Raw genomic sequence first — 56,677 nt, 5'->3', positions numbered from 1 at the left:
GGAGAGGCCCCGGCACTGGAGGCCGGGCACGGCGGCGAGCCCCACGGCTACCGCAACATGATGATCGTCCGGATCTCCGACGGCACCGGCTTCGTGGTCCTGACCAACGCCGTGTCGGGCCGCGCCGCCATCAAGGCCGTCTCGGCGGGCCTGCGCGAGCAGTCCGGCATCGGCGGCGGCGAACGCGCCGGGCAGTGGGCCCGGTGACCCCCGCACGTCCGGCTCCCGAAGCCGTCCCCACCCCTCTTCCGAAAGGACGCCCGCCGTGCGGCATCTGATATCCATCGACGACCTCACCGACGAGGACCTGCGCGCCATCGTCGACCGCGGTGCCCGGTTCAGCGCCGAGGGTCCCGCCGGGGCCCGCCCGCTGGAGGGCGACATCGCCGGCATCTACTTCCGCCGGACCTCCACCCGGACCCGCACCGCCTTCTCGGCCGGCGCCCTGCGGCTCGGCGCGCAGATCGTCTCGTACGGCGACGGCGACCTCCAGCTCAACACCGGTGAGACCAGCGAGGACACCGGCCGGGTCATGTCCCGGATGCTCGACGTGCTCGTCGCCCGCACCGCGGACGACCCCGCCGAGATGCGCGCCTGGGCCACCCAGAACCGGATGTCCGTCATCAACGCGATGAGCGCCGACGAGCACCCCACCCAGGCGCTCACCGACCTGACCACGCTCCTCGGCCGGTTCGGCCGGCTGGAGGGGCTGCGCGTCCTGTACGTGGGGGAGGGCAACAACACCGCCTCCGCCCTCGCGCTGGCCCTCACCCGCTTTCCCGGGGTCGAGCTGGAGCTGCGCACCCCGCCCGGCTACGGGCTCGCCGACCGGTTCCTGGCCCGGGCGGCGGAGCAGGCCGAGCGCCATGGCGGCCGGTTCGCCGAGCGCCACGACATGGACGCGCTGCCCGCCGACCAGGACGCCGTCTACACGACGCGCTGGCAGACCACCGGCACCAGCAAGCCGGACCCGAACTGGCGGGAGCTGTTCGCGCCGTTCCAGGTCCGGGAGGCGCTGTGGGAGGACAGCCCCAAGGCCGTCTTCCTGCACGACCTGCCCGCGCACCGGGGCGAGGAGGTCACCGCCGACGTCCTCGACGGCCCGGCGAGCATCGCCTTCCAGCAGGCCGAGAACAAGATGCACAGCGCCATGGCCGTCCTGGAATGGTGCCGCCGCGGGCCCACCGGCTCCGCGGACGGCGCGGGGCGGTCCCGGTGACCGTCGCCCCCCAGGCACCGGCCGAGGCCCGCCCCGAGCTGCCGCCGCTGCGCAGGAACCGGGACTTCGTCCTGCTCTGGTCCGGAGCGGGCATGTCGTTCCTCGGCACCCGGGTCACCGCGGTCGCCTATCCACTGCTCGTGCTCTGGCACACCCGCTCGCCGATCGCCATGTCCCTGGTGACCTTCGCGGCCCTGCTGCCCGCCCTGCTGGTGCAACTGCCGGCCGGGGCGCTCGTGGACCGGTGGGACCGGCGGCGCGTGATGGTGGTGTGCGAGGCGGGCCGGGCGCTGGCGCTCGGCACGGTCGCGGTCGCGGTGCTCACCGGCCGGGTCCAGGTGGCGCACATCGCCGCCGTGGCGTTCGTCGAGTCCTGCCTCACCGTCTTCTACCGGCTGGCCGAACGCGGCGCCGTACGCAATGTGGTGCACGAGGAGCAACTGCCGCAGGCGCTCGCGCAGAACGAGGCGCGCGGCCGGGCGGCGGGCCTGCTCGGCCAGCCCGCCGGCATCCTCTTCTACACGGCGGTGCGCTGGGTGCCGTTCCTGTTCGGCGCGGTCGCCTACCTCGTCTCGCTGGTGACCCTGCTGTTCATCAGGAAGGAGTTCCAGGGCGAGCGGGTCGCCCCGCGCAAGGCGCTGCACCGCGAAGTTGCCGAGGGCATGGCGTGGCTGTGGCGCCGGCGTTTCCTGCGCACGGCGCTCGGCTTCGTCGCCGGCACCAACGCGCTGTTCCAGGTCCTCAGCCTCGCCGTGATCCTGATGATCAAGGAGGAGGGCCGCTCGGAGGCCGTCCTCGCCGTCGTCGTGACGGGCGGCGGCATCGGCGGCATGCTCGGCGCGCTCACCGGCGGCTGGTGGATGCGCCGGTGCAGCCAGCGCGCCATCCTCGTCGGCGGGCTCGCCGCCTGGGCCTGTCTGATGACGGCCATCTCCTTCACCCGGGCCGAACCGCTGCTGCTCGGGCTGCTGTTCGCCGGTACGAGCCTGGTCGGCGCCGTCTTCAACGTCGCCGCCGCCGTCTACCAGGTGCGCACCACCCCGGACGAGTTCCAGGGCCGCGTCGCCGGCACCGCGAACCTCATCTCCTCCGGCACCAACTCGCTCGGCGCGCTCCTCGCCGGCCTCGCCCTCGAACTGTGGGGCGCCGCCGACTCGATCCTGCTGACCGGCGCCGCGATGGCGCTGCTGGCCCTGGGCGCCGTACTCAGCCCCGCCCTGCGCACCGAGGACGCGCCGGCCGACACCGAAGCCCAAGGGCGAAAGGGAGACGAACATGAGCGAACCTGACAGCCCGGCCGCCTGGTTCCGGGTGCACCGGCGGACCGTGGACCCGCGGCTGCGACTGGTGTGCTTCCCGCACGCCGGCGGCACCGCCCAGCTCTACCACGGCTGGCCGTCGAGGCTGCCCGAGGACATCGAGGTGCTCGCCGTCCGCTACCCCGGCCGGCAGGACCGGCTGGCCGAGCCGTGCGTCGAGGACATGGCGGCCCTCGCCGGCCGGATCACCCGGGCGCTCGTCCCGTACCTCGACCGGCCGGTGGCGCTGTTCGGCCACAGCATGGGCTCCGCCGTCGCCTACGAGGTGGCGCTGCGCCTGGAGGCCCGGCACGGCACCACGGCCGCCCGCCTGCTGGTCTCCGGCCGGGCCGCCCCGCACCGGGCCCGGCACAGCGGGCTGCACGGGGAGGACGACGACACGCTGATCGCGGGCGTCCGCAGCCTCGGCAGCCTGGGCTCCGAGGTCTTCGACATCCCCGAGCTGCGGGAGCTGCTGCTGCCCGCGCTGCGCGCCGACTACCGGCTCATCGAGACGTACCGGCCCGGGACCCCGGCCCCCGTACGCGCCCCCGTCCGCGCGTACATCGGCGACCGCGACCCCGGCTCCGGCCACGACCGGGAGTCGGTGGCGGCCTGGGCGGAACTGACCACCGCGGGCGACTTCACGCTGCGGTCCTTTCCCGGCGACCACTTCTATCTCGACCCGTGCGAGGCGGAGCTGACGGCCGACATCGCGCGACAACTGGAGGGAGTAGGACGAAATAGAGAATTTATAGCTTTCCCCTAGATAGTTGGAGAATACTGAAGGGATCGTCCCATGACTGAACAGCAGACCTGGTCGCCGCTCGAGATCGAGACCGAACTCGTCGGTGGCGCGGAGGAACTGGTCGACCGCCTCAAGGCGATGGGTGACGAACTGGGAGAACTCCTCGTGCAGGAGAAGGCCCTGGTCTTCCGTGGCTTCGGGGTGACCCCGGCCGGCCTGGACGACGTCCTCGACCTGCTGCTGCCGAACCGCCTCGCCTACGTGCACGGCAACTCGCCGCGCACCAAGGTCGGCAGCAACGTCTACACCTCGACCGAGTACCCGCAGGAATTCACCATCTCGATGCACAACGAGATGAGCTACGCCCACGCCTGGCCGGCCCGGCTCGCCTTCTACTGCCAGATCCAGCCCGGCAGCGGCGGCGCGACCCCGGTACTGGACTCCGCGGTCTGGCTCAACTCCCTCGACGACGAGGTCAGGCAGGCCTTCGCCGGCGGCGTCCGCTACACCCAGAACCTGCACGACGGCTACGGCCTCGGCAAGAGCTGGCAGGACACCTTCGAGACCGACAGCCGTGAGGAGGTCGAGGCGTTCCTCGACGGCACCGGAGCCGGCTGGGAGTGGAAGGCCGACGGCGGCATCCACGTCGAATCGGTACGCCCGGCCACCGTCCGGCACCCGGTCACCGGCGTCGAGGGCTGGTTCAACCAGGCCGACCAGTGGCACCCGGCCGGCCTCGGCGACGACACCGCCGCGGCCCTCGCCCAGATCCTCCCCGAGGACGAACTCCCGCAGAACGTCACCTTCGCCGACGGCAGCCCGATCCCCGCCGAGTACGTGACCCAGATCCGTGACCGGGGCCTGGCCAACGCCGTCGACGTCGACTGGCGCACCGGTGACCTGCTCCTCATCGACAACGTGTCGCTCGCCCACGGCCGCCGGCCCTTCGCCGGCGCCCGTCGCGTGCTGGTGGCGATGTCGGACTGATGGCGTCATGACTGCCGAGACCGCCGAGTTCGAGCGGCTGCGGACGCAGGACGCCGTCCACGTCTGGCGGGGCCGCGCACCGGACGCGCTGCTCCCCGAGGACACCGCCCTGCTCTCCGCCGCCGAACTCGGGATCGTACGCCGCAGGTCGCCGCAGGCCGCCGTCCGGTACGCGGGTGCGCACGCGGCCCTGCGCCGGGTCCTGGCCCGCTACCTGGGCGAGCCGCCCGAGCGGATCAGGCTCGGGCGGCAGCCCTGCCCCCGCTGCCGGCATCCCGAACACGGGCGTCCGCGCATCGACTGGCCGCCCAGCGGCCTCGACTTCAACCTGTCCCGCTCCGGTGGGCACTGGCTGCTCGCCGTCGTCGCCGGCCACCAGGTCGGCGCCGACGTCGAGGACGGCAGGACCGTCGACGTCCAGGGCTCGTCCGCGATCGTGCTCACGGACGACGAGCTGGCCCACATGCGGGCCCAGCCCACCGAGGAACTGCGCCTGGCGGCCTTCTTCCGCTGCTGGACGCGCAAGGAGGCCGTGGTGAAGGCCTCCGGTGTGGGCATCGTCGCCGATCTGCGCACCATCGAGGTACGCCCCGCCCACGACGGCCCGGTCCGTGTCACCCACGTCGAGCCGAACGGCCCGGACACCTGGACGGTGCAGAACCTGCCGGTGGGCCCCGGACTGTTCGCCGCGCTCGCCCGGGAGGCCGGCAGCACCGGCCCCGTACTGCTGCGGGACTACCGGCGAGAGATCCAGAACCTGCCGTACGACAGCGACCCGCACGACGACGACGCGTACGGCCCCGCGCCCCACGACACCGAGAAGGAAGGAGCCCACGCCGCATGACCGCCGCCGAGTTCTTCGCGCCGCCGGGCACCCCCGGCACCTCTGTCCACACGTTCATCAACGAGAACCACGACAAGCTGCGCCGCGTCCTCGCCGAGCGCGGAGCGATCCTGCTGCGCGGCTTCGAGGTGGGCGGGGTGGACGGATTCGACGGCGTGGTCCGCGAGTTCTCCCGCTCCGCGCCGCTCACCTACGCGGAGCGCTCCTCGCCCCGCTCCACCATCAAGGGGCAGGTCTACACCTCGACCGACTATCCCCAGGGCGAGGAGATCTTCCTGCACAACGAGAACTCCTACCAGGCGGCCTGGCCGCGCACCCTGTACTTCTTCTGCATCGAGCCGGCCCTCACCCAGGGCGCCACCCCGCTCGCCGACATCCGCGAGGTCTACCGGCACATCGACCCCGGCGTCCGCGACGAGTTCGCGCGGCGCGGCTGGCGGGTCGTGCGCAACTTCCACGCCGAGTTCGGCGTGCAGTGGCAGGAGGCCTTCGGCACCACGGACCGGGACGCGGTCGAGGAGTACTGCCGCGGCAAGGGCCTGGACCCGCACTGGCGGCCGGACGGCGGGCTGCGCACCACCGCGGTGCGCCGCGCCGTGCACACCCACCCGGAGAGCGGCGCCCCCGTCTGGTTCAACCACGCGACGTTCTTCCACGTCACCTCGCTGGCCCCGGAGGTCCAGGAAGGACTGCGGGAGATCTTCGCCGAGGAGGACCTGCCCACCAACACGTACTACGGTGACGGCGGCCGCATCCCCGACGAGGTGATGGACCACCTGCGCGCGGCCTACCGCGCGGCGTCCACCCGCTTCGACTGGGAGCGCGACGACGTCCTCATCGTCGACAACATGCTCGCCGCCCACGGCCGCGAGCCCTTCACGGGCCCGCGCAAGATAGCCGTCGCCATGGCAGAACCGTGGGAGGGCTGATCGGAACGGCTCGGCACGAGCCGGCCGGTGCGCCGACCGCGACGGGCCGGGCACTCCCTCTCGGGGAGCGCCCGGCCCGTCGCCGTCGCCGTGCCGCGGGGGCTCAGCCCGCGGCGCTCAGCTTCACGTCGCCGCCGTCCGTGTGCAGCGTGATCTTGCGGGTGGCCCCGGGGTCGGTCTTGATGTCGACCTTCGACGAGCCGCCGTTGCTGGTGGCCTTCACCGCGTACGCATCGGCGGCCGGCACCCGCACCGACACGTCGCCGGCCCGGGTGTCGACGTCCACGGTGTCCGGCGCGGTGGTGAACCGGGCGTCGACCGCGCCGCCGTTGCCGTCCACGGTGAACCGCTTGGAGGTGATCCGGTCCGCGGTGACCTTGCCCCCGCCGGACTTCACCTCGAGAGGGCCGGCCAGCCCGGACACCGTGACGTTCCCGCCCTTGCTGTCCAGGACGGCCGCGAGGGCCTTCGGCACCTCCAGGGTGTAGTCCACGGTGCACTTGGAGGCACCGCCGTCCTCGGCGCAGCCGTCCCCGGGTGTCAGCACCAGCGTGCCGCCCCGCGTGGTGTGCTCCGTGTCCGGCTTGTCACCGCTGTACGTCACCTTCTCGGTGACCCTGACCGTGCTGCCGTCACCGGCGACGACCTTGATGTCGCCGCCCGGCGTCCGCACCTCGAGTGCCGACACCTTCTCGGTCACGTCGTACGAGGTGCTCTTGCTCTTGGATCCCTCCTGACCGACCTCGCAGCCGGTGGCGAGCACGCCGGCGGCGAGCGCGAGGACGGTGACGGACAGGTGACGGGCGCGGAGCTTCATGATGGCCTCTTCTTCTTTCGGTGCTCGGGACGACTTCGGGTCTGCGCAGTTGCGGGGCGGGGACAGGACCTAGGAGACGGGGCGGCGGTTCACGGACCGCCCGCCCTCGCGGTAGGACGCGTGGGAGAAGGAGCCCGGGGTCTGGGCGACCCACACGCCGCCGACGACCTGGGCCCGGACCACGGAACGCGTGGTCCCGGTGCCGGGGAGCGGGCCGCTGAACACCACGGTCGGCGCGGCACCGCCGGCCGGCAGACGACCGGCCACCAGCGAACGCTGCGGGCACGTCTCGACATAGCTCTGGGTGTTCGCGACCGTCGACATGTGGACTCCCAAGTGACTTGGCCCCGCTGCTGCGGCGCTCCGACTGCTGACTCAACGAAACCGTGAGTCGGGGGTCCGGCACATTGCGGCGGAACAGAGTCTTCGGGGTAGGGCCAGGCATACCCCGGAAGTAGAACTGGGCTGCTGGGCGCGGGAGGCACCCGGTTTCTACGGTTGGGACATGGCAATCCTGGAAGCGACATCGGTGTGGGTGGCGGTCCGCCGCCCCGGTTTCCTGTTCTCCTCGTGGCCGTGGCGGGCGACCGCCTACCTGCTGAGCAGTACTCCGGTGGGCCTGATCGGGCTGATCGCGATACTCACCGCGTTCGCGGTGGGCGGCGCGCTCACCGTCGTGCTCGTGGGGGTGCCCGTCCTGCTCGCGGCCCTCTTGTCCGGCGTCCCGATGGGTGTGGTCGAGCGGCGCCGGCTGCGGATGGTCGGCCACCGCGCCCTGCGCGACCCGCACGAGGAGCCGGAGGAGCCTGGGCTCGGCCCCTGGTGCCGGAAGCGGTTCTGCGAGGCGTCCAGCTGGCGCGAGCTGGCCTACACGCTGCTGTTCGTGACGGTGCTGTGGCCGCTGGACCTGCTGGCCGTGGTCTTCGCGCTCGCCGTCCCCGTGGGCCTGATGGCCACCCCGTACATGCTGGCCGCGTACGGCGGTGGCGAGTCCACCATGGCGCTGAAGCAGTGGGCGGTCACCTCCTACCCGCAGGCCTGGGCGCTCGCCGTACTCGGGGTGCTGCTGCTGCCGGTGGCGGCCTACGCGCTGACCGTGGTGGCCGGCGCCCGGGCCGGCTGGGCGCGGATGCTGCTCACCTGACCGGGCACGGGGCCTCATCCGCCAACCTCCCTCCACGCCGCTCACGTTGATCCATTCAACGGGGCGGCGCGGTGGTGTGCCCGGCGTGTCAGCTGGCAGCACCCTGCCCCGGCAGGACGTTGCGAAAGGCCCGGCCGGGCTTCAGCAGCGCGCCCCGGCCAGTGAGCGGGCGAACACCAGGACCACCTCGTGGAAGAGGTACTGCGGCAGCCCCGTCGCGTCCACGCCCACCGTCTCCAGCAGGGACACGTCGGTCAGCCGCTCCAGGAAGTCCTCCGCCTCCTGCTCCGGGATCCCGAGGAGCAGCCCCGCCGTGACCGCGGGGAACGGGCCGCGCCCGAGCGCCGTCAGCTCGGCGAGGAGCTCGTGCTCCCGCGCGCCGAAGCCGCGCATCGAGGACAGCACGGACTGCCGTACGTCGAGGTCCCCGAAGCGCAGCTCCTGCAGGCGCGTGTCCTCTTTCGCGAGCCGGTCCGCGAGCCGCGTCGCCGACCAGTGCGGCCGGGACGCGAGGCGGGCGCCGGCGACCCGCAGGGCGAGCGGCAGCCCGCCGCAGGAGTCCGCGATGGCGGCGGCCGCGTCGGGTTCGACCGCGATCCGCCGGAGGCCGGCGACCGCGGCGAGCAGGGCGAGGGATTCGGCCCGGTCCATCGGCGCGCACGCCGTCGTGTGCGAACCGGACACGGCGCACAGCCGGGCGCGCGCCGTGACCAGCACCGTGGCCGAGGCGCTGCCCGGCAGCAGGGGATCGAGCTGGAGGTCGCCGGCCGCGTTGTCGAGGAGGATCAGCAGCCGCTTGCCCGTCGTGCGGGTGCGGTAGAGCCGCACCAGCTCGTCCAGGTCGGCGGGCGGCCCGTCGGGGGCCGCGGCGGGCTCACCGAGGGCGCGCAGCAGCCGTACCAGAACCTCGGCCGGGTCCTTGGGCGTGCCGTCCGCGTGGCACAGGTTCGCGTACAGCTGCCCGTCGGGGAAGTGCTGGACGCTGGCGTGCGCGGCGTGCACGGCGAGCGCCGTCTTGCCCACCCCGGCCATGCCGGTGATCAGCATGCGCTGCGGCCGGAAGACGGGCTGACGCCCCGCGCGCGGCGGCGCCAACTGCTTCAGCAGGTAAGCGAGTTCCGCCTTGCGGCCGGTGAAGTCGGCGATGTCGGCGGGCAGCATCGCGGGTGGCGCGGCCTGGGGCGCGGGCGGCGGCGCGAACGTCAGCGGCCGCCCGCCCGGATTCTGCGGGGTGTTCGCGTGCGGCGCGGTCGCCGCCGTCGCGGCCGGTGGCCGGGGCAGGTCGAGGGTGCTGTTGAGCACCGCCTGGTGGGCGGCGTTCAGGTCGGCGCCCGGGTCGACGCCCAGTTCTTCGGCGAGCGTCCGGCGGCCCTGCTGGTAGACGTGCAGCGCGTCGGCCTGCCGGCCGCACCGGTACAGCGCGGTCATCAGCTGGGCGCGCAGCCGTTCCCGCAGCGGGAACTCCGCGACCAGGCCGACCAGTTCGGGGATCAGCTGCTGGTGCCGGGAGAGCGCGAGGTCCGCCTCGATGCGGTGTTCCAGCATCGTGGTGCGCGCTTCCTCCAGTTGCGGCAGTTCGGCGTCCGCGAGGAAGGTCGTGACGTTGGCGAGCGCGGGGCCGCGCCACAGGTTCAGTGCCCCGCTCAGCAGTTCGTGCGCGTCCTCGTAGCGCCGCTCGGCGAGTGCGGCCCGGCCGAGCCTGCCCAGCCGCTCGAACTCCGAGGTGTCGAGGCGGGCGTCGTTGATGTGGATGAGGTAGCCGGGCTGGCGGCGGACCAACTCCACCTCCGGGCCGAGGAGTTTGCGCAGCCGGGAGATGTACGTATAGATCTGTGCGCTCATGGTGGCGGGCGGGTCCCAGCCCCACAGCAGCGCGCTCAGCCGGTCGTCGGTGACGATCTTGCCGCGGGCCAGCAGCAGCGCGGCGAGCACGGTGTGCACCTTCGCCCCCGACATGGAGACACGCCGTTCGCCCTGTCTGGCTTCCACCGGACCGAGAAGCTGGAAATCCATGAGTCCCCCACTCACTTGCGTTCACTGCTGTCGAGACGGCCGGCTGGATTGCCGAAGTCTTCTGTTGAACCATTCTTCGAGGGCATGACCTGGTAAGTCGCCGGCGGCGGAGGGCAGGAGGCTGCGGTGGCAAGACGTTGCACGCTCATCGGGGCGTTCACAGTCCCGGACTGAAACCCATGCCGTAGCCGACGAGGACGAAGGCCGGCGCCCACACCGCGCTGCTCACGAAGGACCAGGTCAGATAGGACCGCACGGGCATTCCCGAGACCCCGCACAAGGTCGGTACGAGGGTGCGCAGCCCCGCGGTGAACCGCCCCACGAACACCGCCCGGCCGCCGTGCCGCTGGATGGCGGACAGGGCGCGTGCGGTGATGTGGGGCCGCAGCAGCCGGCGCGGTACGCGGTCCAGGAGCCGGGTGTTCCAGCGCCGTCCGGCCGCGTAGCCGAGGCCGTTGCCGAGCACCGCGCCGAGCAGCGCGGTGACGACGATCCAGCCGAGCGGGACCCGGCCGTGGTGCGCCAGCATGCCGCCCATCACCACGGCGGTCTGCCCCGGCAGCAGCACGCCGATCAGCGGCAGCGCGGCCTCCAGGGCGGGCAGCAGCAGCACCGCCGCCAGGATCCCCCAGATCCCGAACATCAGGGTGTGGTCGGTCAGCCAGGCCAGCATCTCCGGCCTCCTTTCGCTGCCTCCAAGACAACCGCGCGGGCCCGCGCGGAACACGACCACTGGGCTGAGTCCTGGGGTAGGGCAGGCACTACCCCAGGACCTCGGTCTGGAGGGATGGCTCCGGCAGAGAACCGCCTTCTACCGTGAGGCCATGCGCTCACTCAACGTGTGGCAGGCCCTGTCCCGCTCCGGCTACCTGCTCTCCGCCTGGCCCTGGCGGGCCGCCGGTTACCTCCTCAGCAGCACCCCCGTCGGCATCGTGGTGCTGCTGGCGATCGTGCTCGCGGCGGCGATCGGCAGTGCGCTGGCCGTCGTGCTGATCGGCCTGCCGCTGCTCGCGCTGCTCGCCCTGTCCGGGCTGCCGGTGGCGGCCGTGGAGCGGCGGCGGCTGCGGCTCGTCGACCGGCGGCCGGCCCCCACGCCGCACCGGGTGCCGGACGAACCGGGGCTGCTGGCCTGGGGGCGCACCCGGTTCCGGGAACAGGCGACCTGGCGGGAGCTCGGCTACACGCTGGCGTTCGCGACGGTGCTGTGGCCGCTCGACCTGCTGGTGTTCGTCATGGCGCTCGTCGTGCCGGTGGGGCTGGTGGCGACGCCGGTCCTGATGGCGACGGTCGGGGATGGCGAGGAGGCGCCCGTGCTGAAGATGTGGACGGCGACCAGCTGGCCCGAGGCGTTCGCCGTCGCCGTCGCCGGCCTGCTGCTCTTCGCCCTCAGCGGTTATGTGATCGGCGCCGTGGCGGTGGCCCGCGCCGAACTCACCCGTCTCCTCATCGCGCCCGTGGAGACCGACCTGGGGGAGAAGGTCACCGAACTCGTGCGCTCCCGCGTCCGGTTGGTCGACGCGTTCGAGGCGGAGCGCCGGCGGATCGAACGCGACCTGCACGACGGCGCCCAGCAGCGCATCGTCGCCCTGACCATGGCGCTCGGCCTGGCCCGGCTCGACGCCCCGCCCGGCCCGCTGGCCGACCAGCTCGCCAAGGCCCACGACGAGGCCGGCAAGGCGCTGGCCGAGCTGCGGGAGCTGATCCAGGGCATCCATCCGAAGGTTCTCGCCGACTTCGGGGTGGGCGCGGCGGTCGCCGACGCCGCCGACCGGTCGGTGGTACCGGTGGACGTCTCGGTGGAGTTGCCGCGGCGGCTGCCCGAGGCGGTCGAGGCCGCCGCCTACTTCGTGGTCTGCGAGGCGCTGGCGAACGTCGCCAAGCACAGCGGGGCGCGGCGCGCCGAGGTGGTCGGCCGGTACGCGGACGGGTGGCTGGTCTTCGAGGTGGGGGACGACGGGTGCGGTGGCGCGGACGCCCAACGGGGCAGCGGCCTCACCGGACTTGCCGACCGGGTGTCCGTGCTGGATGGCAGACTGACCCTGTCCAGCCCCGCCGGCGGCCCGACCCTACTGCGTGTGGAGATCCCTTGCGAGCCGACAGAGCACTCCGTGTAGTCCTGGCCGAGGACAGTGTGCTGCTCCGGGAGGGACTGATCGGCCTGCTCGGTCGCTTCGGCCACGAGGTGGTCGCGGCGGTCGGTGACGCGGAGGCGCTGATGACGGCCGTCACCGAGCACACCCCCGACATCGTGGTCACCGACGTGCGGATGCCGCCGGGGTTCACGGACGAGGGGCTGCACGCGGCGGTGCGGCTGCGGGAGGCCCGGCCCTCGCTGCCGGTCCTGGTGCTGAGCCAGTACGTCCAGCGCAGTTACGCCTCCGAGCTCCTCGACTCCGGGGACGGCTCCGGCGTCGGCTATCTGCTCAAGGACCGGGTCGGCCAGGTCGAGGAGTTCCAGTCGGCCCTCCTGGAGGTCGCCGGGGGCGGCACGGTCGTCGACCCGGAGGTCGTCCGTCAGCTGCTGCGCCGCCGGCGTGACCCGCTGGAGCGCCTCACGGCCCGCGAGCGCGAGGTCCTGGCCCTGGTGGCGGAGGGCAAGTCCAACACGGCGGTCGCCCGCGAACTCGTCGTCTCCGAGGCGGCGGTGGGCAAGCACATCGGCAACATCCTCGCGAAGCTGGACCTCCCCCAGGCGGACGAGACCCACCGCCGGGTCCTCGCGGTCCTCGCCTTCCTGCGCGGCTGATGGGCTGACCCATATATGGCTGCGCCATAGCCCCCGCGGCCAGGCTGTGCCCGCCCCGCGCATCAGCGCCGGGCCCACCCACAGCCCGCCGGAGGATCCCCGATGCGCAGCCGTTTCGCCACGCCCCTCGCCGCCGCCGCTCTCGCCGTGCCGCTCGCCCTCGGCGCTGCGGCTGCCCCCGCCCAGGCCGCCCCCGCCGACAAACCGAAGGTGCTGAGCGGCTGGACCCAGACCGGCGCGAGCAGCTACAACTCCTGGGTGGCGGCCCGCAACAACCAGGCTTCCTACAGCGCGTACGGCTTCGACTGGTCGACCGACTACTGCACCACGTCGCCCGACAACCCCTTCGGCTTCCCCTTCCAGATGTCATGCGCACGCCACGACTTCGGCTACCGCAACTACAAGGCCGCGGGCTCCTTCGACGCCAACAAGGCCCGCCTCGACGACGCCTTCTACGCGGACCTGAAGCGGGTGTGCACCGCCTACTCGGGCATCAAGCGCGCTTCCTGCGACGCCTCCGCCTGGACCTACTACCAGGCCGTCGACAAGCTCGGCTAGGACTGCCCGCGCGGTACCCCCGCACATGTGAAGGTCCGGAATTCAAGGACGCCGGAGATTTGCCGACCGGAAACCGGTCGGCAATTCCCGTGCGGAGGGAAGTAGCTTGCCAGGCAAGGCGAAAGACCCGCCCCCGAAGATTTCAGGAACGGGCCTTTCTGTGGCCGGGTCAGTCCCAGCTGGGGTCCTGCGGCAGCGCCGACGGGACACTGTCCCAGCTCGGGTCCTTCTGCACACTGTCCCAGCTCGGGTCTTCCTGCACGCTGTCCCAGCTCGGGTCTTCCTGCACGCTGTCCCAGCTGGGGTCCTTCTGCGCACCGTCCCAGCTCGGGTCCTCCTGCGTCACCGCCACGCGTACGGCCGAGTCCCCCGCCACCTGCGCGACCGCCCCCGCGGCCGGCGCGCCGAGCGCCACGACGGCGACGGCGGCTATGGCGACAAGACCTGTGCGCAGAACGCTGACCTTCATGTGATCCCCCTGGACGTTTCCGGATACCGGAAAAGATGCTGAGCGAGCGGGTCGCGCATTCCATCGGAATTCTGAGGCCCGCCCTCCGATGAATGAGATTCTTGTCCCTCGGTCACCCCTGTCACCAGGGCAATCCCATGTCAGGGTGCTGCGCTGGCAGTAGCTTGACAGCGGATCACCGTATTCCGATTCGGCGGCCGGAAGTATTCCGTTTACCGCTGTGTAGAAGAAGTAAAGGTGAAGGGCCTAAAGCTGGTTCTGAAGTGCACCCTTGAACTCTTTCCGAGGAGTACTCAGATGACCCTCGCCGCCGAGCCAGCCACCGGCCCACCGCTGCCCCAGCTCGCCGAAAGGCCGGATCTTGCCACGCGCACCGCCGAGCTGCGCGGCTACCACGAGGAGGCACGGCGCGGCCCGGACAAGCAGGCCACGGCCCGTCAGCACGCACGCGGCAAGCTCACGGCCCACGAACGCATCGCGCTGCTCTTCGACGCGGAGTCGTTCACCGAGGTCGAGCCCCTGCGCAGGCACCGGGCCGTCGGCTTCGGCATGGAGTACAAGCGCCCGTACGCCGACGGGGTCGTCACCGGCTGGGGCACGGTCCACGGCCGCACCGTCTTCGTGTACGCCCATGACTTCCGCGTCTTCGGCGGCGCGCTCGGCGAGGCCCACGCCGAGAAGATCCACAAGGTGATGGACCTCGCGGAGGCGGCCGGCGCCCCGCTGGTGGCCCTGTGCGACGGAGCGGGCGCCCGCATCCAGGAAGGGGTCACCGCACTCGCCGGCTATGGCGGCATCTTCCGCCGCAACGCCCGCTGTTCCGGGGTGATCCCGCAGATCAGCGTGATGCTGGGCCCGTGCGCGGGCGGCGCCGCCTACTCTCCCGCGTTGACGGACTTCGTCTTCATGGTGCGCGGCACCTCGCAGATGTTCATCACCGGCCCCGACGTGGTGCAGGCCGTGACCGGCGAGCGGATCGACCACAACGGCCTCGGCGGCTCGGACGTCCACGCCACCACGACGGGCGTGGCAGCTTTCGTCCACGACGACGAGGAGTCCTGCCTGGAGGAGGTACGGCACCTCCTGTCGCTGCTGCCCTCCAACAACCGCGAACTCCCCCCTCACCAACCGTCCGACGACCCGGCCGGCCGCCGCAACGACGCACTCCTCGACCTCGTCCCGACCGACCCGTCGCGCGCGTACGACATCAGGGACGTCATCGCGGAGATAGTCGACGACGGAGACTACACGGAGGTGCACGCCCGCTGGGCGGGCAACGTGGTGTGCGCCCTGACCCGGCTCGACGGCCACGTCGTGGGCATCGTCGCCAACCAGCCGTCGTCGTTCGCCGGGGTGCTCGACATCGCGGCCAGCGAGAAGGCCGCCCGCTTCGTGCAGACCTGCGACGCCTTCTCCATCCCCCTGATCACCATGCTCGACGTTCCCGGCTTCCTGCCGGGCCGCGAGCAGGAGCACGGCGGCATCATCCGGCACGGCGCGAAGCTCCTGTACGCCTACTGCAACGCGACCGTGCCCCGCATCCAGCTGATCCTGCGCAAGGCGTACGGCGGCGCCTACATCGTCATGGACTCCCGCTCGATCGGCTCCGACCTCTCCTTCGCATGGCCGTCGAACGAGATCGCCGTGATGGGCGCGGAAGGCGCGGCAGGCGTCGTCTTCCGCCGCGAGATCGCCGCGTCACCCAACCCCGAGGCCACTCGCGCCCGGCTGATCGAGGAGTACCGCTCCGAGCTGATGCACCCCTACTACGCGGCGGAACGCGGCCTCGTCGACGACGTCATCGACCCCACGCAGACTCGCGCACTCCTCATCCGCTCATTCGCGATGCTGCGCACGAAACACGCCCCGCTCCCAGAACGAAAGCACGGCAACCCACCCGTATAGGAGCCCCCTTGCCCCCGACCTCGAACCCGACCCCGACCCCGAATCCGAGCCCTGTGTTCACCGTAGAACGCGGCACCCCCGACGCCACCGAACTGGCCGCCCTCACCGCGGTCCTCCTCACCCGCGCCAGACTCCCCCACCCCCCGCCCCTCACACCGGCCCCGCCCCGCCCGACCTGGCCCCACCCGTCCTACCGACTCCCCGGCGCCTGGCGCCGCTGACAACCACGCAGGGGCCCGACCCGCTCTGGTGGATTGCGGATCAGGCCCCTGACCTGCTACCGCCCGTCGCTGATCAGGGCGGCAGCCGGCGCGATCCCGAAGTCGATCAGATCGGGCTTCAGCTCCGGCGGGACCTCAACAGCGACGACAGCCACCCCTGGGAGCACCTCCACCAGGACCGTCGACGCCGTCGTCGAGTCGACGTCCGCGTCGGACGTCGGATCGTCCGCAGCCGGTGAGCCGGCGGGTATTGCCCCGGCCGTTCTCATCAGGCTCGGCGATCTCCATCGAGTCCGAAGGGTCCTGCATGCGATCTCCTCCTCTGCAGGCGCGCGCAACGGCCGGACCTCGTCGGCGTTGACTGCCGAAGTTTACGGCTCAACGCCCTGCGGTTCAGGCCGAATCCGACGGGCTGATTCCGCACTTGCCGGTGCCGGCTGAGCTCTCCAGGACTCCGCCCCGGATGAGTGGATCAGCGCAGTCCGGCGAAGAGATCGTTCTCGGGCAGGGCCGCGCCGGTGGTGTCCTGGACACGTACGAAGGTCTCCATGCCCATCAACTCGCCGAACCTCTCCTTGCCCATCCTGAGGAAGAAGATGTTCTCGCCCTGACTGGCATGCGCGGCCAACGCGTCGAACTTCTGACTGCTGAACGCGGTGGTGTCCACCCACGTGGTGATTTCATCGTCGGGGAGGCCGATCTCGGCCATCGCGGCGGCCTCGGCGGGATCCGGCTCCGGCATGTCCGGATGGAACTCGCGCATGATCTCGCCGAACCGCTGCATCATCGAGCGGGGCATCGTGGTCCAGTACACCTTCGGTGTCAGCGCGGTCATCTCCAGCGCCGCCATCGTGATGCGGTGGGCCTGGATGTGGTCGGGGTGTCCGTAGAAGCCGTTCTCGTCGTAGGTGACGACCACATCAGGTCGGTAGTGCTGCATGAGTTCCGCGAGTCGGGCCGCGCCTTCCTCCACGGGGGTCTGCCAGAAGGATCCAGGGGCGTCGTTGCTCGGCCAGCCCACCATCCCGGAGTCTGCATAGTCCAGCATCTCCAGATCGCTGATCTTCAGGACGTCACAGCTCGCTTCGAGTTCTTGACGACGCATCAAGGCGACCGCCGCCGGGTCGTGCCCCGGCTCGCCCGGCTTGACACCCCCCGGTCCGTCACCGCAACCGCCGTCGGTACACGTCACGAGAACCGTGCGGATGCCTTCCGCCGCGTACCGCGCGAGGACACCTCCGGTTCCGGTGGCCTCGTCGTCGGGGTGGGCGTGTACTGCCATGAGCGTCAAAGGCCGGTCAGTCATCAAGTGATCCTCCTGCAGAATTACGGCTTGGTCCGAGTGAGCGGTGGGCGTACCGCGATCCCGCGGCCCGGATCCTGTCGGGGCAGATGACCTTGCGGTCTCCGAGTTCCCCGCCCATGCAGCGCTGGCCCCTCGGTCGATGCAACAGTGCCGGCTGGACCCACTGTTCCCGGCGCGGCTGCACGTATCAGCGCCGGGCCGGATCCGACTTCCATCCGGCACCAGGCGCTTCCTTCTCTACGGCTGCCGGACGGGTGCGTGGGGCCGAGTGGATCCTCGCGGTCTATCCGTTCGAGCTGGGCGGTCCGTCCGTTGCCTGGCAGCTCAGCGCCTGCGGCCGTGCCGTCTCCGCGATACCCGAGTGGAACGCGTACTTCACCACGGGCGTCTCCTACGAGGCGCTTGCCGATCTCCTCGTGGCGATCGACGCCCGTGAGGCACCCGATGTCGGCTTCGAGGGGCCCGAGACGGTCCTTGACGCGCTGAGTGCCCGGGGTTGAATCCGCGACGTGGGTCATCCCCGCACCACTGCCGCAGACCCCGGGTTCTCCGCCTGCGTCTCTCTGGAAATGCTGCCGCCGCTCATCGAGGACGCCGACCCGCGTCCTGACCTGGTGGGCTGGCAGGCGTGGGCGGACCCCGTCCCGGCGGCCCCGTACCTGTGGTGTGCCAGCTCCAGCGCCAGCGTCCCCCATGACCCTGGTCGCCGCGTTCGCGTCTTCACTCGCGTCCCCGGCCCCGGTGCCTCGCCACACTGTGCCCGAGAACGCTGCGGGCGGCTCACTGTCGTCCGCAGCGACTGACAGCCCCTGCCCCAGAGCATCCGCTGTTGAGCGGCTTGTCGCCGATCTCCCAGAGCGGTAGCAGATGCTCTCCTCGGCGCAAGCCGTGGGGTGACCCTTTTAGGGCGCATGCAGCGCACTCGAAGGCGGAACGCCTCGCTGGGACCCACCCGGGAGCCGGATCCCGAAGTCCACACTCAGTTGGCTCCCAAATGACTCCCTGGGCGGGACCGCAGAACAAATCAGGCCCGGTGCTGATCTCTCAGTACCGGACCTGACCTGGTGTTGCTCTGTCGGGGTGGCGGGATTTGAACCCACGACCTCTTCGTCCCGAACGAAGCGCGCTACCAAGCTGCGCCACACCCCGATTGTCGCTGCTCGTCGCGGCGACGTCGTTTACTTTAGCCCACCGGCGGCCGGAGGCGAAATCCGGTTTACCAGCGGCGGCGGAGCGGGTTCGGGCGGATGTGGTCCAGGGCTACGAGGAGGACGCCCAGGGCGTAGAGGGCGAGGCCGAGGAGGAGGGCGTTGCCCAGGACGCCCTTGTATCCGTGCTGGTCGACGTCGAGGAAGGGGTAGAGGTAGCGGTCCTGGGTGTCGGGGATGAGCAGCTCGCCGCGGGCCAGGGAGAAGGCCAGGTAGGCCAGGGGGTAAAGGATCCACGCGGCGGCCTGGCGCAGGTGCAGGCGGCCGGGGGCGGTGAGCAGGAGCCAGTCCAGGACCGCGGCGACGGGGACGGCCGTGTTCAGGAGGTGGGTCGCGACCGCGTGCCAGCCGGAGCCGGTGCCGTCCGTCACGGCGAACGGACTCGCCGCGTTGGCCAGGAGCAGGTGGTGGACGAGCCCGGCGGCGACGACGTAGAGCAGGGCCGCGCCCGTGAGGGCCCCTGAGAGGGGGCGGCGGGCGGACCAGGCGCGGCGGGCGGAGGCGATCAGGACCAGGGCCAGCAGGATGCTGCTCTGCGTGGTGAAGTGGCTCAGGGGCCTGGTGACCGGCCCAGCCGTGAGCAGCTCGATGGTCACGCCCGTCACCGCCAGCAGCGCGGTGACGAGGCGGAAGACGGCGACCAGCGGGCGGCGCACGGGGGTCACGACGGCCGTGGCCGGGACGGGGGAGGGCAGCAGTCTGGGCGGGCCCGGGACCGCGGGGAGGTCCGGGATGTCCCTGGGTATCGGGGCTGTCATGGCCTCACGCTAGGCAGGCCGGACATACCGGGCTATACGGGTGGGCCATGTGGGCTACCTGCGGGGCCTGCGGACCTCCAGACCTCCGGGCCTGCGGGGTCCGGGAACCTCCGGGCCTCCGGGGCCTCCGGGGCCTCCGGACCTCCCGGGCCTGCGGGGCCTCCGGACCCCGTATCCCCCGGCCCACCCGAATGTGAGCCCCGCAGCCCCGCTACTCCCGCCCCACCAACGTCAGCAGCGTCGCCTCCGGTGGGCAGGCGAAACGTACCGGGGTGTAGCGGTTGGTGCCGCAGCCCGCCGACACGTGGAGGTAGGCCGTACGGCCCTCGGCCGTGTGTGTCGACAGGCCCTTGACGCGCTCCGTGTCCAGGTCGCAGTTGGTGACCAGGGCGCCGTAGAAGGGGATGCACAGCTGGCCGCCGTGCGTGTGGCCGGCGAGGAGGAGGGGGTAGCCGTCCGCCGTGTAGGAGTCGAGGACGCGCAGGTACGGCGCGTGGACCACGCCCATCGAGAAGTCGGCCGTGCCGGAGGGGCCGCCGGCCACCTGCGCGTACCGGTCCCGCTTGATGTGCGGGTCGTCCAGTCCCGTCAGCTCGACGGACACGCCCTCGACCTTGAGCGTGCCGCGCGTGTTCGTGAGGTTCTGCCAGCCGGCGGCGTCGAAGCCGTCGCGGAGGTCCTCCCACGGGTTGTGGACGACGCCCTCGGCGGGCGCGTTGCCGTTCAGGCCGTGGCGGCCCTGGGCCTTCTCGATCAGGTACCGGGCGGGATTGCGCAGTTTGGGGCCGTAGTAGTCGTTGGAGCCGAAGACGTAGGCGCCCGGGAACTCCATCAGGGGGCCCAGGGCGTCCAGGACCTCCGGGACGCCCTCCGGGTCGGACAGGTTGTCGCCGGTATTGATCACGAAGTCGGGGCGCAGGCCGGCCAGCGAGCGCAGCCAGCGCTGCTTCTTGCGCTGGCCGCCGACCATGTGGATGTCGGAGACCTGCAGCACGCGCAGGGGGCGCATCCCGGCGGGCAGGACGGGGACCGTCACCCGTCGCAGGCGGAACGAGCGGGCCTCGAAGCCCGCCGCATAGACCAGTCCGGCGGCGCCAACCGCCGTGATTCCCAGGGGTACTCCGTATCGCGCGCGCATACGTCCATCGTGTCAGAAGCGGTGGCGGGGGCCGACCGCCTGTGGACAAGCCGGCAGGCCACTTAAATCGGCAGGCGCCCTTCCTCCCGCACCTGCGACAATCACTGCCATGACCACGCTCAAGTCGAAGCTGCAGGACGACCTCAACGCCGCGATCAAGGAGCGCGACGAGCTCCGCTCCTCCACGCTCCGGCTGACGCTCGCCGCGATCACCAAGGAGGAGGTCGCGGGGAAGGAGAAGCGGGAGCTCTCCGACGACGAGGTGCAGAAGGTGATCACCCGTGAGGCGAAGAAGCGCCGCGAGGCCGCGGACGCCTTCGCCCAGGGCGGCCGCCCCGAGAGCGCCGAGCGGGAGAAGGCGGAGGGCGAGGTACTCGCCGCCTACCTGCCGAAGCAGATGTCCGACGACGAGCTGAACGCGATCGTCGCGCAGGCCGTCGAGGAGGCGAAGGCGGCCGGTGCCGAGGGGCCGCGGGCCATGGGCGCCGTCATGAAGATCGTGAACCCGAAGGTGGCCGGGCAGGCCGAGGGCGGCCGGGTCGCCGCCGCGGTCAAGAAGCTGCTGGCGGGCTGAGCCTGCCCCACCGCGGGCGACCGTATCGAGACGAAGACCGACGACGAAGACCGACGACGAAGACCGGCGGCCCCCTCCGGTGAGGAGGGGGCCGCCGGTCTTCGTCGCCGCTACGGGACCTCAGTCGCGTCGGCCGCCGACGCCGTTGCCGCCGTTGCCCTGTCCCTGGAAGAGGTTCCCCGGGAAGCCGCCGTCGGTGCCGCCGTTGTCCGTGCCGCCGTCGATCAGGCCGCCGATGACACCGCCGTCGCCGTTGCCGCCGTCGCCGTTGTCCTCGTCACCGTTGCCGCCGTCGTCCCGGTCGCCGTCGTCGCCCCGGCCCTTGTCCTTCTCCTTGCCGTCCGGGATGTCGACGAGGTTGAACTCGGAGACCGGCTCGCCCTCCAGCGCGCCCGACATCATGTCGCCCCAGATCGGGCCGGGGACCGCGCCGCCGAAGACCTTGCCGTGCGGGACACCGCCGATGGTGATGTCGACCATCTTCCGCTCGTGCTTGGGGTCGCCGACCCACACGGCGCCGGCGAGGTCCGGCGTGTAGCCCACGAACCAGGCCGCGTACCGCTCGTCCGTCGTACCGGTCTTACCGGCGCTCGGGCGGCTGTCGAGGCCGGCCTCCCGGCCCGTACCGTCCTCGACGACGCCCTTGAGGAGCGTGTTGACGGTGTCGGCCGTGGTCTCGGACATGGCCCGCGAGCAGGTGGACTTCGGAACCTCGAGCGACTTGCTCTTGTTGCCGACCCGCTGGCTGATCGACTCGATGGCGATCGGCGTGCAGTACATGCCGCGCGAGGCGAAGGTCGCGTACGCGTTCGCCATGGTCAGCGGGGACACCTCGGTGACGCCGAGGGCGATGGACGGCGTCTGCTCCAGCTTGTTGCCGTTGGCGCGCTGGACGCCCATCTTGTCCGCCATCTGCGTCACCGGGCAGATGCCGATGTCGCTGATCAGCTGCACGTAGTAGGTGTTGACCGACTTGGCGGTCGCCTCCTTCATGTCGTACGGGCCGACCTCGGTCTCGTTCTCGTTGGCGAGCTCCGCGGGATTGTCCCGGTCGTTGATCCACCGCTTGCCGTCGCAGGCCGCGACCGGGCTCGGGTACTCCATCTCGTACGGCGAGGAGTACGACTTCGTCGCCGGCATGCCACCCTCGATGGCGGCGGCGGCCACGATCGGCTTGAACGTCGAACCGGGCTGGTAGCCCGCCCCGCCGCCCATGGCGTTGTTGACCGAGAGGTTGAGCGTCGTCTCGCCCTGCTTGACGTCGATGCCGTACGGACGCGACTGGCCCATACCCACGATCTTGCCGGTGCCGGGCTCCACGATGGTGGCCGCGGTCGCCACCTCGTCGCTCGTGTAGACGTGGTCCTTGATCGACTGCTGTACCGACTTCTGGGCCTGCGGGTCGAGCGTCGTGCGGATCGTCAGGCCGCCCTGGTTCCAGATCTTGGCCCGGTCCTCCTTGGTCTTGCCGAAGACCGGGTCGCTCAGGAACACCGCGCGGACGTAGTCGCAGAAGAAGCCCGCGCCCTTGACCGCGGTGATGCAGCCGTTCTTGGGCCGGCTGACCTTCAGCCCGAGCGGGGCCTCCTTCGCCTTGTCGGCCTCCGCCTGGGAGATGTCGCCGACCTGCGCCATGCGCGTCAGGACCACGTTGCGCCGCTTGGTGGCCTCCGCCTCGTCGTTGACCGGGTCGTACCGGCTGGGCGACTGGACGATGCCGGCCAGGAGGGCGGACTCCTGGATGTTGAGGTCCTTGGCGGACTTGGAGAAGTAGCGCTGGGCGGCCGCCTCGACGCCGTAGGCCTGCTGGCCGAAGAACGTGATGTTCAGGTAGTTCTCGAGGATCTTCTTCTTGCCCAGCTCCTCCTCGACCTGGATCGCGAGCTTCAGCTCGCGGATCTTGCGGCCGATGGTCTGCTGGGTGGCCTGGGCGACCTTCGTCGGGTCGTCACCGGCCTCCTCCACGAAGACGTTCTTGACGTACTGCTGCGTGAGCGTGGACGCGCCCTCGGAGACCTCGCCGCTGCGCGCGTTCTTGTTGAGCGCGCGCAGGACGCCCTTCAGATCGACCGCGCCGTGCTCGTAGAAGCGCGAGTCCTCGATCGCGACGATCGCCTTCTGCATGTACGGCGAGATGTCCTTGAGGGCCACCACCGTGCGGTCGCGTGAGTAGACCGTGGCGATGGTCCCGCCCTCGGCGTCGAGGATGGCGGTGCGCTGGCTCAGCGGGGGAGTCTTCAGGTTGGCCGGGAGAGCGTCGAAACTCTCCACCGACCCCTTGGCGGCCAGCCCCAGCGCGCCCACGGCGGGCAACGCGATGCCGGCCAGCACTGCTCCCGCGAGCACACTGACACCGAGGAACTTGGCGGCCTGCTGCGTTGGCGACAGACCACCGCCCGAGCGCTTCTTTGGCATGGAGGCAGCCTAATCCGTAGTTATGAGCGATCCGTCGGAGCGGGTGTTCCTCGGAGCGTTCGAGTACCAGACTGTGACATCCAGAGGCAGCCGGGCCGACAAGGCCTCAACGTAGACCGGGTGCGCGGTCTGGTGCGAGTGGTGGTGGCAGTCACGCAGGCGCCGGACGGATGCCTCACGACCGCCGAGCCTTGACGCCTAGCTGTAGACCGTGCGTCGTCCGGCGCCCGCGCGACCGCCACCACCTTCGTCGGCGCCGGACGGATTCCTAAAGCCAGCCTGGTCCATGAGGCCTCGGCTGAGACCTGGTGCCGTCCGGCGTCGTCAATCCCAATCGCCTTGATCACTCGTTGGCTTTGGTGGTGCGAGCCCATCGCACGGTGACCTCTTGATATGCCCGAGCCGTCTGAGCTCCCGCATAGACCGAGGCCCGTGGGGTGCGCTGGTGCCACGAACGGCTAGTGAGGTGGCGGCCCGACCGCGATGCGGTCGAGGCCTGGGATTAGGTCGCTGCGTGGCCCGCATGCGCTCGTGACCAGCGCAAACACCGAACTCTGGGGAGGGAATCTTGATCTACTGCGGAATCGACTGGGCGGAACGAACCCACGATGTCGCCTTGGTCGACGACACCGGCCAGCTGCTGGCGAAGCGGCACATCACCGACGACGCAGCCGGCTACAGGGTCCTGCTGGAACTGCTCGTCGAGTATGGCGACATCGAGGAGTGTCCGATCCCGGTCGCGATCGAGACCTCCCGCGGCCTGCTCGTCGCGATCCTGCGGACCGGCACGCGCAAGGTGTTCGCGATCAATCCGATGGCCGCCGCCCGCTACCGCGACCGGCACAGCGTTTCCCGCAAGAAGTCCGACCCCGGCGACGCCCTGGTCCTGGCCAACATCCTCCGCACCGACATGCACGCCCACCGGCCCCTGCCCGACGACTCGGACCTCGGCCGCGCGATCACCGTCCTCGCCCGCGCCCAGCAGGACTCGCTGTGGAACCGCCAGCAGCTCGCCAACCAGCTCCGCTCCCTGCTGCGCGAGTACTACCCCGCTGCTCTGGCCGCCTTCGCCAACTGGACCAACGGCCTGTGTCGACCTGGAGGCCCGCGAGCTCCTCAAGACCGCCCCGACCCCGGCCCGGGCCGCGCGGCTGAACCGCACCCAGATCCAGGCCGCGCTCAAGCGCGCGGGTCGCCAGCGCGGCATCGAGGCCGAGGCCGAGCGCCTCCGCGAGGTCTTCCGCGCGGAGTGGGCCCACCAGCCGCCGCTGGTCGAGGACGCGCTCGGCAAGCAGATGCTCGCCCTCCTCATCCAGCTGGACGCCGCCTGCACCGCCGCCGACCAGCTCGCCGAAGCGGTTGAAGAGGCCTTCCCGCAACACCCGGATGCTGAGATCCTGCTGAGCTTCCCCGGACTCGGCATCCAGCTCGCCGCCCGAGTGCTGGCCGAGATCGGCGACGACCGCGCCCGGTTCGCCGACGCCCGCGGACTCAAGGCATACGCCGGCTCCTCACCCATCACCCGCGCCTCCGGCAAGAAGTCCGCCATCACCAGACGCTGGGTGAAGAACGACCGGCTCAACCACGCCGGCTACCTCTGGGCCTTCGCCTCACTCCGGGCATCCACCGGAGCCAACGCCCACTACAGGCGCCGCCGCGAACAAGGCGACTGGCACGCGGCCGCCCAGCGCAACCTCTTCAACCGCATGATCGGACAGCTCTACCACTGCCTGCAGCACCGGCGATGCTTCGATGAGAGCCTGGCCTTTCCGGCGTCACCTGAAGCGACAGAAGCCGCTGCTGCATAGATCAACCGACTGGGTCGCAGCTCACTTAGGGATGACCAGCCCGCGGTCACGCAGCTGAGGCAGACAGATCTTCAGGCAGGCCTCCACCGAGGCCGCATCAGTGCGCACGAGCAGGTCCTCATAAAAGGGGCCGCCGTTCGCGACGAAGGTCCACGGCCGGACGCCATCACGCATGCGCTCCGCATCCGCCTTCAAGAGCACCGTGACACCCTGCTCGGCCAGCGCCTCCATCACGCGCACAACGTCGACCATCGTTCCAACCCACCCGTTCGAATAGGGAGGTCACGCTACACGGGCCAGGGGGGTGCGACTTGACGGCATAGCAACGTGAGGTGTCTACGTTCTCATTCGCCGGACACGCGTATATGCCTTGGCCTAAGCTGCACTCAACTGTCACAGCAGTGAGGCCACGTATCAATACGTCCGGCGACCCCGAATCGTTCCGGATCTGCTCGACTTTTTTCTGAAGGGCCCCGCTGGGGGGCGCGTTGGTGTGTACGGGCGCGTGCCACGGTGTGTGGGATGCGTGTCCGAATCCGCCTCGTGTGTCAATTGGTGTCCGTTGTGGCGCAACAGAGATGACCTGAATGCCGGGATCATCGCGAATGTCGCCAGCTCACTCCCCCGGGTGATCTGCCGCTTACCCATAGTCCGTTCGGGCCATTCAAGATTGGGCCCGAAGGGGGTGTTGCGCTGTGCCCACCTTCCGTAACGTCCTCAACTGGCGGCGGTGAATATGCCGCTGCCGCCGTGGGGGAGCCTCGATTCGGGAGAGGACGGCGCCGGTATGGGCTGGGTAACCGACTGGAGTGCGCAGGCCGCCTGCCGCACTACCGATCCGGACGAACTGTTCGTTCAGGGAGCAGCGCAGAACAGGGCCAAGGCGGTGTGCACCGGATGTCCGGTACGCACCGAGTGCCTGGCCGACGCGCTGGACAACCGCGTCGAGTTCGGCGTGTGGGGAGGCATGACGGAGCGGGAACGCCGCGCACTGCTGCGCCGGCGGCCCACCGTGACCTCCTGGCGCCGACTGCTGGAGACGGCGCGGACGGAGTACGAACGAGGGGTCGGCATCGTGTCCCTCGACGACGAGGAGATCTACGAGAACTACGCGGCCGTGGGCTGAGCCGGCCCGGGGATCGTTCCCCGGACACGGATGTGCCGGGGCGCGGATGTCCCGGTCGGATCAGACACCCGTCTCGGGCAGCTCGGGCCGGTCCGTCGCGAGACGGACGCCGATGTCCCGCAGCCCCGCGAGGTCGTGCACATCGCCGGGCAGCGCGGCCACTTCGGTGACCGCCACCTCGGGGTGACGCGCGGTGAAGCGGTCACGCGTGCGCTGCTCGCGGGCGAGCAGATGCATCCGGTCCGCGTGCAGCCTCAGCAGGCCCGCGGTGAGCTGGTCGACGGAACGCTCCGGTGTGCCGTCCGGCGCGCCGCTCAGTGTGTCGTCCAGCGTGCCGTCCGTTGTGTCGGGAGCCTCGGGAGAGGGCTCGGGAGAAGACTCGGAAGAGGGCTCGGAAGAGTCTGAACTGCCGTGCGTGTCGGGAGAGTTACGAACTCCTACTTTCCCGCCGTCCTGATCCACAATGCGGGCATCCTCAAGATTTTCCCCGGCGAGACTTTCCGCGGCGGCGAGCGCCCGCTCGGCCGACAGCCGGTCGGCGCCGCTGCCGTGGACCCGGTTGAGCACCAGACCGGCGAGCGGCATGTCCTCGGCCGCCAGCCGCTCCACGAAGTACGCGGCCTCGCGCAGTGCGTCCCGCTCCGGGGCCGCGACCACCAGGAACGCCGTCCCGGGCGCCTGGAGCAGCTTGTACGTCGCGTCCGCGCGCGTGCGGAAGCCGCCGAACATCGAGTCCATCGCGGCCACGAAGGTCTGCACGTCCTTCAGGAACTGCCCGCCCAGCACCTTCCCCAGGACGCCCGTCATCATCGACATGCCGACGTTCAGGAACTTCATGCCGGCCCGGCCGCCGACCTTCGCCGGGGCCAGCAGGACGCGGATCAGCTTGCCGTCCAGGAAGGACCCGAGACGCTTGGGTGCGTCCAGGAAGTCCAGCGCCGAGCGCGACGGCGGCGTGTCGACGACGATGAGGTCCCACTCGTCCCGCGCCCTCAGCTGACCCAGCTTCTCCATCGCCATGTACTCCTGCGTGCCCGCGAAGCCCGCCGAGAGCGACTGGTAGAAGGGGTTGCCCAGGATCGCCGCCGCCCGCTCGGGATCCGCGTGCGCCTCGACGATCTCGTCGAAGGTGCGCTTCATGTCGAGCATCATGGCGTGCAGCTCACCGCCCGCCGAGTCGTCGACGCCCTTCACCCGGCGCGGGGTGTTGTCGAGCGAGTCGATGCCCATGGACTGGGCGAGTCGCCGGGCCGGGTCGATGGTGAGGACGACCACCTTGCGGCCCCGCTCGGCCGCACGCAGCCCCAGGGCCGCCGCGGTGGTCGTCTTGCCGACCCCGCCCGCGCCGCAGCACACCACGATGCGGGTCTTCGGGTCCTCCAGCAGCGGGTCGACGTCGAGCACACGCGCGGGGGAGAGGCGCCGCGCGCCCTCCTGGTGCCGGGCCGGGTCCGGACTCATGCGATCCCCTGCTTCCGCAGCTCGGTGGCCAGTTCGTACAGGCCCGCCAGGTCCATGCCCTCGGCGAGCAGCGGGAGTTCGTGCAGCGGCAGGTCCAGCTCGCCCAGGACGCCCCGCTGCTCCGCCTCCAGCGCGTACCGCTCGGCGTACTCCTCGGCCTGCGCCAGCAGCGGATCGACCAGCCGCTCGGCGTGCCCGCCCCGCCGCGCCCCGCCGAGCCCGGCCCCCGACAGGGACCGGGCGAGTGCCGTACGCGGGGTGCTCCGTACGAGTTCCAGGTCGGCCGTGTCCAGCACCTCGGGCCGGACCATGTTGACCATGACCCGCCCCACGGGGAGCCGCGCGGACCGTAGCTCGGCGATGCCGTCCGCGGTCTCCTGGACGGGCATCTCCTCCAGCAGCGTCACCAGGTGCACGGCGGTCTCCCGCGACTTCAGCACCCGCATCACGGCCTGCGCCTGATTGTGTATCGGGCCGACCTTCGCGAGACCGGCCACCTCGTCGTTGACGTTGAGGAACCGCGTGATGCGGCCGGTCGGCGGGGCGTCCATGACGACGTAGTCGTACGCGAACCGCCCGCTCTTGTCCTTGCGCCGGACCGCCTCGCACGCCTTGCCGGTCAGCAGGACGTCTCTGACGCCCGGCGCGACGGTGGTCGCGAAGTCGATCGCCCCGAGCTTCTTCAGCGCCCGCCCGGCGCTGCCCAGTTTGTAGAACATCTGGAGGTAGTCCAGGAGCGCCAGTTCGGGGTCGATGGCCAGGGCGTACACCTCCCCGCCCCCGGGAGCGACGGCGATCTTCCGCTCCTCATAAGGCAGCGCTTCGGTTTCGAAGAGCTGCGCGATGCCCTGGCGACCCTCGACCTCGACGAGAAGCGCGCGCTTCCCCTCGGTGGCCAGGGCCAGCGCGAGGGCCGCGGCCACCGTGGTCTTGCCGGTTCCGCCCTTGCCGCTGACGACCTGGAGCCTGCTCACGTATTCGAGCGTAACCAGTCCGCGCGCCGAGTACGCCGGAGGCTGTGGACAAGGTGTGGAGAACGCCTCCCCGGTCGGCCGTCCGAGGGGGCCCGGGGCAACGGCTAGAGTCGGCCACATGACCAAGTGGGAATACGCAACCGTGCCGCTGCTCGTCCACGCCACGAAGCAGATTCTGGACACCTGGGGCGAGGACGGCTGGGAGCTCGTCCAGGTCGTGCCCGGGCCGAACAACCCCGAGCAGCTCGTGGCCTACCTGAAGCGGGAGAAGCAGGCATGAGCGCCGTCGAGGCGAAGCTGGCCGAGCTCGGCCTGACGCTGCCCGAGGTCGTTCCGCCGCTGGCCGCGTACCAGCCGGCCGTGCAGTCCGGCCCGTACGTCTACACCTCGGGCCAGCTGCCCATGGTGGAGGGCAAGCTTCCGGTCACCGGCAAGGTGGGCGCCGAGGTCACGCCGGAGGAGGCCAAGGAGCTGGCGCGCACCTGCGCGCTGAACGCCCTGGCCGCCGTGAAGTCCGTCGCCGGTGACCTCGACCGCATCGCGCGCGTGGTGAAGGTCGTCGGCTTCGTCGCGTCGGCGTCCGACTTCACCGGCCAGCCGGCCGTGATCAACGGCGCCAGCGAACTCCTCGGTGAGGTGCTGGGCGACAAGGGCGTCCACGCCCGCAGCGCGGTCGGCGTGGCGGTACTGCCGCTGGACGCGCCGGTGGAGGTCGAGGTCCAGGTGGAGCTCGTCCAGGCGTAGACAGGCGCGGCGCGAACGCGGCGCAGGCGCGGCGCGGGGTGGGCGTTGCCGGCCCGGCAACAAACCTCGCCCTCGCCGCCTCCGCCCCGGCAGGATCGCATCCGGTGCCGCGGACGGGGCGGGAGCCGGTCGTGGTTGCCGGCCCCGGTCCGTCCGGGCGCCGGACCGACCGTGTGCCCCAGGAGGAGCCGTGCCGCATCAGCCCGCGCCGCATCAGCCGCCCGTGACCGATCGGCAGCCCGTAGCCGATCACCAGCCGGTAGCCGATCGGCAGCCCGTAGCCGATCACCAGCCGGTAGCCGATCGACAGCCCGTAGCCGATCACCAGCCCGTAGCCGATCGCCAGCCCGTGACCCATCACCAACCCGCGACCGATCAGCCGCCCGTGCACCGGCTGGTGCCCTCACCGGCCGGCCGGATCCATCTGGTGGAGCAGGGCAGCGGCCCGCTGGTCCTGCTCGTCCACGGCTTCCCCGAGTCCTGGTACTCCTGGCGCCGCCAGCTCCCCGCGCTGGCCGCCGCGGGCTTCCGCGCCGCCGCGATCGACGTGCGCGGCTACGGACGCTCCTCCAGGCCCGACGCGGTGGCGGCGTACCGGATGCTCGACCTGGTGGCGGACAACGTCGCCGTGGTGGAGGCGCTGGGCGAGCGGTCCGCCGTGATCGTCGGCCACGACTGGGGCGCGACCATCGCCGCGCACTCCGCGCTGCTGCGGCCCGACGTGTTCCGCGCGGTCGGCCTGCTGAGCGTGCCGTACACCCCGCCGGGCGGACCGAAGCCCAGCGAGGTCTTCGCCGGCATGAGCGATCCGGCCGGTCCCTTCGCCGGGCAGGAGTTCTACGTCTCCTACTTCCAGGAGCCGGGCCGGGCCGAGGCGGAGATCGAGCCCGACGTACGCGGCTGGCTGGCCGGCTTCTACGCCGCCCTGTCCGCCGACACCATGCCCGCCCCGGAGGCGCCCGACCCGCACTTCGTCGCCCCCGGCGGCAGGCTGCGCGACCGGTTCCCGTCCGGCGGTCGGCTGCCGTCCTGGCTGTCCGAGGAGGAGCTGGACGTCTACGCCGGGGAGTTCGAGCGCACCGGGCTGACCGGCGCCCTCAACCGCTACCGCAACATGGACTGCGACTGGGCCGACCTCGCCGACCACCGCGGCGCCCCGATCACCCAGCCGTCCCTGTTCCTCGGCGGCGGCCGGGACGCCTCCACCACCTGGCTGTCCGACGCGATCGAGGCGTATCCCACCACCCTGCCCGGCCTGACCGCCTCGCACCTCCTCGACGGCTGCGGCCACTGGCTCCAGCAGGAGCGCCCCCAGGAGACGAACCGGCTGCTCACGGAGTGGCTGACCGCCCTGCCCTCCTGACGCCCGTCCGGCCCCGGGAGCCACTCGAACATCCGCCCGTCACCGGATAGCCTCCGGCCATGGCGAACGGTCAGGCGAATGATCAGGCGAGCGGTCGGGCGAACGGTCAGTGGTACCCGCCGGAGTGGCCGGACCGCATCCGCGCACTGGCGGCCGGCACCCTCACCCCCGTCACCCCGAAGCGCGCGGCCACCGTCATGCTCCTGAAGGACGCCGGTACCGGGCCCGCCGTGCACATGCTGCGGCGCCGGACCTCCATGGCGTTCGCCGGGGGCGCGTACGCCTATCCGGGCGGCGGGGTCGACCCGCGCGACGACGACCGTGACATCGGCTGGGCGGGCCCCACGCGCGCGTGGTGGGCGGACCGGCTCGGCGTCGACGAGGCGGGCGCCCAGGCGATCGTCTGCGCGGCCGTACGGGAGACGTACGAGGAGGCGGGCGTCCTGCTCGCCGGTCCGACCGGCGACTCGGTGGTCGGCGACACGACCGGCGCGGACTGGGAGACGGACCGTGCCGCCCTGGTCGACCGTGAGCTGTCCTTCGCGGAGTTCCTGGACCGCCGGGGCCTCGTCCTGCGCTCCGACCTGCTGGGCGCCTGGGCCCGCTGGATCACCCCCGAGTTCGAGTCCCGGCGCTACGACACCTGGTTCTTCGTGGCCGCGCTCCCCGAGGGGCAGCGCACCCGCAACGCCTCCACGGAGGCCGACCGCACGGTGTGGGTCACCCCGGCCGAGGCGGCGGCCGGATACGACAAGGGCGAGCTGCTGATGATGCCGCCGACCATCGCGACCCTGCGCGGTCTCGCGGCGTGCGGTACGGCGGCCGAGGCGCTGGCGTCGGCTCCGGGCCGCGACATGACGCCCGTGCTGGCCCGGGCGCGGCTCGTCGGCGGCGAGATCGTGCTCTCCTGGCCGGGACACGACGAGTTCACCAAGCACGTCCCGAGCACGGACACGGCCGCGCCTTCCGGTCCGGCGCCGGCGACACCTTCCGACCCGACCGGGGGAGCCCCCGCATGACGGACGCAGCAGCACTGCCCGGACAGCCGCGCGGCGGCGTCCTGTCGGGCCCGGCCACCGCGCGCGCGGTGAACGTCCTGGCGCCCAACGCCTCCGCGATGACCCTGGACGGCACGAACACCTGGATCCTCGCCGAACCCGACTCCGACCTTGCCGTCGTGGTCGACCCGGGCCCCCTGGACGACGTCCACCTGCGGCATGTCGTCGACACGGCCGAGCGGGCGGGCAAGCGCGTCGCGCTGACGCTCCTGACGCACGGTCACCCGGACCACGCGGAGGGCGCCGCGCGCTTCGCCGAGCTGACGCGGACGAACGTACGGGCCCTGGACCCGGCGCTGCGGCTGGGCGGCGAGGGGCTGGCCGCCGGTCAGGTGATCGAGGTCGGCGGGCTGGAACTGAGGGTCGTACCGACCCCCGGGCACACGGCCGACTCCCTGTGCTTCCATCTCCCGGCCGACGGGGCGGTCCTGACGGGCGACACCATCCTGGGCCGCGGTACGACGATGGTGGCCCACCCCGACGGCCGTCTCGGCGACTACCTGGACTCACTGCGCAGGCTCAGGTCGCTCACGGCCGACGACGGGGTGCACACGGTGCTTCCGGGGCACGGCCCCGTCCTGGAGGACGCGCAGGGCGCCGTGGAGTACTACCTCGCCCACCGCGCCCATCGCCTCGCCCAGGTCGAGACGGCCGTGGAGGACGGCTACCGGACGCCGGGCAAGGTCGTCGCCCACGTGTACGCGGACGTCGACCGCTCACTGTGGCCGGCGGCGGAACTGTCGGTGCGGGCGCAGCTGGAGTACCTGAGCGAGCACGGGATCATCTAGCCACGCCCCGGGGAGGAAGGTCAGCGGGAGCGCTTGGCCAGCCGCTCCACGTCCAGCAGGATCACCGCGCGGGCCTCCAGGCGGAGCCAGCCGCGCTGGGCGAAGTCCGCGAGCGCCTTGTTGACCGTCTCGCGGGACGCGCCGACCAGCTGGGCCAGCTCCTCCTGCGTCAGGTCGTGCACGACGTGGATGCCCTCCTCGGACTGCACGCCGAAGCGGCGGGACAGGTCCAGCAGGGCGCGGGCGACACGGCCGGGGACGTCCGAGAAGACGAGGTCGGACATGGCGTCGTTGGTCTTGCGCAGGCGGCGCGCGACGGCGCGCAGCAGTGCGGTGGCCACCTCGGGGCGGACGTTCAGCCAGGGCTGGAGGTCGCCGTGCCCGAGGGCGAGCAGCTTGACCTCGGTCAGCGCGGTGCCGGTCGCCGTGCGCGGGCCCGGGTCGAACAGCGACAGCTCGCCGATCAGCTCGCTGGGGCCGACGACGGCCAGCATGTTCTCGCGTCCGTCGGGGGACGTGCGGTGAAGCTTTACCTTGCCCTCGGTGACCACATAGAGGCGGTCTCCGGGGTCCCCCTCGTGGAACAGTGTGTCGCCGCGGGCGAGGGTCACCTCACTCATGGAGGCGCGGAGCTCCGCGGATTGCTCGTCGTCGAGCGCCGCGAAGAGCGGGTTGCGCCGCAGAACGTCGTCCACGAGTTCTCTCCTTGTCGACCGGCTCAGAGGATCATGTTCCCCCGGTGTACCAGGGGTCCGTGGTGCCCATTTTGCCGGACAGTCCAAACAGTGTGATCTGTCACAAGGATGCCGCACTGGTGTCCTGGGGTACGCGGCAGGGGTCCAATTGGGCGCCGATCTTCGGGGTCCGGGGCGGATGTCGGTGCCGGGCCGTACGCTGGCCGGGTGTCCAAATCGCCGGTGAGAGCACAGGCCGAGGGGGCTGCGCGGGTGGGTGTACGTCGCGATTCCGCTGTGGGCGAACAGGGCCCCGATGGCGGTAGGAAAACGGCGAAAGCGACAAAGAAGGCGGCACCTGCCAAGAGGGTGACTGCGCAGGAGGGTGCCGTGAGGAAGAAGACCGAGAAGAGCGTCAAGAAGCAGGCGCCCGTCAAGAAGCCCGCCGTCGCCCCGAAGAAGGCCACGGCCGCCGTCAAGGGCGTCGCCCCGGCGAAGACCGTCGCCCCGAGCGCGCCGCGCGGGGAGTCGCGCACCGCGCTGGTGCGCCGCGCCCGCCGTATCAACCGCGAACTCGCGGAGGTCTTCCCGTACGCGCACCCGGAGCTGGACTTCGAGAACCCGTTCCAGCTGGTCGTGGCCACGGTGCTGTCCGCCCAGACCACCGACCTGCGCGTCAATCAGACGACGCCCGGCCTCTTCGCCAAGTACCCCACCCCGGAGGACCTGGCCGCCGCCGATCCCGAGGAGGTCGAGGAGATCCTGCGCCCGACCGGCTTCTTCCGGGCCAAGACCAAGTCGGTCATAGGGCTGTCCAAGGCCCTGGCGGAGGACTTCGGCGGCGAGGTCCCCGGGCGCCTCGAAGACCTCGTGAAGCTGCCCGGTGTGGGCCGCAAGACCGCCTTCGTCGTCCTCGGCAACGCGTTCGGGTTTCCCACACCGGTACTACGGTCGGGAGGCAGCAACGGGGCCGTGGTGGGCAACGCCTACGGGGTAGCCGCTTAGGTACCACGGTCACGCAAGCCGCACGCCTCTCTACCTAGGAACGGTGGCCCGTAGGGGTCCATCCAGACCCCTAGGAGTAGGCGTGTTGGACACGTCCCCCGCTGGCATTCCGGCTAGCTTCCTGGCTCGGCCCATCACTGAGGCCGTGGCCGTCAGTTACGTACGACAGTCCTCGGCCAAGACGAACAAGACCGAGGCATCCCCGCTCACTCAGCGCGCAACCAACGAGACCCGTTCCGCTGAACTCAACGCGCGGTTCGTCCGGCACTACGAGGACATTGGCATTTCCGGTTGGGACCCCGACGCGCACCGCGAGGGTTTCGAGGAAATGTTGAAGGCCGCTCGCGCTGGCGCATTCAACGTCCTCATCGTCTACGACGTAAGCCGCTTTTCCCGTCGTGAATTGCGGGACGCTGGCCCGGTCGTGTTCGAGCTTCACCGACTCGGAATCACAATCGTCAGCGTCAGCGAGGGCGTGTTCCCTCCCAACGACACGATGACTCTGATCTACCTCCTTATGCGGCTGGACGCCGTGAACAAGGAATCGGCCGTCAAGTCTCAGAAGGTGCGCGACGTAAAGGCAGCGCAGCGCGCTAAGGGTTCGTGGCTCGGGGGACAGACCCCGTACGGTCTCGACGCCGTTTCGTACATTGACGGCAAGCTGACGCTTATGCGTCTCGTGCACAACAAGGCCGAGACCAGGAATCTCCGCCGAATCGCCGCGCTCATCCTCAAGCACATGAACGAACCGGTGACGCGAAAGCCCGGACAGCGGAACCCCGGCACGCTTTCCGCGCTGTGCGACGACATGAACGCACGGGGAATCCAAACCCGAGGACAGCGCAAGGGGAAGGAACGGAAGAACTCCACTTGGCAGGTGCGCACGCTTAAGTGGATTCTGCTTAACCCAGCTATTGCCGGTATGCGGGCCGAGCCGATTTACAAGGTTCGGGAGAACGGCACCCGAACCAGCACGCTAGAGGGATACCGGATCATCCGGGATGAGGACGGCCGCCCGGAAATGATCTGTGAGCCGATCATTCCACCGGCACAATGGTTCGTCATCCGGGATTGGCTGTTGGGCCGTGGCCAGGGTGAGGGAGTGGCGCGCGGAACGTCGTTGCTTTCCGGACTCCGCAGCGCTCCCCGTACGCCGGTCCTCACGTGCGAATGCGGACGGCCCGGTAAGGCGCAGAACAGCGGGGCAAAGCCGGTCTACCTCTGCACCCGAGGAACGACCGTTGCGACGAATGGCGAACACTCGGGCCTTAACCGGGTGATGCAAAGCCACCTTGACGACTACGTGGCACGGCGCATCTTCGCTGTGATTGGCAGCGTGGAAAGCGGGTCGGCCAGCGCCGAGGAACTGGAGATCGTGGCCGAGGCAACGCGGGTGTTCTCGCGCAGCATTGAGAACCCCGAGACGGCCGCCGAGCGAACCGAGGTGGTGACCGAGCGGGCCGACGCGAACAACGCGCTGAGCGACCTTTACGACGACCTAGACGCCGGTCTCTATGAGGGGAAGATGGGGCGCGACCGGTTCAAGGAAAAGAAGGGTCGGATTGAGGCTCGAATTCGCGCGGCCGACAAGCGACTTGAGGAACTGGCCGACCCGGAAACAACCGAACTCCCGCTATCCGTTTGGCTGGACGGGTCCGAGGACGGCGACCCGTTGGGTAAGGGGTCGTGGTGGGCGACGGCCGAACTCTCCGAACGGCGCAAGTTCGTTGAGTTGTTTGTCCGACGCATCACCATCGTTGCGACGGACAACCCGCACGCTGGCCGAGTGCGCGGAGGGTACGACGTGGCCCCGCGATTGCGGCTCGAATTCGTCCGGGCCGAGGATGACAGCGAGGGGGACGAGACGGCCGCGTAAGGCGCACTGAGAGGGTTTCTAGGGCCCGGTGGGATAACTCCCCGCCGGGCCTTTCTCATGCCCGCAGACGGCCGCACAGCGGCTATGCCGACCGGCCAGCGCCGAGGGGTTTGGGGTGCTCGCCGACAACGGGCCCGAGGAAGCCACAGACGGCCGCGTGAGCGCCGTTCTCCCGCTCGCTGGTCGAGGGTGCCGACCGACCCCGGAAAGGCCGTCAGAGAGGCACACGGAGAATGTGTAACCAAAGCATCACGCAGAGTAACCAAGGGACTCGCCGGCTCGGATCGGCCGGTTTTCAACTCGCCTTTGCTGCACGGCAGTTGGGCCACCTCCTCGGAACGTTACGGGGAGCGCAAGCCACACGATCTCTGGAAGTCGGAACCGCCCCCAGGAGAGAACAGCGAGGAGGAATCGCGGTGCCGATCACAAACACCCTTGACCTTGAAACGCTCAGCGCTCGCATGGACGCATGGGCCGACGAACCCCGGAGCAAGCGGGGCCGTCTCGTCCGAGTCTTCCGAGCGAACCTCGGCAATTCCCCCGACCTACAGGCGGCCCGGCTCGCGCTGCTGATCGGATACGCCGAGAAGACCGCCTAGACGTTCTGTCGCTCCCTCCAGAGAAAGTCCCCGTCCCCTCTCGGCGGGGACTTTTTCTGGCCTACTTACGCGGACTTTCGCGTAACCACCTACAGCGTTTCGCGGAACCGAGCGGACTAACGACGGACTTACGCGGGACGCCCTATCCCATTAGCGGACTTTGGAGGAAACACCTCATGACCGAACCGACTAACGACGGACTTACGCGGAACCGACCGGCTCGAAAGTCGAGTTACGACGCAATACGCGGAGCCATTCAGCGCGCCGAGTCGGCAGCGTGGGCCGCCATCCCGTCAGGCCACCCAACAGCGGAAACGGTTCACACCGCTGTACTGGAAGCACTGGAGATGGTTAACGCCGTGCTGTTCCCCGCAGGTGGCTGCGCTGGCCCCGAGTGCACAAACCCCGTGCCAGACAAGGGAATCGGCCGACCGGCCGTCTACTGCTCCCGCCGCTGCAAGGACCGGGCCGCGTACCGCGCACGTAAGGAACGTGCACAGCGGGAGGGGTGAGCCGGTCTCTTCTTCTTCTTAGTTTTCTTATCCCTGTTACGTAATGAAGTGTGTATGTACCTAGTTCCTCATGGACACAAGGAATCTCTAGCGCCTCGGAGGAACTAGGTACAGCATCAGCACGCTTCGTAACACCCCGAGGAGTGCAACGAATGCTGACCTTTTCCCTATCCTGCGACGTCTGCGGCGGTGCGCTGTCTGGCCGTCAAACTGCCGTCTGTTCCAACGCTTGCCGACAGGCACGTAAGCGCATGCGACAACTGACCGCCGCACAGCGCGAGGAACTGTTGTGGGGGCGTGACTGCGCGTATCCCGGATGCCGTGAGGCTTTCGACCCTCGCACGCCGACACAGCGGTACTGCGATGAGAACTGCGCTGCGGCTCACAAGCTGGATCTTGAGGAAGAACGCTATGCGGCCGTCTGCGAGTTGAACGGTTGCGAGAACAACACTGGTTGGGATGGCGTCGGCCGTCCCCGTCGCTATTGCTGTGACGCTCACAAGGTGAAGGCGTACCGCCTCCGTAAGGCCGCTCAGAGCGCGCCTGCGGGCCGCTGAGAGGGCTGCCGGTCTCTGTGGCCATTGGCCCGGAGATAGGCGCTCAGAGAGGCGCTGACGCGTTTCCGATAGGGGTCAGCCTGCTCGGGTCTCAATCGAATAACAGAATGCCCACCGACAAGCGTTTATCCGGGAATTCCATTGATTCCGCGCAAGCCACACGATCTCTGATCAGTGACGGTCCTAGTGGCCTTCTCGGTTTGCCTCGGTGATCACTGTGGGGCCGGTCGTATTCTCCTGCGGCCGGTTCTCACGTGCACGCCTCCCCGTAACGTTACGGGCTGGTCGCAAACCTCTGCGGCTGTCCCCGCAACACCCCCTGAATCTTCGGTGAGTTGAAGTCTCGCGCGCGTCGATGTCGCGGCGGACCTCCCACCGGTTGGGCCCCCTTGCCCGCTGCTTGGTCTGGACAGAGACCGCAGCGCGTGAGGGGGCCCTTTTTCGTACCCGAAAGGAATCCCCATGACTGCCTGGAGTTGGGCGGAGATTGGCGGCGACGGAGGTTCAACCACCGCCGACCGGCAGTATGCAGACCGCCGTTCCCGTGCGCTGGCCCCGCGTGTTGGCTCCGACCATTCCGACCACTACGCGGAAAAGGCGGCGCAGCGAGCGGCCGAGCGTCGAGAGGCTGAGGAATACCAGCGGGAACTAGAAGAGTCCCGCGAATGGGAAATTGTGGATAAGGCATACCGGCGTTTCCAGCGAGATAACCCACGCCCGCGTGTCCCGGCAAACATGGACGACCCAGAATTTGGTGCACGTCTCGCAGAGGATCTGAATTGGTCTTCCAGTCGAGAGGATCATGCTTTGCGCGCCGAGGGCGAGGAACTAGCCTCCCGCATTCCCCGCCGCTGACAAACCGCACCACCCGAGAGGAACCAGAAATGACGACCGAACCGAAGAACTACACCATTCTCAACCACGACGTTTCCAGTCCGCAGGAACGGGAAATCAAGGCCCTAAAGGCCAAGGTAAGCCGCGCGACACGGCCCGAGGACATTTGGACCGCAGAAGCGCAGATTCAGGCGGCCGACCCTTGGCACTGTGACCTTGCTCCGGTGGAAGCCGTAGAGCGATGGGCAAAGGTGCAGGAGCTAAGCGACGCTTGCGACGACCTAGAGGCCCGCTGGAATGACCTAGAGACCGAGGCCGAGGACGCACGAAAGAACGCGGCTCAGGCTCACGCGGACGCTATGCGAAAGGGCGTCAAGGCACCGGCTACCGCTGCTGCCGTATTCGAGGCTGACGCGGCCCTAGAGGGGTGTTCGCTGGTCCTCCGAGAGACCGTGCGGGACCTTTACCGAGCGCGTGCCTCTTACGAGTCGCTGCTGAAGGATCGCGCGTTCCTCGGTAAGTACCGAAAGGCCGTCATTTCCGAGTTCAACAAGCAGCGCAAGCGGGCCGCCGACGCATTCAAGACTGCGGCCGGTGCTATCGGTGAGACGCGCCGCCGTTATGCCGTACTGCATGAGCTAACGATGGGTGGCCTACTCGATATCCCCGAGGACGCACAGGGTTACCTAGTGCTCAGCGGCAAGGGTTGGTTGCAGGCTGATCTATCCACGGCCATCAGCACGATTACTCGGCAGGTTGGCGAGACCGACCCATTCCTGTCCGGGGAGTTCCTGACGGCCCCGATGGGGGATATCAACGCCACGGCGATTGAGACGGCCGAGCGGGTAAAGGCCGATATCGATAAGACCCGTCAGAACCACTATTCGCGGGACGGCATTGTCAGTTCGCGGATGATCTAGGGGTTTGCGTTGCGGGGTCGGTCCTCGGACTACCGGCCCCGCTCTCGCTGTCCTGGTGCTGCGTTCCTCGCGCTGCGATTCACTGCGAATTCGCTTCGGATATCACGCAAGGTGACAGCGCTTAGCGTCACACAGAGTGGCTAAAGGGGTGGGGGGTGACCCCCTTTAGACCCCTTTCCGGACCGCAAGCGTATAGCAGCTCGCTCCGTGTACGGGTTTTGGAGTCGCCCAAACCCCTCGCCGTTACAACGGGTGATATCGACACCCGATCACCGATCACGCAACGCATTCACCACACCCCAACGACGAAGGGTGCCCGAGGCATGAGAAAGACGAAGACGCTAAGCGTGCGTCACACGGAAGAATCCCGCGCGAACCTCGCTGTCATACAGCAGCTATCCGGGTGTGAGACAGCGAGCGAGGCTGTCATACGCGCGCTGGACCTGTACGCCGAATATCTGCAATACCCTCCCGGCACGGTCCTACATGTGGCCGGTCACACGCGTAAGGGAAGCGCCGATGACTGAGCGAACCTGTAGCCGTCTCGGGTGCTATCGCGTGGCTATGCCTCGGCCCAAGTCCAATAGGGTTCACGCCTGTTGCTCGCTCGGGTGCCAGTACTGGCATAAGGCATTCACTGCCTTTAGCGCCGGGGGAGCCGTCAGCGGCAGAGATGCGGTAGCAGACATTGCGCTGTTCTCCGATGCGCTGCAAGCGGAGTTGTCCACGGACAAGGGTTTCCGCATTGTGATGGAGCTATACAACGCCTATGGGCGGCCTTAATGAATCCGACTCGCGTTGTCCTCGGGCCGCATGGGTGGGAACCCTCGGACGCCCCGGCTGGCCCCGGATTCGTTGCCTACCGATTCCTGCGCAGCCTGCCAATCGTCCGGCCCGCTGATGAGTCCGACGAACCCCGACTACCGGGCCGCGTACGTATCGACGGCCACCCCCGCAACTGCGGCACACGATGACCTCCCCGTAACGTTACGGGGAGCTAGACCCCCGATGGACCGGCCCCGCTGTGGGTTCGGACTGTCGGGGGTTCTTTGCGTTTGCGGGGCACCTTCGAAAGAAAGGCGGGTATCTCAGCCGGCGTGGGGTGCCAGGGTGCCGCTTGCCCAGTGATACCAAGGATTTTCGGCACCTGTGATTCGTAGGCGCTTCGGCTCTCTAGCTCCCGCTCGGGAGTGCTTTCAATCCCTGGTACGCCTCTCGCAGGTCTGACGCTTCCGGGAGCTGTCGCCGCTCGACAGCCTTGACGACTTCCAGTGCACGCCAGTGATTCGACGGGACGATGCGGCCGGACAGTATGGCTCGCTGTGCTGCGTTGCACGCCTCATCTAGTCGGTCACCGCCGAGCAGTGCCAGCGCCAAATCAATGTTCGCGGACGCCACCCGACGCGGCCATTTCTCCACATCGTCAGCGGGGGCGAGTCGCGCGATTACCTGACGCGCGTAGTCCTCGGCTGCGGGATCTCCGACCCAGGCAAGCGTCGTCGCTGTGTAAGCCAGCGCTTTACCGGGGTCGTACTGATAGTGATGCTCAGTGCCCTTACGTGGGACCATCACGGCCGACATGCGCTGAACTCGGTCTATAGCCGCGTAGGTTTCGGGCCCTTCCCCGAGTCGGGCTCTCGCGCGTCCCTCTTGCGCTGTCGCCTGAATCGCAGCCGACGTTCCGGCAGGGGCCAACTCCTGTGCTACCTGGGACAGTTCTAGTGCGCGTGCGTAGTCGCCATCGGTGAGCACTCGCCAAGCGTCAGTCTCGTAACACCACGCCTCAATTTCGCGGTGGTCTGCGTGCTGCGCGAGGGTGGCCGCTGTCTGCAAACGGGCCGTGGCTGCGTGTTCCTGGTTCAGGTCGATATGCAGCGTGGCCCCCAAGAGTTGGAACCATCCGCCGACCACGTAAAGACGGCGCTGTTCCCCAAGGGTCATACGCGCATCCATCAGATGTGAGACATAAGCGGAATGCTTCCTTACTCTTTCGAGCAAGTCTTGCGGCGGTGACACCGGGTATTTCATCGCGAGTTCATCGAATGCGTGTTCTAGACGACTTAGGGTTTCCTTGCCCACGTCGCTAGCGGATACACGCCGCGCCAATTCGAGCGCGTCGAATTCGTCGTCACTATCTGACGGTGCGTCAGAAAGCCAAGCTGTGCGCGACTTCGGCGGGGCGTAGGCGTCCGGGACTAGTAGCGCGTCGAGTTCCGCTGACGTGACCGACAACGCCTTTGCGATCTTCGGTCGCTGCCAGGGTTGCGGGTCAGTCTTTCCGCTTTCCCAGCGCTGGACCGTAGAGCGATCAGCGCCGACCGCTTCCGCGAATTCCTCTTGGTTGTACCCGCACGCTTTCCGGCGCTCCGCCAACCTCCGCCGCCTGCTGGTCATCGTGGCCGGTCTCCTCTCGGGAATGCCCGTCTGCCCTGGTCAGCGTATCCAGTGCGGCCAGGGTGCGGCAGGAGTGCGGCCTTTCTGCTGTGGTGCGCGGCCCGCACTGGCGATTCTCTGAGGCATCACACGCAGCGGACGAGACGGACCGAGCGGAACGGTGACCATGAGGACCACGACGCGGACGACTCAGGAGAACCCCGTAGACCTCCCTGTGAGGCTTGACCCGGACCCCAAGCCCGTTCCGGGGTGCGCCGGTTGCGACGTGATCGCTCACGACCGGGACCGGGCGCAAGCGAACGGCAACGCGTCCGGCGTGAGTGACTGCAACGTGCGCTTGCGGCTGCACTTGGGGGACGCGCACAAGTGAGCGCCCCTGTGAAGCGTCAGAAGCGCCGTACGCGGCCTCTCCCCGAGCCTGAGCTAGTCAGCCTCATAGATGGCCCCGCAAGCCCGTACGCGGGTTCTCCGGCCGGTTGGTGGGATCAGTACGGCGGTGCGCTGGATACGCGTTCCGGCGTGGTCTACCTCCCCGGACCGACACACCCCCCGTCCCCGTTCCACTCTGACGAGTGCCCGAACTGCGTTCCGCTCAAGGGCAACCCGTGAGGCGCGCTCGCCGGTTCGGATGGTCCGTGTTCGTGTTCGTCGTCGCCGCGCTGTCCTCGGCAATTCCGACCCTGGCCGCTACTGGCCGTCTATAGACTCCGTCCCCTGCTGACGCATGAGAGTTGAAGGCTCCCCCGTCTTTCATTCGATTTCCGGCAGGGGGCGGGATTACCGCCGATGCGTAATTGCGTGTCGGTTCGCTGAATCAGGAGGTATCGAAATGCGTGCTTGGTGGCTCACGATGGCCGACGGTGGACAGGACGACAGCGACAGCGGCAACAAGCACGGCGGGGGCGGGTCGGACGAGGGCGGCAACACGAACGACGGCCAGGGCCCGGCGGACGGTAAGTGAGTCCGCGCCGATGAGCGAACGCACAGAGGGGGCGGGTCCACAGGGGCTCGCCTCCGCGCTCATGGAAAAAGGGGCGCTGAAAAGCGATTGGTTGCCCGCGTTCAACGCGGTGCCCCGTCATCTGTTCATTCCGGATGTGATCTGGCCCGGTCGCGCTGGAATGAACCGACAGGATGACCGAGTAATCCGCAGCGAAGAACCGGATGTGTGGTGGTCGGCTGTCTATCGTGATGCGCCGATTACGACGCAATGGGATGACGGAACGTTCACCGGGCCCGGAAAGGGCAAGGTTCCGTCTAGCTCCAATTCCATGCCGACTATGGTTTTCTCGATGCTGGACGCGCTGAACGTCGAGGACGGACAGCGGGTGTTGGAGATCGGGACCGGTACCGGTTGGAATGCCGCGCTGCTGTGTCACCGCGTCGGCTCGGAGAATGTGTTCACGGTTGAGGTGGACGAGACCAGTACGAGGGATGCGCGTAAGCGCCTGAATGACGCCGGATTCGATCCCGTCTCGATCATCGGGGACGGGGCCGAGGGGTACGCCGAGGGTGCGCCGTATGACCGGGTGATTGCCACGTGTTCAATCGGCAGCGTGCCCCGGCAATGGGTCGCGCAGACGAAACCGGGCGGGCTCATCGTCGCGCCGTGGGGACCGACGTACGGCGGGGAAGCTGTGGCCCGTCTCGCTGTGGCCGAGGACGGAACGGCTACGGGGTGGTTCCTCGGGTCCTCGGCATTCATGCGGCTACGTGCTCAGCGCACCGAGCGTAAACACGTCCGTGAATATCTCGGCGGTCATAAGTGGCCAGCGGACGGGCGACTCAGCATGACCAGCATTTCCCCGGAATCGGTGGGGGACTGGCCCGTCATGTTCGCAATCGGTGTGCAGGTTCCCGAGGCTTTCCCGTGGGCCGAGACGTACGACGATGGTTCCTACACGCTGTGGCTGCGGGACACGGCTGTCACGTCATGGGCAACTGTCGATTACGAGCCGGGCCGCGAGGAATTCGAGGTCTACCAATCCGGCCCCCGGAATCTGTGGGATGAGGTGGTCGCCGCCTACCTCTGGTGGGACGAGAACGACCGGCCAGGATTCGAGCGGTTCGGGCTCACCGTGGACAGCGCGGGGGAGCGGGTTTGGCTGGACCGGCCAGACAACCCCGTGCCCATCGTCGGCGGGCCGTAGAACCCCCTCGGCGGCCCCGTTCGTGTGCTTCCCCCGTGGCGCATGAGCGGGGCCCGTAGGCTGGTCAGCATGGCGGAAGAGACCCGTACGGCGCTGGTTCGGCGGGCACGGAAGATCAACCGTGCTCTAGCCGATGTTTACCCCTATGCACACTGCGAACTGGACTACGTGAACGCGTGGCAACTGTTGGTCGCAACGGTGCTCAGCGCGCAGACGACAGACCTACGGGTGAACCAGACCACCCCGGCACTGTTCGCCAAGTACCCCCGGCCCGCCGATCTTGCCGGTGCCGACCCCGCCGACGTTGAGACCTTGATCCGTCCTACGGGGTTCTTCCGGGCCAAGACTCGGAGCATCACGGGGCTTGCCTCCGCCATCGTGGCCGACCATGACGGCATGGTGCCGCGCACCCTCGCTGACATGGTGAAACTCCCTGGTGTCGGCCGTAAGACAGCGTTCGTCGTGATGGGCAACGCGTGCGCATGTGACGCGTGCCGAGCGGGAGTTGCGGACCATGGTGCTAATGTGCAAACCCCCTTCGGCCGCCCCGGCATCACCGTGGACACGCACTTCCAGCGCCTGGTGCGCCGCTGGCAGTGGACCGCCGAGACCGACCCGGACAAGATCGAGGCCGCCGTCGGCGCGCTCTTCCCCAAGAGCGACTGGACGGACCTCTCCCACCACGTGATCTGGCACGGCCGCCGGATCTGCCACGCCCGCAAGCCCGCCTGCGGCGCCTGCCCCGTCGCCCCGCTCTGCCCGGCGTACGGCGAGGGCGAGACGGACCCGGAGAAGGCGAAGAAGTTGCTGAAGTACGAGAAGGGCGGCTTCCCCGGTCAGCGTCTGAACCCCCCGCAGGCCTATCTGGACGCGGGCGGGAAACCGGCGCCGCCGCTGGGGGCGGCCGGGTGACGGAACGATCTCGGTGGCCTCGGGCGTTGGAATCGGCAGAACGGGGGTGGCTATGACGCGGGCGAGCGACACACAGGGGCACATCCGGGGCGGGATCCTCAGCAAGGAGGGCCTGCCGGGCTGGCTGGACCCGGTGGTGCGGGCCGTCGAGACGGTGCGCCCCGACCAGCTGAGCCGCTTTCTGCCGCCGGAGGACGGAGCCGGACGCCAGTCCGCCGTCCTGATCCTCTTCGGTGAGGGCGCGGCCGGTGTCGGCCCCGAGCTGCTGCTCATGGAGCGGGCCGGCTCCCTGCGCTCGCACGCCGGTCAGCCGGCCTTCCCGGGCGGCGCCCTCGACCCGGACGACGGCGATCCGCAGGGCGACGGGCCGTTGCGGGCCGCCCTGCGCGAGGCCGAGGAGGAGACCGGGCTGGACCCGGCCGGCGTGCAGCTCTTCGGCGTCCTGCCCAAGCTCTACATCCCGGTCAGCGGCTTCGTCGTCTCACCGGTCCTGGCCTGGTGGCGCGAGCCCACCCCGGTGGGTGTCGTCGATCCGAACGAGACGGCGCGCGTCTTCACCGTCCCCGTGGCGGATCTCACGGACCCCGCCAACAGGGTCACCACCATTCATCCGAGTGGTCACCGAGGCCCGGCATTCCTGGTCGAATCGGCGCTCGTGTGGGGCTTCACCGCCGGCATCATCGACCGGTTGCTGCACTTCGCGGGCTGGGAGCGGCCCTGGGACAGGGAGAAGCAGGTCCCGCTGGACTGGCGGTCATGACAGGGTGACCGGTGTGAGCGTAGGACGACAAGGCGGGGCTTGAATCAGTGAACGTGCTGGACATCCTGTTGCTGCTAGCCGCCGTCTGGTTCGCGATCGTCGGATACCGCCAGGGCTTCGTCGTCGGCATCCTGTCGGTGACCGGTTTCCTCGGCGGCGGTCTCGTCGCCGTCTATCTGCTGCCGGTGCTCTGGGACGCCCTGACGGACAACGCGGAGGTGAGTACGACCGCCGCCGTCGTCGCGGTCGTCGTCGTCATCGTCTGCGCCTCCGTCGGCCAGGCCCTGACCACCCACCTCGGCAACAAGCTGCGCCGGTACATCACCTGGTCCCCGGCCCGCGCCCTGGACGCCACCGGCGGCGCCCTGGTCAACGTCGTGGCGATGCTCCTGGTCGCCTGGCTGATCGGCTCCGCCCTCGCGGGCACCACGCTGCCGACGCTCGGCAAGGAGGTCCGCAGCTCCACCGTGCTGCAGGGCGTCTCCAGGGCACTGCCCGCACGGGCCGACACCTGGTTCGCGGACTTCTCCTCCGTCCTCGCGCAGAACGGCTTCCCGCAGGTCTTCAGCCCGTTCTCCAACGAGCAGATCCCCGAAGTCCAGCCGCCCGACCCGGCGCTGGCGAACAGCCCGGTCGCCACCCGCGCCAAGCGCTCCATCGTCAAGGTCATGGGCACCGCCGCCGACTGCGGCAAGGTCCTGGAGGGCACCGGTTTCGTCTTCGCCGACCGCCGCGTCATGACCAACGCCCATGTCGTGGGCGGCGTCGACGAGCCCACGGTGCAGATAGGCGGCGAGGGCAGGAAGTACGACGCGACGGTCGTCCTCTACGACTGGCGGCGCGACATCGCCGTACTGGACGTGCCGGAACTGAACGCACCCGCGCTGCGGTTCACCGACGAGGACGCGGCCCGCGACGACGGCGCGATCGTCGCGGGCTTCCCGGAGAACGGGGCGTACGACGTCCGAGCCGCGCGCGTGCGCGGGCGCATCACGGCCAACGGTCCGGACATCTACCACCGCGACACCGTCCGCCGCGACGTCTACTCGCTGTTCGCGACCGTCCGTCAGGGCAACTCCGGCGGACCGCTGCTGACGCCCGAGGGCGAGGTCTACGGCGTGGTCTTCGCCAAGTCCCTGGACGACGCCGAGACCGGCTACGCGCTCACCGTGGACGAGATCCGCGAGGACATCGCCGAGGGCCGCACCGCGAACCAGCAGGTGGACAGCGACAGCTGCGCCCTCTAGGCCCTGTCGTCAAACTCCCGTCTGCCTCGCGACGCCATGCACGCACTCTCGCCGCACGGGGCCCTGACCCAAGTACATCCAGTACGAGGATCAGGGCCCCGCGCGCCGAGAGCACGCACCTGACGCCGCGAGGCCCGCCCTCCGGGCGGACGACGGGGGTTTGACGACAGGACCTAGGAACGGCGACCCGGTGGCGCGAGTCGGGCGGGCACCGGCCCGGTCAGCTCACGCCGCGTGGATGGCGCAGGCGCACGGAGACCCAGCGGGCCCGGCGGCGCAGGATGCGCGGAATGCCCACCCGTAGGTCCGCACCCGCCAGTTGCGGGGGGCCTCCTCGTCGGTGGGTGCTGCTCACGCCGCTCGTGGAGCGGCCGTCGCGTGCTACGTCACTGTAGTCGTGCGTCCAGCCCATACCCGGACGTGTGCCCCCACCCGAAGGTCGATAACCGTTCTCAGGGCCCCCAATTGGCCTATGCGTCGGGCAAGTGGCCGCTCATAGGACAAGCGTTCCGGTTCGGATACCGGGAGCGTTCGTTCGGTCACCGATCGGGTTCGGGATCCTTCAGCCAATTGATCAGTTCGGTGGAGAACGCGACCGGATCCTCTTCGTGCGGGAAGTGCCCGAGACCGTCGAACAGCCGCCAGCGGTAGGGCGCTTCGACGTACTGCCCGGACCCGGCCGCGCTCCGTGTCCGCATCACGGGGTCCAGCGAACCGTGCAGATGCAGGGTCGGCACGCGCACCGGCCGCTTCATACGGCGGTAGAACTGGATGCCGTCCGGACGCGCCAGGGAGCGCACCAGCCAGCGGTACGGCTCGACGGAGCAGTGGGCCGTGGAGGGGATGCACATGGCCCGGCGGTAGGTCTCCACCGCCTCGTCGTCCAAGGGGCGCGGCCCCGACCAGTCGTGGATCAGTCGGCCGACCAGCGCGCCGTCGTCCGCGGTCAGTTGGCGCTCCGGGATCCAGGGGCGCTGGAAGCCCCAGATGTAGGACCCCGCCCGGGTCTGACGGACGTCCCCGAGCATCGCCGAGCGCCAGCGCCGGGGATGCGGCATGGACGAGACCGCGAGCCGCCGTACGAGCTTGGGCCGCATCGCGGCGGCCGTCCAGGCCAGGTAGCCGCCCAGGTCGTGGCCGACCAGCGCGGCGTCCGGCTCGCCGAGCGAGCGGATCACGCCGGTGATGTCGAGGGCGAGGCCGGCGGGGTCGTAGCCGCGTGGCGTGCGGTCGCTGCCGCCGACGCCGCGCAGGTCCATGGCGACGGCGCGGAAACCGGCGTCCGCGAGGGCCACCAGCTGGTGCCGCCAGGTCCACCAGAACTGGGGGAAGCCGTGCAGCAGGAGCACCAGCGGCCCGTCACCCAGCTCGGCGATGTGGAAGCGGGCGCCGTTGGCGGCGACGTCCCGGTGGGTCACCTCGTGCCCGCCCGGGATGTCGTGCCGTACGACCGAGGTGGGTTGTTGCGCCGATGGGGAGTGCCCCGAAGGGGGGTGTCCCGAAGGGGGTTGTCCCGAGGGGGACTGTCCCGAAGGGATGGAGGAGCCCGTCATGAGGACGAGCGTGCCACAGCCTCGATGGCTTCGGGGGACCGGTCCGCGGGCAGTTCCGGCCGCGGGTGCGGCTTGGCGTTCTGCAGGACACCCGCCGACTGCTTCACGGACGCGGCGACCTTCTGCGGGCCGCGGCCCTTCTTGGCCTTCTTCGCGAAGACGATGCCGATCAGCGCGAGGAGAGCGGCGAGGAGGACGTTCGCCGCGAAGGACAGCAGGAAGCAGACCGCCAGGTTCCACTCGCTCCAGGTCCGGATGGCGTAGGCCAGCGCGAAGCTCAGCATCGGCAGCGAGAACAGGAGAACGGCACCGGCCAGCGAGAACGCGCCGCCGCTCGTCGCCCCGCGCTTGACGTCCTGCCTCAGCTGCGCCTTGGCCAACGCGATCTCGTCGTGCACGAGCGCCGACAAGTCGGTGGTCGCCGAGGCGAACAGCTGACCGATGCTGCGTTCGGTGCCGACCGGGCTGCCGTCGGGTGCGCTCATCGCGGTCTCCCTCTTCTGCTGGCTCATCTGCGTACGGTTCCGTGGCTGTCGTGTGCTGCCCGCCTGCTGCGGCCCGACCGCGTACGGTCCGTCTTTTGTACCGTCCCGTCAGATCATGCCGGACGGTCGCCCTCATCGCCTGCCCCGCCGGTCACTTCGGCAAGCCCGTGGCGTTCCTGGGTCTTCTCCCGGGCGAGCCGGCGGTGCTCGGCGGCCTTCTTCTCGTGGATGGCGGCCATGCGCAGGTGGTACGCCGGGTCGTCCTCCTCGTAGACGTCCGGGATACCGCTGAGGTCCTCGTCGCGCTCCTCCGCCTCGATCAGACGCCGGTACTTGGCGTTCCGCACCTTCAGCAGCACCGTGGCCAGGAGCGCCGCCATCAGGGAGCCGACCAGTACGGCGGCCTTGACCTGGCTGGTCATCTCACCGTCGCCCTCGAAGGCCAGCTCGCCGATGAGCAGCGAGACGGTGAACCCGATGCCGGCCAGTGTCGACACCGCGAACACGTCGGCCCATTCCAGGTCGTCGCTGAGCGAGGCCTTGGTGAAGCGTGCCGTCAGCCAGGTGCCGCCGAAGATGCCGAGCGTCTTGCCGACCACGAGCCCGAGCACGACACCGAGGGTCTCCGGCTTGGTGAACACGTCGGCGAGCGCACCACCCGAGAGTGCGACACCCGCACTGAACAGCGCGAACAGCGGCACGGCCAGGCCCGCCGACAGGGGCCGCACGAGGTGCTCGATGTGCTCGCCCGGGGAGTGCCGCTCACCTTCGCGGGTGTGGCAGCGCAGCATCAGGCCCATCGCGACGCCGGCGATGGTGGCGTGGACGCCGCTGTTGTACATCAGCCCCCAGATCACCAGGCCGAGCGGGACGTACACGTACCAGCCGCGTACGCCCTTGCGGAGCAGCAGCCAGAAGACGCCGAGGCCGACGACCGCGCCGCCGAGCGCGGCGAAGTTGAGCGACTCGGTGAAGAACACCGCGATGATCAGGATCGCGAACAGGTCGTCGACGACGGCGAGCGTCAGCAGGAAGGCGCGCAGGGCGCTCGGCAGGGACGTGCCGATGACGGCGAGTACGGCGAGCGCGAATGCGATGTCGGTGGCGGTGGGCACGGCCCAGCCGGCCAGGGAGCCGCCGCCCGCGGAGCTGGTGACCGTGTAGACGACCGCGGGTACGGCCATGCCGCACAGCGCCGCCACCACGGGGAGCGCGGCGGCCTTCGGGTCCTTCAGGTCACCGGCGACCAGCTCGCGCTTGAGCTCGATGCCGGCGACGAAGAAGAAGATCGCCAGCAGTCCGTCGGCGGCCCAGTGCGCGACCGACAGGTCCAGGCCGAGGGACTCGGGACCGAAGTGGAAGTGGCTGACGCTCTCGTAGCTGTCGCTCAGCGCCGGTATGTTCGCCCACACCAGCGCGGCGACCGCGGCGACGAGGAGCAGGACGCCGCCGACCGTCTCGGTGCGCAGCGCTTCCGCGACGTAGTTCCGCTCCGGGAGGGACAGGCGTCCGAAGGCTTTGCGGGGGGTGCGGGGCGCGGTCACGGGGAGAACCTCCGGTCGGTGGGCAGCACGAAACGCTTGCCGACCAGACTTCCCGGCACACCATGAGGATCTTCGAGAGGGGTTTCTTCGAGGATCTTGTTGAGTCTCTTACGCGTTCCTTAGCCTACCTAAACTGCGGCGAGGGTGCCGGGTGATCTCCATGACGGTGCGTAATGGGGCACTTCGCATGAAAAGGGCACCCGGCGCGGTTCTCGCCGGGTGCCCTCGGAGCGGGCGGTTCAGTCCTCGCTGGACGCCGCCGGGAGCTTCGTCTGGATGAGATCCATGACGGTGGAGTCGGTCAGGGTGGTGACATCCCCGAGCTGCCGGTTCTCCGCCACGTCGCGCAGCAGGCGCCGCATGATCTTGCCGGAGCGGGTCTTCGGCAGCTCGGCCACCGGCAGAATCCGCTTGGGCTTGGCGATCGGGCCGAGGGTGGCGCCGACGTGGTTGCGCAGCTCGCCGACCAGGGTCTCGGTCTCCGCCGCCGTGCCGCGCAGGATCACGAAGGCCACGATGGCCTGTCCGGTCGTCTCGTCCGCCGCGCCGACCACGGCCGCCTCGGCGACCGACGGGTGGGAGACGAGGGCCGACTCGACCTCGGTGGTGGAGATGTTGTGCCCGGAGACGAGCATCACGTCGTCCACGCGGCCCAGCAGCCAGATGTCGCCGTCGTCGTCCTTCTTGGCGCCGTCGCCCGCGAAGTACTTGCCCTCGAAGCGCGACCAGTACGTGTCGATGAACCGCTGGTCGTCGCCCCAGATGGTGCGCAGCATCGACGGCCACGGCTCGGTGAGGACCAGGTAACCGCCACCGCCGTTCGGCACCTCGTTGGCCTCGTCGTCGACGACGGTGGCGGAGATACCGGGCAGCGCGCGCTGGGCGGAGCCCGGCTTGGCCTCGGTGACGCCGGGCAGCGGTGTGATCATCATCGCGCCGGTCTCGGTCTGCCACCAGGTGTCGACGACCGGGGTGGCGTCGGCGCCGATGTTCTTGCGGTACCAGATCCACGCCTCGGGGTTGATCGGTTCGCCGACCGAGCCGAGGACGCGCAGGGACGACAGGTCGAACTTCGCGGGGATGTCGTCGCCCCACTTCATGAACGTCCGGATCGCGGTGGGCGCGGTGTAGAGGATGGAGACCTTGTACTTCTGCACGATCTCCCAGAACCGGCCCTGGTGCGGGGTGTCCGGGGTGCCCTCGTACATGACCTGCGTCGCGCCGTTGGCGAGCGGGCCGTAGACGATGTACGAGTGCCCGGTGACCCAGCCGACGTCGGCGGTGCACCAGTAGACGTCGGTCTCCGGCTTGAGGTCGAAGACGGCCCAGTGCGTGTACGCCGTCTGCGTGAGGTAGCCGCCGGAGGTGTGCAGGATGCCCTTGGGCTTACCCGTTGTACCGGACGTGTACAGGATGAACAGCGGGTGCTCCGCCTCGAACGCCTCCGGCGTGTGCTCGGCGGACTGCCGGTCGACGGTCTCGTGCCACCACTTGTCGCGGGAGTCGTCCCAGGCGACCTCCTGGCCGGTGCGGCGGACGACGAGCACGTGCTCGACGATGCCCGCGCGCTCGACGGCCTCGTCGACGGCCGGCTTGAGCGCGGACGGCTTGCCGCGCCGGTAGCCGCCGTCGGCGGTGATGACGACGCGGGCGTCGGCGTCCTGGATGCGGGTGGCGAGGGCGTCCGAGGAGAAGCCGCCGAAGACCACCGAGTGGGCGGCGCCGATCCGGGCGCAGGCCAGCATCGCGATCGCCGTCTCCGGGATCATCGGCATGTAGACGGCGACCCGGTCGCCCTTCTGCACGCCCAGCTCCAGCAGGGCGTTGGCCGCCTTGGAGACCTCGTCCTTGAGCTGGGCGTAGGTGATGGTGCGGCTGTCGCCGGACTCGCCCTCGAAGTGGATGGCGACCCGGTCGCCGTTCCCGGCATCCACGTGCCGGTCCACGCAGTTGTAGGCGACGTTGAGCTTGCCGTCCTTGAACCACTTGGCGAACGGTGGGTTCGACCAGTCCAGGGTCTCGGTCGGCTCCTCGGCCCAGCTCAGCCGACGGGCCTGCTCGGCCCAGAAGCCGAGCCGGTCGGCCTTGGCCTGTTCGTACGCCTCCGCCGTGACGTTGGCGTTCGCGGCCAGGTCGGCGGGGGGCGCGAACCTGCGCTCTTCCTTGAGCAGGTTGGCCAAGGATTCGTTGCTCACGACATCTCCCATTCTCAGGGTTGTCCGTTGTGTCCCAGGCCACAGCTCATCAGACCCGGGGGGCCGGTGACAAGGGTCGACGGGCAATTGGTTTAGACCTGTCTGGCGATCGCCTGTCTTCGTGGCCAGTGGTCATCCGTACCCACGGACGCCGACGGCGCGGGGTTCAGGGTCTGTAACACCCCTCACACTCCCCGCGCCTCGGCCCGCCGTGTAGCTCAGGCGGTCAGGTCGGTCTCCAGCACCAGCTCGAACACCCCGTCCCCGGCGTCCTCGGAGAGCAGGTACGCCTGGGCCTCGCCCACGTGGAAGTACATGCCGTGCAGCTCCAGGTCGCCCGCGCCCAGCGCCCGGGACACCGCGTCGTGGGCGCGCAGGTGCTCCAACTGCTGGACCACGTTGGCCAGGCAGAGCTGCTCGGCCGCGTCGGCGGACCGGCGTCCGGCCAGGCGGGGCCGGGACGTCTCGTCCTCCGGCATGCGTTCCAGGCTCGGCAGCCCGTGCCGCAACCACCGCTTGAGCGGGGTCTGCGCGCCGCCGGGCTCGGCGCTGAGCAGCGCCTGCATGGCCCCGCAACCGGAGTGCCCGCACACCGTGATGGACCGGACCTTCAGGATGTCCACCGCGTACTCGATCGCGGCGGCCACCGAGTCGTCGCCGCTCTCCTCGCCGGGCAGCGGCACGAGATTGCCCACGTTGCGCACGACGAAGAGGTCTCCGGGGCCGCTGGAGGTGATCATCGACGTGACCACCCGCGAGTCGGCGCAGGTCAGGAACAGCTGGGAGGGCTGTTGCCCCTCGCGAGCCAGCCGGGCCAGCTCACCGCGCACCAGCGGGGCGGTGTTGCGCTGGAACGCGCTGATGCCGCGGGCCAGTTCCCGTCCGCTGGGCCCGTTGGGGCTGTTCGGTCTGCTGGGCGCGTCGAGCTTGCCGGTTGTGCCGTTCCCGCCGGTCTTGCCGGTCTTGCCGCTCGTGCCGGGCGCGTCGTGCCGTCCGGCTGATCCGGCTGATCCGTTGGGTCCGTTGGGTCCGTTGAGTCCGTCGGGTCCGGTGGAATCGTTGGGTCCGCTCGGACCGGTCGCCGCGTCGGCGTTCTCGCCGGCGGCTTCCTGCCGGTCCGTGCCGGGCGGGGATGCCGACTGCGTGGGTGCCGGCCGCGGGGGTTCGCACTGGTGATTGCGCCAGGGCGTCCAGGGGCGGCAGCGGCAGCCGTCCAGGTCGGCCGGCTCGGAGATACGGGTGCCGGGCCGGCGGCCGGTGATGTCGACGGAGCCGCCCTGCGCGGTGTGCGTCCGCTGCCAGTCCTGCAGTGTCTCGTACGCCGCGTGGTCCATGAACGAGCCGTCCAGCTCCACGACGGCGTCCGCACCTTGCGGAACGTGGTGCAGGACCCGGCTGAGCCTCGGCACCGCGAGAAACGTCAACTGGCCTCGGACGTGTACGTGATGGACTCCTTCCGTCTCGTCGTGCGTGATCCGGGTGCGGGTCAGGCGGTGCAGGGCGACACCGACGGCGACGGCGATGCCCAGCGCGACGCCCTCCAGGACGCCGAAGAACACCACGCCGCAGGTGGTGACCGCGTAGACCAGCACCTCACGGTGGCGGGTCACCGTGCGGATGTGGTTCAACGACACCATCTTGAGGCCGACGGCCATGACGAGGGAGGCCAGCGCGGCGAGCGGGATGAGCTCCAGGGCCGGGACCATCAGCAGTGTGGCGATCACTACGAGAACGCCGTGCAGCATCGTGGAGTTCCGGCTGACGGCGCCCGCGGCCACGTTCGCGGAACTGCGCACGGCCACACCGGCGATGGGCAGTCCGCCGAGCGACCCGGAGACGATGTTGGCGGCGCCCTGCCCGAGCAGCTCGCGGTCGAGGTCGGAGCGCTTGACGCGGCCGGTCAGCCCGGGCCGGGCGGCGGCCAGCTTGTCCACGGCGACCGCGCCGAGCAGGGACTGCACACTGCACACCAGCGTGGTCGTGAGGACGGCCGCGACGAGTCCGAGCACCGGGCCCTCGGGCAGCGTGGCCAAGGCGTGGCTGCTCCAGGACGGCAGGTCGACCTTGGGCAGGCGGAGCCCGGCGAGGGCCGCGACCACGGTGGCGCCGGCGACGGCGATCAGGGCGGCGGGGAGCTTGCCCAGAAGCCGCCCGGCCCGGCCGGGGACGCGCGGCCAGAGCAGCAGCAGGGACAGCGTCAGCACACTCACCGCGAGGTCGGCCGGTCTGGGGCTCGCCAGCTGGGCGGGCAGGGCCCGCAGGTTGTCGGGCACGGAGCTCTGCGGGGTGCCGCCGAGGACGATGTGCAGCTGGGCGACGGCGATGGTGACGCCGATGCCGGCGAGCATGCCGTGCACGATGGCGGGGCTGACGGCGAGCGCGGAACGCGCCACGCGCAGACAGCCGAGGCCCAGCTGGGCGAGGCCGGCGAGCACGGTGATGGCACAGGTCGTACGCCATCCGTAGCGCACGATGAGGTCGGCGGTGACCACGGTGAGTCCGGCGGCCGGGCCGCTGACCTGGAGCGGGCAACCGCCGAGCCAGCCGGCGACGATCCCGCCCACCGCGGCGGCGACGAGGCCGGCCTGGAGGGGGGCGCCGGTGGCGAGGGCGATGCCCAGGGAGAGGGGCAGGGCGATCAGGAAGACGGCGATCGAGGCCGACAGGTCGGCGCCCGCGACGCGGAAGCGCCGGGGGCCGCCGGGCGGCGGGCTGTGCGGTGGATGGACGTGTTCGGTTCGGGCCGAATCGGCACGGGCGGGGACGCAGGCAGACATGTTTTCCCGTCTCCTCCGGGGCTGCGCGGTCGCGGTCATGGTCGGTCCCCCGCTGGACGGGGGCGGTTCGCGGCCGTGGGTCACGGCGTACAGCGGCGGGATGCCCGAGCGCTCGGTTGTTGCGCTCTGTAAATAGATCGTAATTCAGAGTAAAGAAGAGGCATAGACTTTTCCCGCAAATGGCGTAATGGACCGCTCAAGCAGGTGAATCAGGCTTTTCATCGGCTTGTCGTACTAATTCCTTCTCGCATTCGTGCCACCTTGACGGCGCTGACGGCACGTCCCGGCTCAGCACCCGACATCGCCCTCGTCGGCGTTGGCCCGAGAGAAGGAAGAAGGTGGGCGGAACATGGCCGCCACCCAGAGGATCGCCGCGCGCACCGCGATCGCCGCCGCGGTCTGCGCCGCGTCGCTCGCCGGTTGCGCGATCGGCAGCAGTAACGGTTCCGGTGAAGGGACGAACGGTCCGCAGAAGGAGAAGGGGAAAGCGGCGCCGGCACCCAAGAACGCGGTCCGGCTCATCGGCGACGGTTCCACCGCGTACACCGGAGCCCAGCCGCACCTGCCCCGCCCCGAACGCCTCAAGCCGGGCCAGAAGCCCCCGCAGTTCGTGGTGTTCTCCTGGGACGGCGCGGGCGAGGACAGCCAGCAGCTGTTCTCCCACTTCCGTGAAGTGGCCAAGGAGAACGACGCGACGATGACGTACTTCCTGAGCGGCGTGTACATGCTGCCGAAGGAGAAGCGGGACCTGTACCGGCCGCCGCAGCACTCCCCGGGCCGCTCCGACATCGGCTTCAACGACGAGCAGGGCATCGCCGACACCGTCAAACAGCTGCGACTGGCGTGGCTGGAGGGCAACGAGATCGGTACCCACTTCAACGGCCACTTCTGCGGCGCCGGCGGCGGGGTCGGCGAGTGGTCCGTCGAGGAGTGGAAGGACGAGATCAACCAGGCCAAGCAGTTCGTGAAGACCTGGAAGACCAACACCGGGGCGAAGAACGCCGCACCCCTGCCCTTCGACTACGACAAGGAGCTGATCGGCGCCCGCACCCCCTGCCTGGAGG

At 69.6% G+C, this 56,677-nt stretch carries 52 protein-coding genes, 1 tRNA gene and 2 pseudogenes (2 of these 55 cut by a window edge); 33 read left to right on the top strand and 22 right to left on the bottom strand.

Annotated features, from left to right (window positions below; genetic code table 11):
• The 7 genes in view from RI578_RS18480 to RI578_RS18450 are tightly spaced (at most 58 nt apart) and all read left to right on the top strand, a layout consistent with a single transcriptional unit that may run on beyond the window.
• Positions 1-207, top strand: the final stretch of a protein-coding gene (locus tag RI578_RS18480) for a non-ribosomal peptide synthetase (protein ID WP_310872097.1). The gene continues 19,932 nt to the left of window position 1, outside the view; only the last 207 of its 20,139 coding nucleotides appear in the window; the start codon falls outside the window, past its left edge; its stop codon occupies positions 205-207.
• A gap of 58 nt (positions 208-265) precedes the next feature.
• Complete coding sequence (locus RI578_RS18475; protein ID WP_310872096.1) at positions 266-1,219, top strand: ornithine carbamoyltransferase; 954 nt, start codon at positions 266-268, stop codon at positions 1,217-1,219.
• The gene (locus RI578_RS18470; RefSeq protein WP_310872095.1) at positions 1,216-2,508 is read left to right on the top strand and encodes an MFS transporter; all 1,293 of its coding nucleotides are present in this window, start codon (positions 1,216-1,218) and stop codon (positions 2,506-2,508) included. The genes RI578_RS18475 and RI578_RS18470 overlap by 4 nt, the downstream gene beginning before the upstream one ends.
• Positions 2,495-3,286: an alpha/beta fold hydrolase gene (locus RI578_RS18465; protein WP_310872094.1), complete on the top strand. Its 792-nt coding sequence runs from the start codon at positions 2,495-2,497 to the stop codon at positions 3,284-3,286. Before RI578_RS18470 ends, RI578_RS18465 begins: the two co-directional genes overlap by 14 nt.
• Positions 3,287-3,316: 30 nt before the next feature.
• On the top strand, positions 3,317-4,252 hold the full coding sequence (locus tag RI578_RS18460; protein WP_310872093.1) for a TauD/TfdA family dioxygenase: 936 nt from the start codon (positions 3,317-3,319) through the stop codon (positions 4,250-4,252).
• A 7-nt stretch (positions 4,253-4,259) separates the two neighbouring features.
• On the top strand, positions 4,260-5,096 hold the full coding sequence (locus tag RI578_RS18455) for a 4'-phosphopantetheinyl transferase superfamily protein (protein ID WP_310872092.1): 837 nt from the start codon (positions 4,260-4,262) through the stop codon (positions 5,094-5,096).
• Positions 5,093-6,025, top strand: coding sequence for a TauD/TfdA family dioxygenase (locus RI578_RS18450; RefSeq protein WP_310872091.1), 933 nt, complete (start codon positions 5,093-5,095; stop codon positions 6,023-6,025). The genes RI578_RS18455 and RI578_RS18450 overlap by 4 nt, the downstream gene beginning before the upstream one ends.
• A 103-nt stretch (positions 6,026-6,128) precedes the next feature.
• On the opposite strand, the gene RI578_RS18445 is transcribed toward RI578_RS18450, so the two are convergent.
• A complete protein-coding gene (locus RI578_RS18445; RefSeq protein WP_310872090.1) occupies positions 6,129-6,842 on the bottom strand; it encodes a DUF4097 family beta strand repeat-containing protein in 714 nt (237 codons plus the stop codon).
• Between the two features lie 69 nt (positions 6,843-6,911).
• On the bottom strand, positions 6,912-7,166 hold the full coding sequence (locus tag RI578_RS18440) for a hypothetical protein (RefSeq protein WP_310872089.1): 255 nt from the start codon (positions 7,164-7,166) through the stop codon (positions 6,912-6,914).
• Positions 7,167-7,347: 181 nt separating this feature from the next.
• Between RI578_RS18440 and RI578_RS18435 the strand changes: the two genes are divergently transcribed.
• Positions 7,348-7,986 (top strand): sensor domain-containing protein, encoded by a 639-nt coding sequence (locus RI578_RS18435; protein WP_310872088.1) that lies wholly within the window; start codon positions 7,348-7,350, stop codon positions 7,984-7,986.
• Between the two features lie 141 nt (positions 7,987-8,127).
• Here RI578_RS18435 and RI578_RS18430 read toward each other — a convergent pair whose 3' ends face one another.
• Positions 8,128-9,999, bottom strand: a complete 1,872-nt coding sequence (locus RI578_RS18430) for a BTAD domain-containing putative transcriptional regulator (protein ID WP_310872087.1) — start codon at positions 9,997-9,999, stop codon at positions 8,128-8,130.
• Positions 10,000-10,156: 157 nt separating this feature from the next.
• Positions 10,157-10,672, bottom strand: a complete 516-nt coding sequence (locus RI578_RS18425) for a DedA family protein (protein ID WP_310872086.1) — start codon at positions 10,670-10,672, stop codon at positions 10,157-10,159.
• A gap of 151 nt (positions 10,673-10,823) precedes the next feature.
• Between RI578_RS18425 and RI578_RS18420 the strand changes: the two genes are divergently transcribed.
• The 3 genes from RI578_RS18420 (at position 10,824) to RI578_RS18410 (ending at position 13,303) form a co-directional block, all read left to right on the top strand.
• Positions 10,824-12,113 carry a sensor domain-containing protein gene (locus RI578_RS18420; protein WP_310872085.1) on the top strand — a complete coding sequence of 430 codons (1,290 nt, stop codon included), beginning with the start codon at positions 10,824-10,826 and terminating at the stop codon, positions 12,111-12,113.
• Positions 12,086-12,745, top strand: a complete 660-nt coding sequence (locus RI578_RS18415; RefSeq protein ID WP_121748265.1) for a response regulator transcription factor — start codon at positions 12,086-12,088, stop codon at positions 12,743-12,745. Before RI578_RS18420 ends, RI578_RS18415 begins: the two co-directional genes overlap by 28 nt.
• 102 nt (positions 12,746-12,847) lie before the next feature.
• Positions 12,848-13,303: a phospholipase gene (locus tag RI578_RS18410; RefSeq protein ID WP_310872084.1), complete on the top strand. Its 456-nt coding sequence runs from the start codon at positions 12,848-12,850 to the stop codon at positions 13,301-13,303.
• A 169-nt stretch (positions 13,304-13,472) separates the two neighbouring features.
• Here the strand turns inward: RI578_RS18410 and RI578_RS18405 are convergent, their stop codons facing one another.
• Positions 13,473-13,772: a hypothetical protein gene (locus RI578_RS18405; RefSeq protein WP_310872083.1), complete on the bottom strand. Its 300-nt coding sequence runs from the start codon at positions 13,770-13,772 to the stop codon at positions 13,473-13,475.
• 297 nt (positions 13,773-14,069) lie between these two features.
• On the opposite strand from RI578_RS18405, the gene RI578_RS18400 reads away from it, so the two are divergent.
• Together RI578_RS18400 and RI578_RS18395 are read left to right on the top strand one after the other, a co-directional pair.
• Positions 14,070-15,677 (top strand): acyl-CoA carboxylase subunit beta, encoded by a 1,608-nt coding sequence (locus RI578_RS18400; RefSeq protein WP_310872082.1) that lies wholly within the window; start codon positions 14,070-14,072, stop codon positions 15,675-15,677.
• A 53-nt stretch (positions 15,678-15,730) separates the two neighbouring features.
• On the top strand, positions 15,731-15,898 hold the full coding sequence (locus tag RI578_RS18395) for an acyl-CoA carboxylase subunit epsilon (protein ID WP_310872081.1): 168 nt from the start codon (positions 15,731-15,733) through the stop codon (positions 15,896-15,898).
• A 56-nt stretch (positions 15,899-15,954) separates the two neighbouring features.
• Here RI578_RS18395 and RI578_RS18390 read toward each other — a convergent pair whose 3' ends face one another.
• The gene (locus RI578_RS18390; protein ID WP_310872080.1) at positions 15,955-16,167 is read right to left on the bottom strand and encodes a hypothetical protein; all 213 of its coding nucleotides are present in this window, start codon (positions 16,165-16,167) and stop codon (positions 15,955-15,957) included.
• Between the two features lie 203 nt (positions 16,168-16,370).
• On the bottom strand, positions 16,371-17,204 hold the full coding sequence (locus RI578_RS18385; protein ID WP_310872079.1) for a PIG-L family deacetylase: 834 nt from the start codon (positions 17,202-17,204) through the stop codon (positions 16,371-16,373).
• A gap of 254 nt (positions 17,205-17,458) precedes the next feature.
• Here RI578_RS18385 and RI578_RS18380 point away from each other — a divergent pair, with 254 nt between their 5' ends.
• Positions 17,459-17,704: a hypothetical protein gene (locus RI578_RS18380; RefSeq protein ID WP_310872078.1), complete on the top strand. Its 246-nt coding sequence runs from the start codon at positions 17,459-17,461 to the stop codon at positions 17,702-17,704.
• 575 nt (positions 17,705-18,279) lie between these two features.
• Here the strand turns inward: RI578_RS18380 and RI578_RS18375 are convergent.
• From RI578_RS18375 to RI578_RS18365, 3 genes are all read right to left on the bottom strand, one after another.
• A tRNA-Pro gene (locus RI578_RS18375) sits at positions 18,280-18,353 on the bottom strand.
• A 67-nt stretch (positions 18,354-18,420) separates the two neighbouring features.
• Positions 18,421-19,170 carry a Pr6Pr family membrane protein gene (locus RI578_RS18370; protein ID WP_310872077.1) on the bottom strand — a complete coding sequence of 250 codons (750 nt, stop codon included), beginning with the start codon at positions 19,168-19,170 and terminating at the stop codon, positions 18,421-18,423.
• Positions 19,171-19,381: 211 nt separating this feature from the next.
• Positions 19,382-20,308 (bottom strand): metallophosphoesterase, encoded by a 927-nt coding sequence (locus RI578_RS18365; protein ID WP_310872076.1) that lies wholly within the window; start codon positions 20,306-20,308, stop codon positions 19,382-19,384.
• Between the two features lie 109 nt (positions 20,309-20,417).
• On the opposite strand from RI578_RS18365, the gene RI578_RS18360 reads away from it, so the two are divergent.
• Complete coding sequence (locus tag RI578_RS18360; RefSeq protein WP_121748291.1) at positions 20,418-20,882, top strand: GatB/YqeY domain-containing protein; 465 nt, start codon at positions 20,418-20,420, stop codon at positions 20,880-20,882.
• Positions 20,883-21,002: 120 nt separating this feature from the next.
• Here the strand turns inward: RI578_RS18360 and RI578_RS18355 are convergent, their stop codons facing one another.
• A complete protein-coding gene (locus RI578_RS18355; RefSeq protein WP_310872075.1) occupies positions 21,003-23,297 on the bottom strand; it encodes a transglycosylase domain-containing protein in 2,295 nt (764 codons plus the stop codon).
• 568 nt (positions 23,298-23,865) lie between these two features.
• Between RI578_RS18355 and RI578_RS18350 the strand changes: the two are divergent.
• Positions 23,866-25,105, top strand: a pseudogene (locus RI578_RS18350) (IS110 family transposase).
• Positions 25,106-25,126: 21 nt separating this feature from the next.
• Here the strand turns inward: RI578_RS18350 and RI578_RS18345 are convergent.
• The gene (locus RI578_RS18345) at positions 25,127-25,357 is read right to left on the bottom strand and encodes a hypothetical protein (RefSeq protein WP_310872074.1); all 231 of its coding nucleotides are present in this window, start codon (positions 25,355-25,357) and stop codon (positions 25,127-25,129) included.
• Between the two features lie 535 nt (positions 25,358-25,892).
• Here RI578_RS18345 and wblA point away from each other — a divergent pair.
• Positions 25,893-26,231, top strand: a complete 339-nt coding sequence (wblA, locus tag RI578_RS18340) for a transcriptional regulator WblA (RefSeq protein WP_310872073.1) — start codon at positions 25,893-25,895, stop codon at positions 26,229-26,231.
• A gap of 60 nt (positions 26,232-26,291) precedes the next feature.
• Here the strand turns inward: wblA and RI578_RS18335 are convergent, their stop codons facing one another.
• The gene (locus tag RI578_RS18335) at positions 26,292-27,692 is read right to left on the bottom strand and encodes an ArsA family ATPase (RefSeq protein ID WP_310872072.1); all 1,401 of its coding nucleotides are present in this window, start codon (positions 27,690-27,692) and stop codon (positions 26,292-26,294) included.
• Positions 27,689-28,666, bottom strand: a complete 978-nt coding sequence (locus RI578_RS18330) for an ArsA-related P-loop ATPase (RefSeq protein WP_310872071.1) — start codon at positions 28,664-28,666, stop codon at positions 27,689-27,691. The genes RI578_RS18335 and RI578_RS18330 overlap by 4 nt, the downstream gene beginning before the upstream one ends.
• Positions 28,667-28,784: 118 nt before the next feature.
• Here RI578_RS18330 and RI578_RS18325 point away from each other — a divergent pair, with 118 nt between their 5' ends.
• The 5 genes from RI578_RS18325 to RI578_RS18305 all read left to right on the top strand — a co-directional run bounded on the left by RI578_RS18325 (position 28,785) and on the right by RI578_RS18305 (position 32,619).
• Complete coding sequence (locus RI578_RS18325) at positions 28,785-28,946, top strand: DUF4177 domain-containing protein (protein ID WP_003975360.1); 162 nt, start codon at positions 28,785-28,787, stop codon at positions 28,944-28,946.
• A complete protein-coding gene (locus RI578_RS18320; protein WP_210964067.1) occupies positions 28,943-29,410 on the top strand; it encodes a RidA family protein in 468 nt (155 codons plus the stop codon). The genes RI578_RS18325 and RI578_RS18320 overlap by 4 nt, the downstream gene beginning before the upstream one ends.
• Positions 29,411-29,759: 349 nt before the next feature.
• The gene (locus RI578_RS18315) at positions 29,760-30,773 is read left to right on the top strand and encodes an alpha/beta hydrolase (RefSeq protein ID WP_310872070.1); all 1,014 of its coding nucleotides are present in this window, start codon (positions 29,760-29,762) and stop codon (positions 30,771-30,773) included.
• Between the two features lie 59 nt (positions 30,774-30,832).
• On the top strand, positions 30,833-31,792 hold the full coding sequence (locus RI578_RS18310; protein ID WP_310872069.1) for an NUDIX hydrolase: 960 nt from the start codon (positions 30,833-30,835) through the stop codon (positions 31,790-31,792).
• A complete protein-coding gene (locus RI578_RS18305; RefSeq protein WP_310872068.1) occupies positions 31,789-32,619 on the top strand; it encodes an MBL fold metallo-hydrolase in 831 nt (276 codons plus the stop codon). The genes RI578_RS18310 and RI578_RS18305 overlap by 4 nt, the downstream gene beginning before the upstream one ends.
• Before the next feature lie 20 nt (positions 32,620-32,639).
• Here the strand turns inward: RI578_RS18305 and RI578_RS18300 are convergent, their stop codons facing one another.
• Positions 32,640-33,314, bottom strand: a complete 675-nt coding sequence (locus tag RI578_RS18300; protein WP_003975365.1) for a Crp/Fnr family transcriptional regulator — start codon at positions 33,312-33,314, stop codon at positions 32,640-32,642.
• A gap of 207 nt (positions 33,315-33,521) precedes the next feature.
• Between RI578_RS18300 and nth (RI578_RS18295) the strand changes: the two are divergent.
• The 5 genes and pseudogenes from nth (RI578_RS18295) to RI578_RS18275 form a co-directional block, all read left to right on the top strand.
• A pseudogene (gene nth / locus RI578_RS18295) lies at positions 33,522-34,229 on the top strand (endonuclease III domain-containing protein); the annotation flags it as partial.
• Between the two features lie 151 nt (positions 34,230-34,380).
• Entirely contained in the window at positions 34,381-36,174 is a 1,794-nt protein-coding gene (locus tag RI578_RS18290; RefSeq protein ID WP_310872067.1) for a recombinase family protein, read from the top strand.
• A gap of 416 nt (positions 36,175-36,590) precedes the next feature.
• On the top strand, positions 36,591-36,773 hold the full coding sequence (locus RI578_RS18285; RefSeq protein WP_310872066.1) for a hypothetical protein: 183 nt from the start codon (positions 36,591-36,593) through the stop codon (positions 36,771-36,773).
• Between the two features lie 1,531 nt (positions 36,774-38,304).
• Positions 38,305-38,697: a hypothetical protein gene (locus RI578_RS18280; RefSeq protein ID WP_310872065.1), complete on the top strand. Its 393-nt coding sequence runs from the start codon at positions 38,305-38,307 to the stop codon at positions 38,695-38,697.
• Between the two features lie 29 nt (positions 38,698-38,726).
• A complete protein-coding gene (locus tag RI578_RS18275; protein ID WP_310872064.1) occupies positions 38,727-39,596 on the top strand; it encodes a hypothetical protein in 870 nt (289 codons plus the stop codon).
• A gap of 1,173 nt (positions 39,597-40,769) precedes the next feature.
• Here RI578_RS18275 and RI578_RS18270 read toward each other — a convergent pair.
• Positions 40,770-41,990, bottom strand: coding sequence for a helix-turn-helix transcriptional regulator (locus RI578_RS18270; RefSeq protein ID WP_310872063.1), 1,221 nt, complete (start codon positions 41,988-41,990; stop codon positions 40,770-40,772).
• A gap of 829 nt (positions 41,991-42,819) precedes the next feature.
• On the opposite strand from RI578_RS18270, the gene RI578_RS18265 reads away from it, so the two are divergent.
• From RI578_RS18265 to RI578_RS18245, 5 genes are read left to right on the top strand one after another with little or no spacing between them, the layout of a single operon-like run.
• Positions 42,820-42,951: a hypothetical protein gene (locus tag RI578_RS18265; protein WP_310872062.1), complete on the top strand. Its 132-nt coding sequence runs from the start codon at positions 42,820-42,822 to the stop codon at positions 42,949-42,951.
• Between the two features lie 10 nt (positions 42,952-42,961).
• On the top strand, positions 42,962-44,140 hold the full coding sequence (locus RI578_RS18260; RefSeq protein ID WP_310872061.1) for a methyltransferase domain-containing protein: 1,179 nt from the start codon (positions 42,962-42,964) through the stop codon (positions 44,138-44,140).
• A gap of 24 nt (positions 44,141-44,164) precedes the next feature.
• A complete protein-coding gene (gene nth, locus RI578_RS18255; RefSeq protein WP_399060583.1) occupies positions 44,165-45,052 on the top strand; it encodes an endonuclease III domain-containing protein in 888 nt (295 codons plus the stop codon).
• Positions 45,053-45,104: 52 nt separating this feature from the next.
• Positions 45,105-45,812: a CoA pyrophosphatase gene (locus tag RI578_RS18250; protein WP_310872059.1), complete on the top strand. Its 708-nt coding sequence runs from the start codon at positions 45,105-45,107 to the stop codon at positions 45,810-45,812.
• A gap of 47 nt (positions 45,813-45,859) precedes the next feature.
• Positions 45,860-47,059, top strand: a complete 1,200-nt coding sequence (locus tag RI578_RS18245) for a MarP family serine protease (protein WP_310872058.1) — start codon at positions 45,860-45,862, stop codon at positions 47,057-47,059.
• A 220-nt stretch (positions 47,060-47,279) separates the two neighbouring features.
• Here RI578_RS18245 and RI578_RS18240 read toward each other — a convergent pair whose 3' ends face one another.
• The 6 genes from RI578_RS18240 to RI578_RS18215 all read right to left on the bottom strand — a co-directional run bounded on the left by RI578_RS18240 (position 47,280) and on the right by RI578_RS18215 (position 55,613).
• Positions 47,280-47,471: a hypothetical protein gene (locus RI578_RS18240; protein WP_310872057.1), complete on the bottom strand. Its 192-nt coding sequence runs from the start codon at positions 47,469-47,471 to the stop codon at positions 47,280-47,282.
• A 127-nt stretch (positions 47,472-47,598) separates the two neighbouring features.
• Entirely contained in the window at positions 47,599-48,612 is a 1,014-nt protein-coding gene (locus RI578_RS18235) for an alpha/beta hydrolase (RefSeq protein WP_310872056.1), read from the bottom strand.
• Positions 48,609-49,097, bottom strand: a complete 489-nt coding sequence (locus RI578_RS18230; protein ID WP_310875802.1) for a phage holin family protein — start codon at positions 49,095-49,097, stop codon at positions 48,609-48,611. Before RI578_RS18230 ends, RI578_RS18235 begins: the two co-directional genes overlap by 4 nt.
• Before the next feature lie 113 nt (positions 49,098-49,210).
• Positions 49,211-50,641 carry a Na+/H+ antiporter NhaA gene (nhaA, locus tag RI578_RS18225; RefSeq protein ID WP_310872055.1) on the bottom strand — a complete coding sequence of 477 codons (1,431 nt, stop codon included), beginning with the start codon at positions 50,639-50,641 and terminating at the stop codon, positions 49,211-49,213.
• Between the two features lie 239 nt (positions 50,642-50,880).
• A complete protein-coding gene (gene acs / locus RI578_RS18220) occupies positions 50,881-52,836 on the bottom strand; it encodes an acetate--CoA ligase (protein WP_310872054.1) in 1,956 nt (651 codons plus the stop codon).
• A 218-nt stretch (positions 52,837-53,054) separates the two neighbouring features.
• Positions 53,055-55,613 (bottom strand): SulP family inorganic anion transporter, encoded by a 2,559-nt coding sequence (locus RI578_RS18215; RefSeq protein WP_310872053.1) that lies wholly within the window; start codon positions 55,611-55,613, stop codon positions 53,055-53,057.
• A 349-nt stretch (positions 55,614-55,962) separates the two neighbouring features.
• Here RI578_RS18215 and RI578_RS18210 point away from each other — a divergent pair, with 349 nt between their 5' ends.
• Positions 55,963-56,677, top strand: the 5' portion of a protein-coding gene (locus tag RI578_RS18210) for a hypothetical protein (RefSeq protein ID WP_310872052.1). Its footprint extends 569 nt past the window's final position; 715 of the gene's 1,284 nt are visible here — the first part of the coding sequence; it begins with the start codon at positions 55,963-55,965; its stop codon lies off the right edge, out of view.

Source organism: Streptomyces sp. BB1-1-1, from assembly GCF_031597775.1.
Classification (GTDB): domain Bacteria; phylum Actinomycetota; class Actinomycetes; order Streptomycetales; family Streptomycetaceae; genus Streptomyces; species Streptomyces thinghirensis.
Note: the sequence above shows the minus strand (reverse complement) of the source record. Positions and strands in the feature narration are given on the sequence as shown.

Bases quoted from the DNA above. Each gene is read 5' to 3' on its own strand.
- RI578_RS18365 (WP_310872076.1), bottom strand. From the start codon at position 20,308: ATGCGCGCGCGATACGGAGTACCCCTGGGAATCACGGCGGTTGGCGCC.
- RI578_RS18435 (WP_310872088.1), top strand. From the start codon at position 7,348: ATGGCAATCCTGGAAGCGACATCGGTGTGGGTGGCGGTCCGCCGCCCC.
- RI578_RS18275 (WP_310872064.1), top strand. From the start codon at position 38,727: ATGACGACCGAACCGAAGAACTACACCATTCTCAACCACGACGTTTCC.
- RI578_RS18430 (WP_310872087.1), bottom strand. From the start codon at position 9,999: ATGGATTTCCAGCTTCTCGGTCCGGTGGAAGCCAGACAGGGCGAACGG.
- RI578_RS18440 (WP_310872089.1), bottom strand. From the start codon at position 7,166: ATGTCGACGGTCGCGAACACCCAGAGCTATGTCGAGACGTGCCCGCAG.
- RI578_RS18235 (WP_310872056.1), bottom strand. From the start codon at position 48,612: ATGACGGGCTCCTCCATCCCTTCGGGACAGTCCCCCTCGGGACAACCC.
- RI578_RS18215 (WP_310872053.1), bottom strand. From the start codon at position 55,613: ATGTCTGCCTGCGTCCCCGCCCGTGCCGATTCGGCCCGAACCGAACAC.
- RI578_RS18425 (WP_310872086.1), bottom strand. From the start codon at position 10,672: ATGCTGGCCTGGCTGACCGACCACACCCTGATGTTCGGGATCTGGGGG.
- RI578_RS18420 (WP_310872085.1), top strand. From the start codon at position 10,824: ATGCGCTCACTCAACGTGTGGCAGGCCCTGTCCCGCTCCGGCTACCTG.
- RI578_RS18455 (WP_310872092.1), top strand. From the start codon at position 4,260: ATGACTGCCGAGACCGCCGAGTTCGAGCGGCTGCGGACGCAGGACGCC.
- RI578_RS18280 (WP_310872065.1), top strand. From the start codon at position 38,305: ATGACTGCCTGGAGTTGGGCGGAGATTGGCGGCGACGGAGGTTCAACC.
- RI578_RS18320 (WP_210964067.1), top strand. From the start codon at position 28,943: ATGAGCGCCGTCGAGGCGAAGCTGGCCGAGCTCGGCCTGACGCTGCCC.
- RI578_RS18405 (WP_310872083.1), bottom strand. From the start codon at position 13,772: ATGAAGGTCAGCGTTCTGCGCACAGGTCTTGTCGCCATAGCCGCCGTC.
- RI578_RS18305 (WP_310872068.1), top strand. From the start codon at position 31,789: ATGACGGACGCAGCAGCACTGCCCGGACAGCCGCGCGGCGGCGTCCTG.
- RI578_RS18385 (WP_310872079.1), bottom strand. From the start codon at position 17,204: ATGACTGACCGGCCTTTGACGCTCATGGCAGTACACGCCCACCCCGAC.
- RI578_RS18230 (WP_310875802.1), bottom strand. From the start codon at position 49,097: ATGAGCGCACCCGACGGCAGCCCGGTCGGCACCGAACGCAGCATCGGT.
- RI578_RS18265 (WP_310872062.1), top strand. From the start codon at position 42,820: ATGCGTGCTTGGTGGCTCACGATGGCCGACGGTGGACAGGACGACAGC.
- RI578_RS18240 (WP_310872057.1), bottom strand. From the start codon at position 47,471: ATGGGCTGGACGCACGACTACAGTGACGTAGCACGCGACGGCCGCTCC.
- RI578_RS18465 (WP_310872094.1), top strand. From the start codon at position 2,495: ATGAGCGAACCTGACAGCCCGGCCGCCTGGTTCCGGGTGCACCGGCGG.
- wblA (WP_310872073.1), top strand. From the start codon at position 25,893: ATGGGCTGGGTAACCGACTGGAGTGCGCAGGCCGCCTGCCGCACTACC.
- RI578_RS18390 (WP_310872080.1), bottom strand. From the start codon at position 16,167: ATGAGAACGGCCGGGGCAATACCCGCCGGCTCACCGGCTGCGGACGAT.
- RI578_RS18335 (WP_310872072.1), bottom strand. From the start codon at position 27,692: ATGAGTCCGGACCCGGCCCGGCACCAGGAGGGCGCGCGGCGCCTCTCC.
- RI578_RS18450 (WP_310872091.1), top strand. From the start codon at position 5,093: ATGACCGCCGCCGAGTTCTTCGCGCCGCCGGGCACCCCCGGCACCTCT.
- RI578_RS18345 (WP_310872074.1), bottom strand. From the start codon at position 25,357: ATGGTCGACGTTGTGCGCGTGATGGAGGCGCTGGCCGAGCAGGGTGTC.
- RI578_RS18260 (WP_310872061.1), top strand. From the start codon at position 42,962: ATGAGCGAACGCACAGAGGGGGCGGGTCCACAGGGGCTCGCCTCCGCG.
- RI578_RS18400 (WP_310872082.1), top strand. From the start codon at position 14,070: ATGACCCTCGCCGCCGAGCCAGCCACCGGCCCACCGCTGCCCCAGCTC.
- RI578_RS18460 (WP_310872093.1), top strand. From the start codon at position 3,317: ATGACTGAACAGCAGACCTGGTCGCCGCTCGAGATCGAGACCGAACTC.
- RI578_RS18325 (WP_003975360.1), top strand. From the start codon at position 28,785: ATGACCAAGTGGGAATACGCAACCGTGCCGCTGCTCGTCCACGCCACG.
- RI578_RS18270 (WP_310872063.1), bottom strand. From the start codon at position 41,990: ATGACCAGCAGGCGGCGGAGGTTGGCGGAGCGCCGGAAAGCGTGCGGG.
- RI578_RS18355 (WP_310872075.1), bottom strand. From the start codon at position 23,297: ATGCCAAAGAAGCGCTCGGGCGGTGGTCTGTCGCCAACGCAGCAGGCC.
- RI578_RS18410 (WP_310872084.1), top strand. From the start codon at position 12,848: ATGCGCAGCCGTTTCGCCACGCCCCTCGCCGCCGCCGCTCTCGCCGTG.
- RI578_RS18250 (WP_310872059.1), top strand. From the start codon at position 45,105: ATGACGCGGGCGAGCGACACACAGGGGCACATCCGGGGCGGGATCCTC.
- RI578_RS18310 (WP_310872069.1), top strand. From the start codon at position 30,833: ATGGCGAACGGTCAGGCGAATGATCAGGCGAGCGGTCGGGCGAACGGT.
- RI578_RS18360 (WP_121748291.1), top strand. From the start codon at position 20,418: ATGACCACGCTCAAGTCGAAGCTGCAGGACGACCTCAACGCCGCGATC.
- RI578_RS18445 (WP_310872090.1), bottom strand. From the start codon at position 6,842: ATGAAGCTCCGCGCCCGTCACCTGTCCGTCACCGTCCTCGCGCTCGCC.
- RI578_RS18370 (WP_310872077.1), bottom strand. From the start codon at position 19,170: ATGACAGCCCCGATACCCAGGGACATCCCGGACCTCCCCGCGGTCCCG.